Annotated in this window: 38 protein-coding genes, 1 CRISPR repeat array and 1 riboswitch (1 of these 40 only partly in view); of the genes, 32 read left to right on the forward strand and 6 right to left on the reverse strand. The window is 49.5% G+C overall.

The annotated features are described in order from the left end of the window. The 9 genes from cas3 to KJS57_RS10385 all read left to right on the forward strand — a co-directional run. A protein-coding gene (gene cas3 / locus KJS57_RS10345; protein ID WP_213654713.1) for a CRISPR-associated helicase Cas3' crosses the window boundary here: on the forward strand, window positions 1–662 show its final stretch. The gene continues 1,774 nt to the left of window position 1, outside the view; only the last 662 of its 2,436 coding nucleotides appear in the window; its start codon lies off the left edge, out of view; the stop codon is at window positions 660–662. A gap of 19 nt (window positions 663–681) precedes the next feature. Then, a complete protein-coding gene (gene cas5c, locus KJS57_RS10350) occupies window positions 682–1,401 on the forward strand; it encodes a type I-C CRISPR-associated protein Cas5c (protein ID WP_213654714.1) in 720 nt (239 codons plus the stop codon). Then, window positions 1,398–3,293 (forward strand): type I-C CRISPR-associated protein Cas8c/Csd1, encoded by a 1,896-nt coding sequence (gene cas8c / locus KJS57_RS10355; RefSeq protein WP_213654715.1) that lies wholly within the window; start codon window positions 1,398–1,400, stop codon window positions 3,291–3,293. The genes cas5c and cas8c overlap by 4 nt, the downstream gene beginning before the upstream one ends. 5 nt (window positions 3,294–3,298) lie before the next feature. Beyond that, on the forward strand, window positions 3,299–4,162 hold the full coding sequence (gene cas7c, locus KJS57_RS10360) for a type I-C CRISPR-associated protein Cas7/Csd2 (protein WP_213654716.1): 864 nt from the start codon (window positions 3,299–3,301) through the stop codon (window positions 4,160–4,162). Then, window positions 4,152–4,811 carry a CRISPR-associated protein Cas4 gene (gene cas4, locus KJS57_RS10365; RefSeq protein ID WP_213654717.1) on the forward strand — a complete coding sequence of 220 codons (660 nt, stop codon included), beginning with the start codon at window positions 4,152–4,154 and terminating at the stop codon, window positions 4,809–4,811. The genes cas7c and cas4 overlap by 11 nt, the downstream gene beginning before the upstream one ends. After that, entirely contained in the window at window positions 4,808–5,839 is a 1,032-nt protein-coding gene (gene cas1c / locus KJS57_RS10370; protein WP_213654718.1) for a type I-C CRISPR-associated endonuclease Cas1c, read from the forward strand. Before cas4 ends, cas1c begins: the two co-directional genes overlap by 4 nt. 13 nt (window positions 5,840–5,852) lie before the next feature. Beyond that, the gene (cas2, locus tag KJS57_RS10375) at window positions 5,853–6,143 is read left to right on the forward strand and encodes a CRISPR-associated endonuclease Cas2 (RefSeq protein WP_213654719.1); all 291 of its coding nucleotides are present in this window, start codon (window positions 5,853–5,855) and stop codon (window positions 6,141–6,143) included. 157 nt (window positions 6,144–6,300) lie between these two features. Beyond that, a CRISPR array of direct repeats spans window positions 6,301–8,568; the repeat unit is 32 nt; unit sequence GTCGCACCCCTTGCGGGTGCGTGGATTGAAAT. A gap of 503 nt (window positions 8,569–9,071) precedes the next feature. Then, window positions 9,072–11,027: an elongation factor G gene (locus KJS57_RS10380; RefSeq protein ID WP_213654720.1), complete on the forward strand. Its 1,956-nt coding sequence runs from the start codon at window positions 9,072–9,074 to the stop codon at window positions 11,025–11,027. 39 nt (window positions 11,028–11,066) lie between these two features. Then, entirely contained in the window at window positions 11,067–12,227 is a 1,161-nt protein-coding gene (locus tag KJS57_RS10385) for a YecA family protein (RefSeq protein ID WP_213654721.1), read from the forward strand. Window positions 12,228–12,274: 47 nt separating this feature from the next. Here the strand turns inward: KJS57_RS10385 and KJS57_RS10390 are convergent, their stop codons facing one another. The 3 genes from KJS57_RS10390 to KJS57_RS10400 form a co-directional block, all read right to left on the reverse strand. Next, a complete protein-coding gene (locus KJS57_RS10390) occupies window positions 12,275–13,021 on the reverse strand; it encodes a GTP pyrophosphokinase (protein ID WP_213654722.1) in 747 nt (248 codons plus the stop codon). A gap of 98 nt (window positions 13,022–13,119) precedes the next feature. After that, window positions 13,120–14,376: a chitinase gene (locus KJS57_RS10395; protein WP_213654723.1), complete on the reverse strand. Its 1,257-nt coding sequence runs from the start codon at window positions 14,374–14,376 to the stop codon at window positions 13,120–13,122. A gap of 285 nt (window positions 14,377–14,661) precedes the next feature. Beyond that, window positions 14,662–15,420, reverse strand: coding sequence for a GNAT family N-acetyltransferase (locus tag KJS57_RS10400; protein ID WP_244861478.1), 759 nt, complete (start codon window positions 15,418–15,420; stop codon window positions 14,662–14,664). 196 nt (window positions 15,421–15,616) lie between these two features. On the opposite strand from KJS57_RS10400, the gene KJS57_RS10405 reads away from it, so the two are divergent. From KJS57_RS10405 to KJS57_RS10415, 3 genes are all read left to right on the forward strand, one after another. Further along, on the forward strand, window positions 15,617–15,934 hold the full coding sequence (locus KJS57_RS10405) for a DUF1806 family protein (RefSeq protein WP_211022840.1): 318 nt from the start codon (window positions 15,617–15,619) through the stop codon (window positions 15,932–15,934). Next, entirely contained in the window at window positions 15,931–16,680 is a 750-nt protein-coding gene (locus KJS57_RS10410) for a PIG-L family deacetylase (protein WP_213654725.1), read from the forward strand. The genes KJS57_RS10405 and KJS57_RS10410 overlap by 4 nt, the downstream gene beginning before the upstream one ends. A gap of 427 nt (window positions 16,681–17,107) precedes the next feature. Next, window positions 17,108–21,967 carry a S8 family serine peptidase gene (locus KJS57_RS10415; protein ID WP_213654726.1) on the forward strand — a complete coding sequence of 1,620 codons (4,860 nt, stop codon included), beginning with the start codon at window positions 17,108–17,110 and terminating at the stop codon, window positions 21,965–21,967. A gap of 58 nt (window positions 21,968–22,025) precedes the next feature. Here the strand turns inward: KJS57_RS10415 and KJS57_RS10420 are convergent, their stop codons facing one another. Beyond that, window positions 22,026–23,267 carry a peptidase gene (locus tag KJS57_RS10420; RefSeq protein WP_213654727.1) on the reverse strand — a complete coding sequence of 414 codons (1,242 nt, stop codon included), beginning with the start codon at window positions 23,265–23,267 and terminating at the stop codon, window positions 22,026–22,028. A gap of 141 nt (window positions 23,268–23,408) precedes the next feature. Here KJS57_RS10420 and KJS57_RS10425 point away from each other — a divergent pair, with 141 nt between their 5' ends. From KJS57_RS10425 to KJS57_RS10515, 19 genes are all read left to right on the forward strand, one after another. Further along, entirely contained in the window at window positions 23,409–24,320 is a 912-nt protein-coding gene (locus KJS57_RS10425) for a LysR family transcriptional regulator (protein ID WP_211022836.1), read from the forward strand. A 126-nt stretch (window positions 24,321–24,446) separates the two neighbouring features. Next, a complete protein-coding gene (locus KJS57_RS10430; protein ID WP_213654728.1) occupies window positions 24,447–25,586 on the forward strand; it encodes a 5-methyltetrahydropteroyltriglutamate--homocysteine S-methyltransferase in 1,140 nt (379 codons plus the stop codon). Window positions 25,587–25,713: 127 nt separating this feature from the next. Further along, window positions 25,714–27,621 (forward strand): glycoside hydrolase family 2 protein, encoded by a 1,908-nt coding sequence (locus KJS57_RS10435; RefSeq protein WP_213654729.1) that lies wholly within the window; start codon window positions 25,714–25,716, stop codon window positions 27,619–27,621. A 49-nt stretch (window positions 27,622–27,670) separates the two neighbouring features. Then, on the forward strand, window positions 27,671–28,918 hold the full coding sequence (locus tag KJS57_RS10440; protein WP_213654730.1) for an MFS transporter: 1,248 nt from the start codon (window positions 27,671–27,673) through the stop codon (window positions 28,916–28,918). 32 nt (window positions 28,919–28,950) lie between these two features. Further along, window positions 28,951–29,982 carry a DUF2804 domain-containing protein gene (locus KJS57_RS10445; protein WP_213654731.1) on the forward strand — a complete coding sequence of 344 codons (1,032 nt, stop codon included), beginning with the start codon at window positions 28,951–28,953 and terminating at the stop codon, window positions 29,980–29,982. Between the two features lie 98 nt (window positions 29,983–30,080). Next, the gene (locus KJS57_RS10450) at window positions 30,081–31,346 is read left to right on the forward strand and encodes an ATP-binding protein (RefSeq protein WP_213654732.1); all 1,266 of its coding nucleotides are present in this window, start codon (window positions 30,081–30,083) and stop codon (window positions 31,344–31,346) included. A 76-nt stretch (window positions 31,347–31,422) separates the two neighbouring features. Beyond that, the gene (locus KJS57_RS10455; RefSeq protein WP_213654733.1) at window positions 31,423–31,770 is read left to right on the forward strand and encodes a hypothetical protein; all 348 of its coding nucleotides are present in this window, start codon (window positions 31,423–31,425) and stop codon (window positions 31,768–31,770) included. Window positions 31,771–31,843: 73 nt separating this feature from the next. Beyond that, window positions 31,844–31,950, forward strand: a riboswitch (TPP riboswitch). A gap of 113 nt (window positions 31,951–32,063) precedes the next feature. Beyond that, window positions 32,064–32,750 carry a thiaminase II gene (tenA, locus tag KJS57_RS10460; protein ID WP_213654734.1) on the forward strand — a complete coding sequence of 229 codons (687 nt, stop codon included), beginning with the start codon at window positions 32,064–32,066 and terminating at the stop codon, window positions 32,748–32,750. Window positions 32,751–32,815: 65 nt separating this feature from the next. Continuing rightward, entirely contained in the window at window positions 32,816–33,658 is an 843-nt protein-coding gene (thiM, locus tag KJS57_RS10465) for a hydroxyethylthiazole kinase (RefSeq protein WP_280520376.1), read from the forward strand. After that, a complete protein-coding gene (gene thiD, locus KJS57_RS10470; protein WP_213654735.1) occupies window positions 33,655–34,602 on the forward strand; it encodes a bifunctional hydroxymethylpyrimidine kinase/phosphomethylpyrimidine kinase in 948 nt (315 codons plus the stop codon). The genes thiM and thiD overlap by 4 nt, the downstream gene beginning before the upstream one ends. Beyond that, complete coding sequence (gene thiE, locus KJS57_RS10475) at window positions 34,602–35,273, forward strand: thiamine phosphate synthase (RefSeq protein WP_213654736.1); 672 nt, start codon at window positions 34,602–34,604, stop codon at window positions 35,271–35,273. Before thiD ends, thiE begins: the two co-directional genes overlap by 1 nt. A gap of 474 nt (window positions 35,274–35,747) precedes the next feature. After that, the gene (locus KJS57_RS10480) at window positions 35,748–36,068 is read left to right on the forward strand and encodes a WXG100 family type VII secretion target (protein ID WP_211022826.1); all 321 of its coding nucleotides are present in this window, start codon (window positions 35,748–35,750) and stop codon (window positions 36,066–36,068) included. A 30-nt stretch (window positions 36,069–36,098) separates the two neighbouring features. Next, window positions 36,099–37,283, forward strand: a complete 1,185-nt coding sequence (locus KJS57_RS10485; RefSeq protein WP_213654737.1) for a hypothetical protein — start codon at window positions 36,099–36,101, stop codon at window positions 37,281–37,283. Window positions 37,284–37,374: 91 nt separating this feature from the next. After that, window positions 37,375–38,028: a hypothetical protein gene (locus KJS57_RS10490; protein WP_211022824.1), complete on the forward strand. Its 654-nt coding sequence runs from the start codon at window positions 37,375–37,377 to the stop codon at window positions 38,026–38,028. Then, on the forward strand, window positions 38,028–40,451 hold the full coding sequence (locus KJS57_RS10495) for an Mbeg1-like protein (RefSeq protein ID WP_213654738.1): 2,424 nt from the start codon (window positions 38,028–38,030) through the stop codon (window positions 40,449–40,451). Before KJS57_RS10490 ends, KJS57_RS10495 begins: the two co-directional genes overlap by 1 nt. A gap of 120 nt (window positions 40,452–40,571) precedes the next feature. Beyond that, on the forward strand, window positions 40,572–42,452 hold the full coding sequence (gene htpG / locus KJS57_RS10500) for a molecular chaperone HtpG (RefSeq protein ID WP_211022822.1): 1,881 nt from the start codon (window positions 40,572–40,574) through the stop codon (window positions 42,450–42,452). A gap of 107 nt (window positions 42,453–42,559) precedes the next feature. Further along, complete coding sequence (locus KJS57_RS10505) at window positions 42,560–43,408, forward strand: hypothetical protein (RefSeq protein WP_213654739.1); 849 nt, start codon at window positions 42,560–42,562, stop codon at window positions 43,406–43,408. Between the two features lie 212 nt (window positions 43,409–43,620). Next, on the forward strand, window positions 43,621–46,728 hold the full coding sequence (locus KJS57_RS10510) for a hybrid sensor histidine kinase/response regulator (RefSeq protein ID WP_213654740.1): 3,108 nt from the start codon (window positions 43,621–43,623) through the stop codon (window positions 46,726–46,728). A 100-nt stretch (window positions 46,729–46,828) separates the two neighbouring features. Then, entirely contained in the window at window positions 46,829–47,332 is a 504-nt protein-coding gene (locus KJS57_RS10515; protein ID WP_211022819.1) for a CYTH domain-containing protein, read from the forward strand. A gap of 101 nt (window positions 47,333–47,433) precedes the next feature. On the opposite strand, the gene KJS57_RS10520 is transcribed toward KJS57_RS10515, so the two are convergent. Next, complete coding sequence (locus KJS57_RS10520) at window positions 47,434–48,183, reverse strand: SGNH/GDSL hydrolase family protein (protein ID WP_306434214.1); 750 nt, start codon at window positions 48,181–48,183, stop codon at window positions 47,434–47,436. 223 nt (window positions 48,184–48,406) lie between these two features. Between KJS57_RS10520 and KJS57_RS10525 the strand changes: the two genes are divergently transcribed. Further along, the gene (locus tag KJS57_RS10525) at window positions 48,407–49,396 is read left to right on the forward strand and encodes a Gfo/Idh/MocA family protein (RefSeq protein WP_211022818.1); all 990 of its coding nucleotides are present in this window, start codon (window positions 48,407–48,409) and stop codon (window positions 49,394–49,396) included. A 93-nt stretch (window positions 49,397–49,489) separates the two neighbouring features. Here KJS57_RS10525 and KJS57_RS10530 read toward each other — a convergent pair whose 3' ends face one another. Continuing rightward, on the reverse strand, window positions 49,490–50,644 hold the full coding sequence (locus KJS57_RS10530) for a phosphodiester glycosidase family protein (protein ID WP_213654741.1): 1,155 nt from the start codon (window positions 50,642–50,644) through the stop codon (window positions 49,490–49,492). Between the last annotated feature and the right edge of the window lie 458 nt (window positions 50,645–51,102).

A 51,102-nucleotide genomic window follows, 5' to 3' on the forward strand; every position in this document is an offset into this window, starting at 1 on the left:
GGCATGGGGAAAGGGATTTGCAGCGGGTTTATGTGATTGATCATACAGAGGAGAATCTGAAGCATTTACCGGAAATAAAAGAAGGTAAGGAAATCTCCAGGAAGATTTTAATTGATCTGAAGCAAGATCAGACTTACCACGGGGGGCATATTCTTTCTATTCAAGCTATTGAAAAGTACTTTAGAGAGTTTTACTCCAAATTCGAATCGAAATTGAATTATCCGATCGCGGAACTGGGGACGAAGATGACCCAATTACTATCCGCCAATTTAATGGATAACTCCTATTTCCAAGCTTACTATAGCAAGCATAAGGAACGGCTTCCTTTATTTTTGGCAAATAGCTACAGAACTGCTGCAGAGCATTTCAACGTGATTGATAATATGACGACCTCAGTGATCGTTCCCTATGAAGAAGGAGGCAAGAACATTATTGCGGAATTGAATGGGAATAGCGGGATAGCAGACCTCACCAAATTATTAAGAAGGGCACAGCAGTACACTATCAATTTATTCAAGTATGAACTTGATCAGTTGGATAAGAATAGTGGCTTGGAGAGCTGCTTTGAAGGCAAGGTACTGGTGCTAAAAGAGGGAGCTTATAATGACGAGTTTGGACTTGATCTTGAGAATGACAGTGGATTTGATTTGAGTATTTATTAACTGGAAAGGAGGTGAATCTATGAGGAATTCGGTAGAGTTCGAAATAACGGGGAATTACGCTCTTTTTACTGACCCGCTGACTAAACTCGGCGGAGAAAAATTGTCTTATCAAGTACCAACATATCAGGCGCTAAAAGGAATAGTCGAATCCATATACTGGAAGCCTACATTGATTATGGTCGTCGATAAGGTGCGTATTATGAACGCTATTCGTATGGAATCTAAAGGCATGCGCCCAATTGAATATGGCGGGGGAAATACACTAGCTAATTATACTTATTTGAAGGATGTCCGCTATCAAGTGACAGCACATTTTGAATTCAACATGTATCGTCCGGATTTGGCGCACGACCGTAACGAGAACAAGCATCACAATATATTCAAACGCTGTGTCCAAGCCGGGGGACGCAGAGATATTTTCCTCGGGGCGAGAGAATGTCAAGCATATGTGGAGCCGTGCGTGTTTGGCGAAGGTAAGGGCTTCTACGATAATTATGGTGATATCCATTTAGGCACCATGGTGCACGGAATTAATTACCCGGATGAAACAGGGCGGGACCAAATGGAAGTTCGTTTGTGGAGCCCGGTGATGAAGGATGGTTACATTCAATTTATTCGTCCTGAAGAATGCCCTCAGGTTCGTAAAGTTACTGAAATGAAGGCCAAGCAATTTGATGAGAACAATGTGGAGTCGATAGACGATCTATTTGCACAAATGGAAGGGGGTGAGAGTCTTTGAGCTGGTTATTGAACCTATACGAGACATATGATTCCAACCTGGATCGGGTGGGTGTCATTGAACAGAAATACAACGGTCAAGAGTATACCTTACTGCCGATTTCTCATACAACGCAAAATGCCCATATCGAAGTAGCGGTGACGGAAGAAGGGGAATTTCACTCGGCTTTTGTAATCGACAAAAGTAATACCAGTACATTAATTCCGTGTACAGAGAAGTCGGCCAGCCGGGCCGGATCGGTTATTGCGCCTTATCCACTGCATGATAAGCTGGTTTATGTGGCGGGTGATTATGCTGCATTTGCCGGCAAGGAAGGAGATCAGGAATCCTTTTTGCACTATATTAAGCAGTTGCAAGAATGGGCTGACTCACCTTATGCGACTTCGAAAGTGCGGAGTATTTTTAAATATTTAAGAAAAGGTCATCTTATTCGTGACTTGGTTGACAATAACATTTTGTTTGTAGATGCGGACGAACAGCTTATCGAGAAATGGGACAAAAAATACGAGTCATCACGCCAACCTGATAAACCACCTATATTCACCTCAGTTGCCGGTGGTCAGGAAAGCGTCTTTATCCGCTTCAATATTTATTCTCCTGGCGACACCCTTGCAACGGAAGTGTGGAAAGATCCCGAGATGTATGATTCCTTTATTCGCTTCTATCAAGAATTGCTTGGCAATGAGGATATTTGTTATGTAACGGGCTCGAAGCTGCCAAGTACGGAGCGGCATGCTAACAAGATTCGGAATGCGGCAGATAAAGCGAAATTAATCTCAGCAAATGATTCTAGCGGCTTTACATACCGAGGGAGATTTACTTCGAGCAATGAAGCTGCAAGCATCAGTTATGAAGTATCCCAAAAGGCACACAATGCACTGAAATGGCTCATTAACCGTCAAGGGAAGACCATAGATCAGCGGGTATTTCTTGTTTGGGGAAATGATGCATTGTATATACCCGATCCTACGGAGGATTCCTTTTCAATTGATCCTACACCGTATGTCGCTATCAAAAAGTCGTTTACCAATCAAGAGTTTGCGAAGGAAGTATCCAAGGCACTGGACGGTTATAAGAGCAATTTAAGTACCAAAGCGAATGTGAATATTATGATCCTTGATTCAGCGACAACCGGACGTATGGGGGTTCTATATTATCGGAATATGGATAAGAACCTGTACCTGGATAAGTTGCAGAAGTGGCATTCCACTTGTGTATGGCTGCATCGCTATCGGAAAGATGACCAGGGAGAGTTTGTGCAATTTTTTGGAGCGCCATCCACGAAGGATATTGCCTTTGCTGCATATGGACCACGGGCGAACGAGAAGATAGTTAAAGGACTTATGGAACGGATGCTGCCCTGTATCGTTGATGACGTCAAAATCCCCCAAGACATTGTAAACAGCGCTATTCATCGAGCATCTAATCCTGTATCGATGGAACGTTGGGAGTGGGAGAAGACGTTAAGTATTACATGTGCTCTGATCAATAGACAGGAGGGATTGAAGTTGGCGTTAGATACAGAAAGTAATGATCGCGACTATTTGTTTGGACGATTATTGGCTGTGGCGGATGTGTTGGAAAGACGCGCATTAGGAGAAGAGACGCGATCCAGCAATGCGATTCGGTATATGAATTCTTTTTCAATGCACCCCGAAAGAACCTGGATGACGATCCAAAGAAGCTTGCAACCTTACCAAGCCCGGTTAGGTACTAAAGCAACCTACCTATCCAGAATGATTGATGAGATTGCCTCCAAATTCAAAATTAATGAGTTCAATAATAAACCATTGTCAGGAAAGTACCTGCTTGGCTTTTATAGTCAAAGACATGAACTTTACCAAAAGAAAGAAAATAATGACGATGCAGTCACTGCATCTGCTGAGGAGTGATCAATATGTCAACCCTGGATCATAAGATTGATTTTGCTGTCGTATTGTCCGTAAAAAACGCTAATCCCAATGGAGACCCCTTGAACGGAAACCGTCCGCGTCAAAACTATGATGGGCACGGTGAAATTTCGGATGTTGCAATTAAACGGAAGATTAGAAATAGGCTGCAGGACATGGGCGAGTCTATTTTTGTCCAATCTAATGACCGTAAAGTAGATTCGTTTAGTAGTTTGAGAGAGCGTGCGGATGCGAATGCCGACCTAAACAAAATATTGAAGTCGAAATCCGCTTCAAGCGAAGAATTTGCCGATGTTGCTTGCCAAGAGTGGATCGATGTTCGCAGCTTTGGACAGGTATTTGCTTTCAAAAGTGGGGACAAAGGGGCGGGCGTTTCCGTTGGTGTAAGAGGGCCGGTATCGATTCATACGGCAACCAGTGTTGATCCGATTGATATTACGAGTATGCAAATCACCAAGAGCGTTAATTCTGAACCGGGCAAGGATCGAGGATCGGATACGATGGGGATGAAGCATCGTGTGGACTTTGGACTTTATGTTTTTTACGGGAGTATTAATACCCAACTTGCTGAGAAAACGGGGTTCACTAACGAAGACGCTGACAAGATTAAGCAAGCTTTGGTAACCCTGTTTGAAAATGACTCTTCCGCAGCGAGACCGGATGGAAGCATGGAAATTCATAAAGTGTATTGGTGGGAGCATTCCTCTAAGCTTGGTCAATATTCTTCGGCTAAGGTCCATCGTTCACTCGAGGTGAAATCGCGTGTCGAAGAACCTAAATCTATTGATGATTATTCCATTGAACTTACTGAGCTGGAAGGATTAAAGGTTGAGATCGTAGATGGCCTTTAAGGACGAAGAAGACTATTTAATGTTGTCAGGGATACAGCACTTTCAATTTTGCAAGCGACAGTGGGCACTAATTCATATAGAACAGCAATGGGAAGAGAATGTTAGAACCGTTGAAGGCCAGCATTTACATCGTAAGGTGGATCAGCCGTTTGTAAGGGAGAAGCGCGGGGATAAGCTGATTGTTCGAGCCATGCCTGTGAAATCCGATGACCTAGGGATATCAGGAATCTGTGATGTGGTTGAGTTTATTCGAGATGACCGCGGCATTGAAATTAGTGGTGCCGAGGGGAAATATCTGGCTTATCCCGTTGAATATAAGCGGGGAAAACCTAAAATGGATGACGCGGATCTGTTGCAGTTAACGGCGCAAGCCTTATGCCTGGAGGAGATGCTGCTGTGTGAAATCAACACAGGTTATATGTTCTATAATGAGATTAAGCATCGGATTGAAGTATCCCTGACGACAGAGATTAAAAGTAAAGTAAGGCTAGTTGTTTCAGAAATGCAAGATTATTATCGACGTAAATACACCCCCAAGGTGAAGACGGGTTCTTTTTGCAAGAGTTGTTCCCTTCATTCGATCTGTGTGCCGGAACTAATGAATAAACGGAGTGTCAAAAGTTATATTGAGGGGAAAGTCAGGGAATGAAAAAGTTACTGAACACGTTATTCATTACACAGCCGGATGTGTACTTATCGTTAGAAGGGGACAATGTCGTTCTTCTTAAGGAACAGGAAAAGTTGGGCAGGTTACCCCTTCATAATCTGGAATCGATCATCGCATTCGGTTATACAGGGGCAAGTCCGGCATTAATGGGATATTGTGCGGAAAGAAATATATCGATTACTTTTTTGACGATGAATGGAAGATTTCTGGCTAGAGTCATAGGTTCAAGTAAAGGAAATGTGATTTTAAGAAAAAAGCAAAGTCTTATCTCAGAAGATGAGCGACAATCTGCCAGAATTGCCCGAAATTTTATTGTCGGCAAGATTTATAACCATAAATGGATGATTGAAAGAATGACCAGAGATTATCCATTACGCATTGATGTGGCAGGTTTTAAGGAAGCATCTAAGCATTTGTCATCTATTATGGTGGACATCAGAGAATGCGAGGACTTGGAGCGGTTGAGAGGGTTAGAGGGGCAGGCTGCATTAAGTTATAATAAACTATTTGATCAAATGATATTGCAGCAAAAGGAAGATTTCTCTTTTCAATTCCGTTCCAGGAGACCTCCTATGGATCCTGTAAATGCCATGCTATCCTTTGCATACACCCTATTGGCTAATGATATGACCTCTGCATTGGAAGGGGTTGGCCTTGATGCATATATCGGATTTTTGCATCGAGACCGCCCGGGACGTGCCTCGCTTGCCTTGGATGTGATGGAAGAATTGCTTGGAATCTATGCCGACCGCTTTGTTCTGTCGTTAATCAACAAAAGGGTAGTCAGCCCCGAAGACTTTGTCTATAAAGAGAACGGTGCTGTAATTATGACAGATGATGCTCGAAAGAAATTCCTGGCTGCATGGCAGACCAAGAAGCAAGAGAAGATTACGCATCCCTTTTTAGGAGAAAAAATCTCTTGGGGGCTAGTGCCTCACGTTCAAGCTTTGTTATTGGCACGTTATTTGCGAAATGATCTGGATGAATACCCTCCATTTCTGTGGAAGTAGGTGTTGCAAGTCCATGCTGATCTTAGTTACTTATGATGTAAGCACAATGGATAGGGAAGGGCAAAGAAGACTGCGAAACGTATCAAAAATATGCCAGAATTACGGGCAACGCGTGCAAAATTCTGTGTTTGAATGTGTTGTGGATGCCACGCAATTCGCTGTGTTAAAGATGAAGCTGATTGATGTGATTGACCAGGGCGAGGATAGTCTCAGATTCTATCAACTTGGAAACAATTATAAAAATAAGGTGGAACACGTCGGCGTAAAAGAATCTTTAGATCTTGAAGGTCCCTTGATTTTGTAGTGCGAACCCCAAGCGAACATGAAATCCTTTGGGGATTCGCACCAAAAAATCGCTTCTTTTTAACTAGAATTTCAAGTAAATGTAAATTACTCCGGCTTAAAAAGTGTTTTTAGATGGGAAAGGTCGATTTTTGGTTCTGTTTTGCCCGAAAATCGGAGTCGCACCCCTTGCGGGTGCGTGGATTGAAATCGCGATCTCGGCGCGTTTTTCCGCAATGAGTGCGTCGCACCCCTTGCGGGTGCGTGGATTGAAATGTGACTTATAAGGCAGTTACGATTGCCACCACAGCGTCGCACCCCTTGCGGGTGCGTGGATTGAAATCCCAAAATGCCAATCATTAATAATGTTGCAGCAGTGTCGCACCCCTTGCGGGTGCGTGGATTGAAATACGCAGCTGGAGCGATCACATATGTGACAAAGGCGTCGCACCCCTTGCGGGTGCGTGGATTGAAATATCTCCGTACCAGTCCGTCATAACCTGGGATTCTGTCGCACCCCTTGCGGGTGCGTGGATTGAAATATGATAAAACTCCTCCTGCTGTGTTGTAATGTTTGTCGCACCCCTTGCGGGTGCGTGGATTGAAATTCGTACATGCCCGATAGAAAATACCACTGGTTAGTCGCACCCCTTGCGGGTGCGTGGATTGAAATGAAATCAATCGTGAAGAAACACGGAAACGGACCGGTCGCACCCCTTGCGGGTGCGTGGATTGAAATGCTATCTCCCCGGCTGGCCTTGTCTCGAAACACGTCGCACCCCTTGCGGGTGCGTGGATTGAAATAAATAAGTTAAAAGTTTGTGGTATAGTAGATTCGTCGCACCCCTTGCGGGTGCGTGGATTGAAATCGGCCTCCATACCGGGGGCCTAAGGTTAGGGAGTCGCACCCCTTGCGGGTGCGTGGATTGAAATAGCCTGTTAGCGCAAGGTTGCGAGCTGCTGAAGGTCGCACCCCTTGCGGGTGCGTGGATTGAAATCTGTTCAAAGGTCGCAGAATCGTTGCTGTATCGTCGCACCCCTTGCGGGTGCGTGGATTGAAATGGTGCCGCCCTCATTTGTCACGCTCGTTATATCTGGTCGCACCCCTTGCGGGTGCGTGGATTGAAATTTGCGTCAAGTAAACAATATGCCATTCAGACGTTGTCGCACCCCTTGCGGGTGCGTGGATTGAAATGAAAACATGTCGTCCGGCTTGAAGAACAGTCACCGTCGCACCCCTTGCGGGTGCGTGGATTGAAATCAGGTCACCGACCCCACTGGTAAGCTACCAACGGGTCGCACCCCTTGCGGGTGCGTGGATTGAAATTCTTCCACTTTTGTCAACCGGCCCGCTGTATAAGTCGCACCCCTTGCGGGTGCGTGGATTGAAATTTAACTCCAGATCAATTTGCCGCGGTTAAGGTCGTCGCACCCCTTGCGGGTGCGTGGATTGAAATCCCCAGGGATGTTTCCACCCCCGGACGTGGAGCGTCGCACCCCTTGCGGGTGCGTGGATTGAAATTTTCCCTGCCGTGGCCGCGCACGTGACTGGCTACGGTCGCACCCCTTGCGGGTGCGTGGATTGAAATGAAACGTGCCTTTATGTCGCGGATGAGGACGAGCGTCGCACCCCTTGCGGGTGCGTGGATTGAAATAGATAGTGATGGGTTTATGGACCGGTCGATTAAGGGTCGCACCCCTTGCGGGTGCGTGGATTGAAATCGTTAGGCTGCGAACTCAACCGGTCCGGCCGCCGTCGCACCCCTTGCGGGTGCGTGGATTGAAATTATTTCACGCTGAAAGGGTGTGGACGGGTAAACTGGTCGCACCCCTTGCGGGTGCGTGGATTGAAATCTCAATTACGTAAATTTTTCCGCGTTGCTCGACGTCGCACCCCTTGCGGGTGCGTGGATTGAAATGCGAAGAAAATGAACGTGACCGACGACGTTGCGCGTCGCACCCCTTGCGGGTGCGTGGATTGAAATGCGAAGAAAATGAACGTGACCGACGACGTTGCGCGTCGCACCCCTTGCGGGTGCGTGGATTGAAATATACCAACAGAGGACAACTTACCTTGATCCTCAGTCGCACCCCTTGCGGGTGCGTGGATTGAAATCTACTGAATCCGGTGTTGTTGTCGATCCAGACGGTGTCGCACCCCTTGCGGGTGCGTGGATTGAAATCTATTTCAATGCTGCCGCCGATAAACTGTCCGGGTCGCACCCCTTGCGGGTGCGTGGATTGAAATAGGGCAGTCAAGGTCTCCAAATGATAGGGGTATGTCGCACCCCTTGCGGGTGCGTGGATTGAAATTTTGTAGCCGTGGCTTGTTTCAAGTTGTTGACGAGTCGCACCCCTTGCGGGTGCGTGGATTGAAATACTAAGATCTGCAAAAGACAAAAAAGAGACGGTGAGTCGCACCCCTTGCGGGTGCGTGGATTGAAATGACTCGGGAATGAAGTACTGTGAAACGGTGTATTGTCGCACCCCTGCGGGTGCGTGGATTGAAATAGTCAAGATTTACGGAGATGTAGATAAGCTTTATGTCGCCCCCCTTGCGGGTGCGTGGATTGAAATTTCGGGGAGATTACAAGCGCCCGGCGAACCGCAAGTCGCACCCTTTACGGGTGTGTGGATTGAAATACCGCGATAAATAGCGTTTTAATCAGCGCGGCGTGGTCGTACCCTAGCGGGTGTGTGGATTGAAAAAATTTATCATGAACCCTGGAGATGCCATTCAATCCACGCACCTCATACAGGTGCGTGGATTGAAATTTTCATCTCTTTTACTTCTCCTCTAAACTTGATAGTCGCGTCCCTCGCGGGCCACCTACTGAAACACCTCACTTAGATATACTATATTTTCCAATCCTCTATCCGTGCCCACCGCCTTAACCCAACCCCTCCGTATGTTATAATAGATTACTAGGCTCGCAACCGGAGGAAGCTCATGAACAAGACGATTGGAATTTTAGCGCATGTGGATGCGGGGAAGACCACTTTCTCGGAGCAGCTGCTCTACTATACAAAGAGTATTAAACAGCGGGGGCGCGTCGACCACCAGGATGCCTTTCTGGACAGCCATCAAATCGAGCGGCAACGGGGGATTACGGTGTTTGCCGATCAGGGACGATTTTCGTATGGGAATGACGAGTATTATCTGATCGATACGCCGGGACATATCGACTTCTCTCCAGAGACGGAACGGGCGATTCAAGCGATGGATATGGCGATCATTATTGTTAGCGCCGTGGAGGGCATCGAAGGCCAGACGGAAACGGTCTGGGAGCTGCTCAGAAAACATCGGATTCCCTGTTTCTTCTTCATTAATAAGACGGACCGAGTCGGGGCGGACGTCCCTCGGGTGGTTCAGGACATTCGAGCCAATTTCTCCTCGGATCTTTGCAATTTGACGGATGGGTTTGCCGAGGATGGCGGAATGAGCGAAGAGTGGATTGATTTCGTTGCCGAACGTGACGAGGCTCTGCTGGAGTATTATCTGGAGAAAGGCTACGACAGAGAGATGTGGCTGAATGCGATGCGGCGCCTGATTCAGAAGAATCAGGCATATTCCTATGCTTACGGCTCCGCGCTGCAAGGAATCGGGATCGAAAGCTTCCTGCACAAGCTTCATCTGCTAACGGAAACCGATTATTCAAACGAAGGCCCGTTTGCGGGTCGTGTCTACCGTATACGCTATGATGATCATGGTACCCGAATCACTTTCATCAAAGCTTTATGCGGAACCTTGAGCGTAAGGGATAACTTGAAGTATGGGGATGCGGATCGACCCGTCACCGAAAAAATTACGCAAATCCGGAAATACAACGGGCGTGAGTTTATGCCGGTTGACCGGGTGCAGGCAGGCGAGCTGTTTGCTGTCACCGGTTTATCCATGGCCGCCGTCGGGGATGGCATAGGGGAATTACAGGAAAAAGCGGTATACGAAATGGTGCCCACTTTAAAGTCCAAGGTTATTTTCGAGCCCGGGATCCATGTTAAAGAGGCGCTTGCCTATTTTAAAATACTCGATGCGGAAGATCCTTCGCTGAATGTGATCTGGGACGATAGACTGCAGGAAATCCAGCTTCATGTGATGGGGAAGATCCAGCTTGAAGTGTTGGAACAGCTAATCTATGAGCGCTTTAAACTCAAGGTGAAATTTGACCGTCCGGAAATACTGTATAAGGAAACGATCGACACCCAGGTGAACGGTTACGGCCATTTTGAACCGCTGGGGCACTATGCCGAGGTGCATCTGCAGTTACGGCCAGGCGAGCGGAATTCGGGGATTACGTTAAAAAATGTCTGTCATGCCGATGATTTGTCCGTCGGGAATCAGAACCTGATCCGTCACCACCTGTTTGAACGGGAGCATCACGGTCTGCTGACCGGCTCGCCGCTAACCGATGTCGAGATCACCTTGTTGACCGGAAGAGCCCATAATAAGCATACGACGGGCGGAGACTTCAGAGAGGCTTCGTACAGAGCGTTGCGTCAGGGATTGGAGCAATCGTCCAACGTCCTGCTAGAGCCATATTACCAGTTTAAAATCAAAGTGGACCTCGAACAGATCGGCCGCGTCATCTCGGATATCGGGCAGGCCAACGGCAGACTGGATGCTCCCCGAAATGAGGGGGAGAAGGCTATTTTGACGGGAACCGTGCCGGTAGCTACATTTATGGATTACAATAGCCAGCTAGCTTCCTTTACTCATGGAAAAGGCGTGCTTAGTCTGACTTTTGCCGGATATGACCGATGCCATAATGAGCAGGAGATCATTGAAAGAATCGGTTATAACAAAGATGCCGATCCTGAATATACTTCCTCTTCGATCTTTTGCGCCAAGGGTCAAGGATATACGGTGGGGTGGAAAGAAGCCGAAGGGAATATGCACGCTTTATAATTTCGGTTACGACTTAATATTTAAAAAAAGGAGTTTATAATGACAAACGATTTTGAAGAAATGTTGGAGCAAACGAATATACAGTACGCAATCGTCGGCGAGGTGAACCCGTCTTTAAAAGAAACCCTGAAGGGTTTAACCAAGACGCGGACGGCATCGCTTGCCAGAGCATATCAAGTACCCGGCCGATCGAAAATGAAACAAGCCGAGCTGGCCAAGGCGGTTCAGGAGTATATCACGAACCCCGCTCAACTGGAGTCGATTCTCCTCATTCTGGATGCTGCGGAATGGGCAGTGTTTGAGGCGGCTTATGGTGATTCTTTCGTGCAGGACAACTACCTCCCGTACGGGTATTACCGGCTCATGCTGGAGCTAGGGATCGTGTTTACTTACTTTAATGAAGGTAAGCTGTACCTGGTGATGCCTGATGAAGTGAAGGAAGTATTTACGAAATTAAATACGCCGGAGTTTGCGAAAAAACGCAGTAAAATGGCGCTGGTATTCGACTATCTGCTTGCTTTGTCCAACTTGTATGGAATTTATACGCCGGACAAGCTTCTTGAAATATACAATGGGCAAAATGCCTCCGACCCTCTTGAACAAGAGGAATTGGATGAAATCATCAAGCAGTTTTTGCAAAGGGAACAGAATTTTGTTCTGGAAGAAGGATATCTGATTAATGTGGGGCTGGTCTACAACAGCGAGGAAGGGGAATTGCAGTCATTGCTGCAGGAAATTCAAGGAAAACCGCATTATGTTCCGGATAAGACGGAATTGCTGAAATACGCGGATGACGGTTACTTTGAAATGACTCCCCAGCTTGTCTCGTTAAAAGCCTATGTCCTGGATCGGATGAGCGATGACGAGGAAATGGTTGATGCGCTGGTGGATGACATTCAGCTTGCCTGTTCCATGAATGCGCCGCTGGATCAGCTGATTTATGAATTCGAAAGACGGGATCTGGTGTTTGAAAACCCGAAGGAAGCGGAGCGGGTAATCGGCTTGATCGTCGAAATAAGCAACCATACAAGAACTTGGGCCAACTGCGGACATACCCTAGATGAACTGGGTGCTTCCAAGCTGGTGTCGGGCCAGAAAGCGGGAGGGGCCAACGCTCCGGTTCAATCGGCAAAAGTCGGCCGGAATGAACCGTGCCCATGCGGCAGCGGATTGAAGTATAAGAAGTGCTGCGGCAAATAAGGGGGCTATGGACAAAAAGCGTAAATGTCCACCTGGATGGTGGACGTTTACGCTTGACCCAGTCCCTCGGATACTAGTTTGAGCAGGTTATCCGGAATTTTGAACTTCTCGTTGTTGATCAGCAATTGAAGATCATTGCCGGGTTCGGATTGTTGGGCCAGCTTGATTTCTTCCATCTCCTGTTGGAGCTGCTCCATTTTCAAATCCAGTTCATAGGCGGTGTCGGCCGCGACTTTTAAATCTTTGAGCAAACGCTCAGGTACAGCCTCGTTGTATTTATAGAAAATCTTATGCTCCAGGCTTGCCCAGAAATCCATGGCGATCGTCCGGATTTGGACTTCAACGCACATCAGTTCCTCGCCATCGGACATGAATACCGGAACTTCAACCAGAAGGTGAAGGCTTTTATAGCCGTTTGCCTTCGGTTTTTTTATATAATCTTTAACGGACAGAATATTCAAGTCCTTTTGGCTTTGCAGCATCTGGCTGATCCGATATATGTCCGATATAAACGAACAAGTTATTCGAATGCCGGCGATATCTTTAATATTGTTCTTGATGTCTGTAAGCGAGGTCGCGCCGCCTTTGCGATACAGCTTTTTCATGATGCTTTCCGGAGACTTCAATCTGGATTTCGTATGCTCGATCGGATTGTAATCGTGAAGCAGCTGAAATTCTTCCTGTAAAATTTCGATTTTCGTTTCGACTTCCTGCAGGGCAAATTTATACATCATCATGAAGCGGGTCAGATTTTTTTGAATTACTTTCATCTGTTCGATGGGATTGTGTGTCATGTTTACCGTCCTTCTGGTGCAAAAGAGTATGGAAAGCGTATGTCCTTCTATTATAGCCTATTTCCGATTCCGCTTTCCAACTGTCTTAAAAGAGTTAGTTAGAACGGCTTCATGTTCAGCGTGTCGACCTTCTCGCTGGAAATATCGACGCCCATTCTCTGCGTAATCTCCCGGTAATGGCCTGCGCGGCGTTTAACCGGGCTGCCTTCGACCTCGCCCAAATTGGCTTCGAGGCCGTTCAGGACCATAATAGTGGTGCCAAAGCCGGGACTGCCGAGGCCCTTCAGCCTCTCGTCCGCGTTCGGCTTCCATCTGCCGACCATCACGTCATGGGCCGAAGGCTTCGGAGCTTGCGGGGTCATCCAGAACAGGATGGCCGTCATATAGCCGATTTTTCCATCGGCCGCTACTATTTCCGGATTGTTGAGCAGGACGCTTTTATCCCCATAAATAATGGAACTGAATAATCCATAGTTAAAGTTCCAGCTCAGCATGATCGGCCCGCGGCCGTAATATCGTTTGTCGGTGGTCCCCGGGAACAGTTCGGCGGTGCCCGGATCGACGAACGCATCCATGTTGGCGCCGGTCCGGCCCGCTATGTTCTCGTTCCAGAACAGGCCCCAGCGCAGTGGACCGCCCGGTGCTGCATCCCAGCCGCCGCCGGTTTCATGCGACAGGTTGGCAAGAAACGCGGCCAGCTCCCGTTTGCGGTTCTTTTTGAAGCCTTCTTTCAGGAAGGTTCCGCAGTCGACAATCACGGACTCGATCGGTTTCAGCTTATTCTCGGCCGAATTGAAATCGGCGGAGCGAAGGACCAGCGTCTCGACCTTGGCCTCTTTGTCCAGCCTATGTATTTCCTGGGCGGAGGTCCAGGTCCCGGTTCGGGTGCTGATCTTTATTTTCAGGTTAGAAACTTCAGCTACGGCATTCATGAGATTGTCATATGAAAAATAATCGGTTTGATCCTCTTTGAAGTACTCTTTTCCTTTTGCCACTTTGAACCATTCCTCGGAGCCTAACCGATAGGGGAACAATTCCTCAAAATCTTTCTCCGACAAAAGGGCCTTTACGGCTTCGATCGCTTTATCGGGCGAATAGTCGGGATCGATGCCGTCCCATTCCCGGAAAATATCTTTACGCTGCAAGAGACGGTGTTCACCGACGAGTAGTGAACTGCCCTGATACTGGACAGGACTAAGGACAGGGGGCTTTTCATTTGGGTGCGGCGGGGCGGGCTTCGAAGCTCCTTCCAGGGCGAATGCGGACAGGGGAGCCGCAAGCAAGGCGGTGCCTAAAGCGATAGGTAGACTGCGGCGCAGTACCTTGGTCATAACAGGGGACTTTCGATCGGACATACACATTCTCCTTTTCCGTGGGTTGATAACGCTTCCATATTACTTAGGCGTTTTTTCGATGTATATAGGTAGTGCTGCCCACGGGAAAAAGACCAACGGCTTTCCGGCGAAAAAAAAATCCCATGCCGCTGATCAAGGAGGACCAACAGCAGGGGATAAGATGTTGAAATAAGAGAGGTGCGGTCGGATCTTTGCGGCCCTCCTCCCCGAGGTCTGGATCTGTAATACCATCGGAAGAATGCGGAATATAGGAATAAAGCCGCTGGGATAAATTTATCTTATTGATCATTGCGACGGCGGCAATCCTTCTTTTTGAAGCCTGTACCAATGGGTGTAGACTTCGGTATAGCCAATTTTGGCGTACAGCGACCTTGCGGGCCCATTATTGGCGACTACGGCCAGGTAGCTGTCCGTTGCCCCGTTGGCTTGACCCCACTGAAGCAGATGCAATATCATCTGTTCCCCGAAGCCTTGATTTCTGTAAGCGGCATCCGTAACGATGTTATACAGTCCGATAAACCCTCGCTCAATTACCCCCAGGCCGCAGGCGACCGCTTGTCCGTTATGATACAGCAAAATAAAGCCTTTCCGGGTTCGGATGTGAGATAGCATCCGTACCATCGTGTCCATTTTTCCCGCCGAAGCCTGATCCATTTTGCTGTATTGCTCCAGCCATTCCTCATCCGCATGCTCCAGGATTTTGACGGTATTGAGCAGGGGTTCCGCAAGGCGGTCCAGCTTCAGGGTTTGAATGCTGGTGATGTCGATCATCTCGTAGCCTCTTTGTTCCAGAGCAGTGTCCAGATCGGCGGGATGAATGAACGGCGTGATTTTAAAGATGGCGGGCAGCTGATTGGCAGCGTAAACTTTTTCGCATTCCTCGATCTTCTGATTCATATCCAGCGTAGATCCGAACAGAGGGCTGACCGAGTTGGACCGCTTGGTGACTCCTTCCGCAAAACGCAGTATCCATCCGTCATAGAGCAGGGTGGTTAAGGCGGGCCAATTGTTTAGCGCCAGCTCTTCAATCAATTTATGATCCATACTGTTCGACATCTCCTATGAATGGAATAGTTTATTTCGGATAATTATACATATTAGTGAATATATATTCAACATATATTCAACATATATTCACTATGTTTATTTTATTGTATGAACTTTCAATCAGCCTTGGTTTTGAAATCCTGATATAATAAACGGGTTGGTATTTTTAAAAAGAAGAAGGTACTGGATCACGATGAAAAAAATAGACCGAATGCAGGTGGAGGCCGAGCTCCGGAAATTTGCCGGAGGACCAGCCTTTATTCACAGTGAAGCTACATCGTATGTATTCGTCCGCAATTTCAAGGTTGAAGTAACGGATGCTTTTATTGCAGGAGAAGGGAATGGCCCTTACCGGGCAGCACTCCGCTTTGACGGACACGGCTGGCTTCGTATGGAGTCGCTCACCCATTACGAAATCGACGACCAGGGGCGTTTGCTGCTGGCCGGATTTGACGACAGGGGACGCATGGACGTAGCTCTCCATTTGGGAAAGGAGCCTTTTCCCGAATGAACAATATGAATCGTAACACAGCTCGGAAGCTGCTTGCCGTATTTGCACACCCCGATGATGAGACGTTTATTTGCGGCGGGACCTTGGCCAAATATGCGGCGGAAGGTGCCGATATTACGCTGGTAAGCGCGACGCGGGGAGAAATGGGACGGCGGATGGGCAATCCGCCATATCTTAACCGGGAGACCATCGCAGCCGCCAGGGAACACGAATTGCGCGAAGCTTGCGACTGCCTCGGGATTCGTGAACTAATTTTCCTGGATATTCGCGACAAGACCGTGGAATTCACGGATGAAGAAAGCTTGACCGCGCGGATCGAAGACTTAATTCGTGACATCAATCCCGATGCGGTATTGACCTTCCATGAACGATTGGGCGGCCATCCCGATCATTGCGCGATCGGCAAAGCGACAAAGGCGGCGTTTAGCCGGGCCGGGCGCAAGGACGGACTTTATTATATTTCGTTCGGAGACATGATGGCGGTTCCGGAACGATTTGGCTATACCCGCAGCGATATCGTTAAAATCAACGTGTCGGAGCATTTGGAGGCCAAGCTGGCCGCATTTCGGGCCCACCGCTGTCAATCCGAGATCGATGAATGGGTATGGCTCCCGGATGCTGAGGCCCTTGCACGGTTCGGCATGCATGAGTACTTTATAAAAACGGAGCTAGCGGCTCCCCTCGTGAATGACGACGATTTGTTTCAGTCAGAAGATAGCGGCGCGGTATTTGCCTTCGAAAGTTAATTAGGATAGAAGCCGAGCTTAGCTAAGCTAAGCTAAGCTAAGCTTAAGCCCTTATGCAACCTGTTGGTTGTGTGAGGTCTTTTTGCGTGGAGCAGGTCGGGGAGATGAGGCTAGGTTATGCTAACGTCCTTCCCGGGCGGACTTTTTGACGTATTAGCTTGACGAGGCATATACCCTGTTTGTCCACTTTTAGGCGGACATTTTGGTGATTTGTCCGTTTAGGAAGGACGGATAATTATTAGACAATCTTCTAGGGATAAGTTGAAAGATAGGATCATGTCGTAATTTGTTATATTATGTAACTATAATCTTTTAATATAAATTTTGTAAAATATTTGAGGTTTTTATATTGAATTATAGAATAGAAATAGGACAGCAACTTTAGTAGATGACACACCTAAAATACCAAGAATAGGGAGATGAGAGTTTGAGTAGGAGTATAAACAGAAAATTATTTGCCGGAATATTAAGTTTCATTTTGGCCTTCACCTTGCTTCTTCCTGCAGCGGGAGCGCAAGAGGGCGGTCCGCCTGGAGAAGAAAGCAATGGGTTAAGTCAAGTCATATCAAGACTGAACCCGGATGCCGTAACGCTTGATTCGGTAAAGCTCGATCCAAGCACTTTGCTGCAAGGAAAGCAAAAACAGTCTTTTAGCAAGTCCTCAAAGAAGGGTCTCTCCAACCAAGGTTTGACACTCGAACAGCAAGACCCCTCATTAACATCTACGTTTGAACCTCAAAATTTTGTACCACTTTCAGATAGCAACGAACAAATCTCCGTCATCGTGGAACTTCAAGAAGAACCCGTGAAAGTATTTGAAGCCGGACAGCTTCAAAGTAAGTCGCGTTCTTTTTCGGTATCATCCCATCAATTAAAAGTAAATTCGGAGCAACAAAATTTTAAAAAGAACGTGACGAGCAAATTGAATGCCGATATTGGCCGTCAATATTCTGAAATCTTTAATGGATTTTCGTTGACGATTGCGGCCAACCAAGTGGAGGAGCTGCTCGCGCTCCCTGGGGTCAAAGCTGTTTATCCCAACAACACGGTGTATGCGACTGCGGAATCGGATGCTACCGTCGTAATGCCGGAAGGCAGTGTTCCATTCATCGGGAGCGAATCGTTCTGGAATGAGGGAGTGAAGGGCAGCGGAATTAAAGTCGGTGTTATCGACACCGGGGTTGCCAATGACCATCCCGATTTGGAAGCCTCAATTCCAACAGGTAACTGGGGATACGACTTCGTAAACGACGATAATGAGCCTTATGAAACGACAAGGGAAGATTATCTGAAGGCAAAAGCATTGAATCCGAAAATCAACGAATACCATCCTGTAACCGGGAAGCCGTACTGGACTTCGCACGGTTCCCACGTCTCCGGGATTATTGCCGGTCGTGGGGAAGGTACCGGCACTCAAGATGGAATTATGGGATTAGCACCGGAAGCGGAGATCTATGCCTATAAAGTACTTGGACCTTACGGCAGCGGCTCTACGGAAGACGTAATGGCAGGCATCGAAAAAGCTGTAGAAGATGGTGTTGATGTAATCAATCTATCGCTCGGCTCGGACACGAATAATGAGCGGTCGGCGGATTCCATTGCTGTCAACAATGCCGTAAAGGCAGGCGTTATTGCGGTTGTATCCAGCGGGAACAGCGGACCCGGCGAAGCTACCGTTTCTGACCCGGGTACAGCGGAACTGGCAATTACAGTAGGGGCATCCAAGCCTCCATTAAACACACCGATATTGAAGGTTTCCGGTAAAAACGACGAATTTCTAATGGATACCTTCGACAAGTCCAAAGGAATCGAAGACTTAACGGAAGCATATGGACTCGTGGAGGTCGGACTGGGGACAGAAGCCGATTATGCCGGTAAAGATCTAACGGGGAAAATTGCATTTATCAAACGCGGGGAAATTTCATTTGTTGAAAAGGCCGAGAATGCGATTAAGTCAGGCGCTGCGGCTGCAATTATATATAATAATGCTCCTGAAGCTTTGGAGAGCGGTACACTCGGAAGTGTAGAGATTACGATTCCGATCTATGCACTTTCCGGCGATGATGGCGAGCGGGTCAAGTCGCAACTCCAATCCAATCCATCACTGAAGGTTTCATTTGGAGCCAAGATCGAACAGGATATTATGGCCGGTTTCAGTTCGCGCGGTCCATCTCTCCCTTCATTGGATATCAAACCGGACATTTCCGCTCCTGGTATTGGCATTCGTTCTAGTGTACCGGAGTATGAAGGTTGGTATGAAGCGCAGAACGGTACAAGTATGGCAGCTCCGCATATTGCTGGTGTTGCTGCTCTGTTGAAGCAGAGATACTCCAATTTAAGCCAATATGAAATCAAGGCTTTGATGATGAATAATACCGTGAAGCTCAATGACCGTACGGGTAAACAATATACACATATGGATCAGGGAGCAGGCCGTGTTGCACTCGATAAGGTGTTGGAAGCGAAAGCGGTAGCCATGACCGAGGAAAATACCGTTTTTGTGGAAGGGAATCCGGAGACTTATTATACAGGTAGCCTGTCGTTCGGTTACGTCAATTACGGTTCAACAGTGGAGCGTACTATTATTGTAAAAGATATAGTTGGGGAAGCATCAACGTACTCGATCGAGGCCAAGTGGTATGGAGATTCTTCAATTGGGCTATCTCCTTCAGTTGATCAAATAGCAATCCAGGCTAATGGACAGGCTTCTTTGACAGTTACGTTGGAAGTACCAAGCACGGGAAAAGAAGCTTATTACGAAGGTGAATTAATTTTAACGGAGACTGGAAGCGGTCATGTAATTCAAATGCCGATAGCAATTTCCGTCGGCGAGTTTGATGTAGTCACGGATTTAATGATCATTCCGGATATTTTCTCACCTAACGGGGATGGAGAGCTGGATGCCACCGATATTTCGTTTACGGTGAATGAATACACTCCATACTTCTCGTTGGAAGTATACAGCGCAGATGGGGTTTGGGTAGATACTGTAGTAGAAGAATTGAATGGAATTGATATCGGAAGCTATAACTTGAAAGGATATAAGAATTCGGATCTAGGGGATGGCATGTATTTAGTAATACCATGGGTAGGCATTTCTTTAGATAGAGCTGTTCCTCTTGAGAAGCAAGCAGTTCCGTTTATAATGGACACCCAAGCCCCGATCTCTAAACTTAGTGACCCAGATCTTACTTTGAACGAATTAGATATGACGGGGATGATTTCCGGTCAGGTTACCGAGGATCTGCTAATTGATTTGCTGGTTCCTTTGGGATATGAAATCGGTCAGGTTATTGGTGTTACGGCAAAAAACAACAAGAATTCAATGCAGTTCGATGGTACTTTTGATGCTGAAGGCAAGTTCAGTATTGAGGTTCCTATTTATCCGGGAGAGAATTCTTATGAAGTGTTTGTCTACGATTTGGCAGGCAACGGGCTAGCCAACCCAATTTCTATCGCCGACTATACATTGGAAGATTTTGTAGCCCCAATAGTGGAATCAGACCAGGTATTTCCAAACGAAGAGTTTCCGCTGAGTGTGAGTTTTGCGGTTACCGAAGCCGTGTATTCCGCTAAATTCGATTTGCTGTATAACAACCAAGTAGAGCTTATTTCAATGACGCCGAGTGCAGAATTTAGGAATCATCAAGCATTAAATAATTCATCTGTACCGCTCACGGTGTCGGACGCTGTGTACGGGTACGATGAAAACACGAATAGATATGAGTACTTTATCAGTTTGAATGATACGGATGGATATTCTGGAAGCGGCTCTCTGGCGACTTTGACCTTTATCGGCAACACCCTTGGGCAATATGAATTCCAGCTTGCCAATTTGAAACTGTTGGATCGCGAGGGTAATGAAGTCGCAATTCAATCGACTCGTAGCGCTCTAGTTACGATCCAAGAGCAATCGGTTCTTAACGTCACCCCTCAAACCGTCTCCATTCAGAAGGGTACCGACAAGCAACTGACGGTCACTTACAAAGGACCGGACGGCAAGGTCTCGGATGTAACGGGAACGGCGCAATATAAGGTAGCCGATACGAGTGTAGCTTCGGCAGTAAAGGGACTGGTAAGCGGCAAGAAGGTTGGCCGTACTGCTGTGGAAGTGAGTTACAAGGGATTGACTCAAACCGTGGAAGTCACTGTTACGGAGGTTACGAATCCTGGTGGCGGTGACGGAGGTAACGGTGGAAGCAACGGTGGAGGCAGCGGTGGTGGCGGAGGCGGCGTAACGGCTCCTACAATTCCTACTCCGAAACCGGAGACTCCATCGGTAAACGGAGCCGTTAAAACGGCGATCAAGCCGAATGAGTCTGCAACGGTTAAGTTACCGAACGGGTTGACGCTGACACTGCCGGCGGGGGCTGTTGGTTCGGCGGAAGCGGCTTTTGTGCAAGTGACTCCTGCAACCGAAGACGCTACTAAGGAGTTATTGGCCGGTCTGAAACTCGGGTCGTCCATCAAACCGCTGGGTCAGTACTATGACTTTTCCATTCTGGATAAGGACGGCAAACCGCTGGAAGGACTTAGTTTCAGCAAGCCTGTGGAGCTGAGTATCCCGGTAAGCGCACTTGCCGCAGGGCAATTAAACGGTGAAAAAATCAGCCTGTTTAAGATCGGTGACAAAGGACAGCTTACCCAGCGTCCGGGACGCTTGATCGACGGCAAAATTGTTGTCACTCTGAACAGCTTCAGCCGGTATATGTATATGGCTAAGGACATCTCGTTTAAGGATGTGACAAGCTCGAACTATGCCTGGGCTGTGAACGAAATTGAAGTGCTTGCTTCCAAGGACATCGTTACCGGCCAAGGCGCGGAGACATTTGCACCAGGGTCCCAAGTAACCAGAGCCGAATTCGTTGCGCTTCTTATCCGGGTCCTGGAGCTGGAGAAGGAGAAGGCCGGCGAAGCCCGGTTCAATGACGTGAAGGAAGGAAGCTGGTATTACGAGGACGTGCAAACCGCGGTTGCAAAAGGATTCGTAAGCGGATATGATAACCTGAACTTCGCACCGGATCAACAAATTACACGCGCGGAAATGGCGGTTATTTTGTCCAGAGTGCTGGAGTACTTAGGCAAAACAGGGTCAGCCGATGGGCAGCAGTCCGGATTTGCCGACGGCGGCAGCATTCAGGAATGGGCTAAGAAAGCTGTATCCCAGGTGGCAGAGCTTGGACTGATGCAAGGCAAAGGCGAAAACCGGTTCGAAGCGGAGTCCTTTACGACTCGTGCGGAAGCAGCCGTGGTGGTGTATCGGATCTTTAAGACGTATACCAAGTAAAAAGAAGAACCTTCAATCCGCATAGGCGGGTTGAAGGTTCTTTTGTATCATGCAGGTCTTAACGCGGCATTACGGCGTCTTTGTCTTCCGTTACGATGACGATTTCGGCATTCGTCATTCCAGGAAGCGAACGGGTCATGATCGGCGAGTGGTAAGCGACGATTTTCATGCCGGCTTTGAGCTTAGGTTCTCCGGCCAGCAGCGGAATGATTACCGTGTCTTCCGAAATATTCAGAATAACATCGTTATTCTTCGAGTCGTCGGAACCGACATTCACGTAAACTTGGCCTTCCGAAGCTAAATCGGAAGCTTGAATGGTTCCTTCCACTTTAGGAGCAACCGCGGATTGAACTACGATTTTATCGGCATGAGATTGAGCCGGATAAATCATGAGCATGACTTCAGGATAATAGGCGATGATTCGTTGATCGGCTTTAAGGGCATCTTTGGTCAATGCCACTCCGTTTTCGTCCACGATCTGTGTCTCTTCATCCACCTTCAGGAAAATATAGTTGATACCGCCTTGTTCCAGAGGATTACCGATCACTGTGATGGTATTATCCGCAATATTGGTGATTACTCCGTTCGTACCCGGCGCCTCCTCACTTGGCATTTCTGTTTCTTCCGTGTTTACTACAACATAGTTTGTCGTGGATTGGGCAGGAAGGCTCAGCATGACGGCCGGGCCGTAGAACGCTCTTACCGTCATTCCTTCTTTAATTTCGGAAGCCGTAATAGCCTTGCCGGTTTGGTCCACAAGTTGGGTCTTGTCCGCAAAATGCAGCACAATGCTGTCCTCAAAACCGGAGTAAATATCGGTTCCTTTGACGAAAATACCGTTTTCCCGGACTTCAGATACGACGCCGTCTATCGCAGTAAACGACTGATCCTGAACGACCAGCGTCAACGCGGTTCCGCGGGCGGGCAAGCTTTTCGTGATATTAGGACCGTAGAAGGCTTTAATCGCTTTCTTTTCATCTATAATGGTCTTCAGAGCCACTTTATTGCCTTTTGCGTCCACGATTTTCGTATCTTTGGTGATCGCTAGAATGATTTCGCTTTGATCGGTAGGCGCGAGTCCGCGTCCTTTGACTGTAATGAGTTTACCGGTCTCATCATTGATGAAGTCAGTAATTTGTCCCAATGTGCCCGGTACGATCTTAACCTGATTTTGATTTTGAACCATGCTTAAATCAGGGGTTTTGGTTGGCGGCGGTACATCCTGCGCAAAAGCGGCTAACGGAATTGCGGTCATTGCCAGTAGGGATGCTGTAGCGATAGCTTTGTTCATTTTTTTCATAGTTAGAGTCCTCCGTCGGATGGTGATGTTATGTTCTCTGCTCATTAACCTTGACGGGATAATTCCTGAAATGTTGCACTTGGCGGAAAATCGTCATTAAATAGGAATAATGGAGTACACAGTGTGAGAGGGGCGGCAACCATGACTTTGCAGCAATTGAAGTACGTCATCGAGGTCGCAAACCGCGGTTCGATGAATGAAGCGGCCAAGCGGCTGTTTATTTCCCAGCCCAGTCTATCCAATGCGATCCGGGATTTGGAGGAAGAGATTTCGGTCACCATTTTTGAGCGGACGAATAAGGGGATTTCCGTGACCAATGAGGGTTCGGAATTTCTGAGTTATGCAAGGCAGGTGGTCGAGCAGGCGGAACTGCTGGAGAACCGTTATCTGGACGGAAAGCTGGCTCCCCAGCATTTCTCGGTCTCTACCCAGCATTATGCTTTTGCGGTGAACGCCTTTGTGAACCTGGTGCGAGATTACGGGCATGCGGAATATGAGATGGCGCTGCGCGAGACTAAAACGCATGAAATTATCGAGGACGTGAAGTCCCGGCGCAGTGAAATCGGCATCCTTTATTTGAACGACTTTAATGCCAAGGTTATTAACAAGCTGTTAAAAGAAGCGGGACTGCAATTCAACAGCCTGTTTGTGGCGAAGCCGCATATTTTCATCAGCATTCAAAACCCGCTGGCCAAGCAAGAGATGGTGACGATCGACCAATTGCGGGAATACCCGTACTTGTCCTTTGACCAAGGGGAATACAACTCGTTTCATTTCTCCGAGGAGATTCTCAGTACGTTGTCGCATCCGAAGAGCATCCGGGTCCATGACCGGGCGACGCTATTCAATCTGCTGATCGGGTTGAACGGGTACACGATTTCTACAGGCGTGCTCAGTTCGGACCTCAATGGAAACGAAATTATTCCAGTCCCGCTCGATTGCAGTGAGAGCATCAATGTCGGCTGGATCTGTCATAAGCATGCGACACTTTCCAAGTTGGCGTTGGCATACGTCGAGGCTCTGAAGGAGTCCGTGAAGATTACCCAGGGCTAGCAAAAAGATAGATATAGCTTTTGGCTATAACCAGTTATAGCTTATTAGAGTTACTCTATAGCCGGAAAGGTATGGTATTTTTCTCTTAACGAATTCAAATTCAATCGTGAAGAGGAGATATCAGCCATGTGCAACGTGACGACGGTTCAAGGAACATCCAGAAAGGCGGCGCCATACCGGTTTGATGTAGTGGGCAGTTTTTTGCGGCCGGAGGCTTTGAAGAAGGCCAGAGCGCAATTCGGCAAAGGAGAGATTACGGAGGCCGAGCTGAAGCAAATTGAGGATCGCGAGATTATCCAATTGGTCGAGCAGCAAAAAGCGGCCGGACTTCAGGCCGTGACGGACGGAGAGTTCAGACGTTCCTGGTGGCATTTGGATTTCATGTGGGGACTGGACGGCGTAGAGAAGGCAGGATCGGAAAAAGGCTACCAGTTCAACGGCATTGAGACAAGAGCGGAAACCGCGTGTTTGAACGGGAAAATCGGATTTTCCGACCATCCGTTCGTCGAGCACTTCCGGTTCTTGAAGCAAGCGGCAGGAGACGACGTCGTTGCCCGCCAGACGATTCCGGCGCCAGCGCAGTTCCTGGCGGAGCTGCTCCGTCCAGAGAACAATGCAAGTACGGACAAGTATTATAGCAGCACCGACGAGTTGGCGAGAGATATCGCCCAGGCTTATCATAAGGCGATTCTTGCTTTTTATGAGGAAGGATGCCGCAACATTCAACTGGATGATTGCACATGGGGCATGCTCTGTGACAGGGAATTTGCGAAAACGATGCAGGGTGCGGGGGTGGATACGGCCGAAATCGCGAAGCTGTATGCCCGCGTGAATCAGGAGGCGGTTGAGGGATTGCCGTCCGACCTGGTCGTAACGACCCATGTATGCCGCGGCAATTACTACTCCACCTGGGCTTCGTCAGGCGGATATGAGCCGGTTGCGGAAACGTTGTTCGGAATACAGCATATCGACGGCTATTATCTTGAATTCGATACGGAGCGGGCCGGGGATTTTACACCGCTGAAGGAGCTAAAGGATCAACAGGTCGTCTTGGGATTGTTTTCTTCCAAAACAGGAGTGCTGGAGGACAAGGATGTCATTGTCGCCCGCATTAAAGAAGCAGCGGAAATTGTGGGTTTGGACCAAATTTGCCTCAGCCCGCAGTGCGGATTTGCCTCTACGGAGGAAGGTAATCTGTTGACGGAGGAAGAGCAGTGGAGGAAGCTGGCCTTCATCAAGGAAATTGCCGAGGAAATATGGAGCTAGAGAATATAGTGAGAGCGGGATCCGGTGCATATCGGGTTCCGCTCTTTTTGCGAGGAATTCATGGATTATCAAAACAATAAATATAGATTAGAATTGCTATTATGCAAGGCAGAAAAGGAGGGATGACATGCAACGGACGGAACAGTCCGGCTGGAAAGCCGGAGCAGGGCTGAAGACCCGATGGGGGCGCCAGGTCGACCCGCAGCGAGTGCTTACGGAATACCCGCGGCCTCAAATGGTCAGGGACGAGTGGATGAATTTGAACGGGCTTTGGGAATATGCGATCACTCCCAGGGCGAAAGGGAGCGGTACACCGGACTTGTGGGACGGTCTAATTCTGGTTCCATTTCCGGTAGAGTCGGCTCTGTCAGGGGTGCAGCAACCGCTGGGTCCCGGGGAATGGTTGTGGTACAGGAGAACATTTTCCGTGCCGGACAATTGGAAAGGGCGAAGGCTGCTGCTGCATTTTGGGGCGGTGGACTGGGAAACGGAAATCTGGGTCAACGGGCGTAAAGCCGGAGAACATACCGGAGGTTACACCCCATTTTCCCTGGATATTACCGGGCATTTAAATGCAGGGAATGCGGAGCGGAGTCAAGAGCAAGAGATTATTGTTCGGGTCTGGGATCCGACGGACACGTTCGGGCAAGAACGCGGCAAGCAGGCTTTGAATCCCAAGGGGCTGTTCTATACGGCCGTCTCGGGGATTTGGCAGACTGTATGGCTTGAGCCGGTTCCCGAAGCGCATATCGCCTCCTTTCGGCTGGTGCCCGACCTGGCGGACGGGGAGTTGTCCGTATTTATACATATTGATTCTGCGAATGGTGGATCCGATTCCGTACATAACCGCATTGAGGCGATAGCTTATGCGGATGGCGAAATCGTCGCAACCGGGGGTAGTCCGGTTGGCGGGGAACTGAAGCTTTATTTTTCGAAAATGAAGTTATGGAGCCCGGACAACCCGTTTCTGTACGATCTAACCGTCCGATTGCATGCGGAAGACGGAAGCACGCTCGATACGATACAAAGTTACTTTGCGATGCGGGATTTCCGTGTCGGGAAGGATAAGGCCGGCGCAGTCAGACTGCTCCTGAACGGGGAGCCGCTGTTCCAGCATGGTGTCCTGGACCAAGGGTATTGGCCTGACGGTTTATATACCGCTCCGAGTGACGAGGCGTTGGCTTATGATGTCGAAACCGTGAAGAGGCTCGGCTTCAACATGGTGCGGAAGCATATCAAAATCGAACCGGCCAGATGGTATTATCATTGCGACCGGCTCGGACTGATTGTCTGGCAGGACATGATCAACGGCGGCGGGGGCTGGAACCATTTGCATCATTTCATCCTCCCTAACTTTGTAAGCGCAATCAAAGTGAAAGACGACAAGTACAAAGCCTTGGGCAGGGCGGAAATCTCCAACCGCGACAACTATCGCAAGGAATTAAAAGAGATGGTCGACGCATTGTACAATGTCCCATGCATCGGGGTGTGGGTCCCATTCAATGAAGCCTGGGGACAATTCGATGCCGCGGACATTGCGGAATGGCTCAAGGCTTATGACCCGTCCCGTCCGGTGGACCATGCCAGCGGCTGGCATGATCAAGAGGCGGGCGATTTCAAGAGCGTGCATATTTATTTTCGCAAGCTGAAAATGCCGAAGAAGTCCGGCAGCCGCGCGGTCGTGATTTCCGAATACGGCGGCTACAGTCTGATGGAGGAGGGGCATGTATGGCGGGAAGGCAAAGGCTTCGGATATAGGAAGTTCAAGAGCCGGGAAGCGCTGAACGCCGCTTATGCCTCACTGATCAAGAAACAATTGAAGCCGCTGGTCAATCAGGGGGTAGCCGCTGCCGTCTATACCCAACTGACCGATGTCGAGACCGAATTGAACGGGATCCTGACCTATGACCGGGAAATCGTCAAGCTGGACGAAGGGTTGCTGAATGAGCTTCATGACGATTTGCTGAACGAGCTGCGTAACGAGCTGCGTAACGAGCTGTGTAACGACATGATGGAAGGGGCTGAGGTTTATTAAAAACGGGGGTATTTCGTCAAAAAATTGGACATTGATCTGGATTCTCGGCATGGCGGGCCAGATTTGCTGGAACATCGAAAATTCCTGGTTCAACACCTTTGTTTATGCCAAAATCGCCAAAGATCCGTCCATTATTTCATGGATGGTCGGCATCAGCGCGATCGTATCTACGCTGACCACCTTCTTGATCGGGACCTGGGGGGACCGGGCCGGAAAGAGGAAGCCGTTTATCGCCGTCGGTTATATTTGCTGGGGTGTATTTACGATGGCTTTTGGAGCGACGGAGTTTGTCCCCAAAAATCCCTTGAACATCGCCATCGTCGTCATCGTAGCCGCCGATGCCGTCATGAGCTTCTTCGGCTCGACCTGTTATGATGCCGGATATAATCCATGGACTACGGATATTTCGAATGTGCATAACCGGGGCAAGCTCGGCGCGGCTTTTGCCGCCATGCCGGTGCTGGCTACGATATTCGGGGCCGTCGTATCCGGAATGCTGGTGGATGCCCTTGGTTTCTTTCCCTTTTTTACGATGATGGGCGGTATGGTGACGGTGACGGGAATACTCGCGCTGTTCATGTTGAAGGATGACCCGGGCTTGAAGGCAAGGAAGCTGGAAGCTGGCTACTGGCGCCAGTTTGCCGGAGTGTTCCGGGTACGAACGGTACTGGAGAATAAGGAATTATTTTGGGTGTTCGTGATTAACGCTGTGTTCTTTACCGCTTTTAATGTCTATTTCCCCTACATTACTATCTATCTCAACAACTACCTCAACATGAGCTACTCTCTTTCCGGCATTTTACAGGGCATCGGGCTCGTGGCCGCCATATTCCTGACGTTGCCGGCTGCCGGATTCATCAAACGAGGCAAGCTCGCCTCCGTCATCCTGTTTGCCGTGCTGGCCAATGTTACAGGATTGCTTATCATTTCACGGTTTTCCAGTCATTTCGTGCTGCTGATCGGGATTTTCGGAGCCGGAATCGGCTATGTCCTGATGATGCAAACGGTGACCGCCTGGGTCAAAAATTTGTACCCCGAGCAGCAACGGGGGCAATTTGAAGGGATCAGAATGGTGTTTGCCGTCTGTCTGCCCATGGTGATCGGGCCTTTGCTTTCGGGATTCGTGATCACGCAATACGGAGTACACAGGGTTATTGATGGAGTTTCAGGTATGGTGCCGACCGAAACGCTCTTTCTTGTATCGGCGCTCGTGACGATTCTTACGGTATTGCCGTTAATCCCGGCGGGGAGATTCGCCAAGATGCGACTGCAGTCGGATGCTTCGGAACCAAAATAGAATCATACTCATATGGAGGTGCAGCTAAAGCTATGCAACAAAACTATCAACATCAGATCGTTACGCCGGGGGACCTGCTTGACGGCAACGGCTCTCTTTTGCAGAAGGGATATTCGACACAGGCCGTGCTGAATTATAACCGTTCCGGAATCAAGGTACCGCCCTGGAAAATCAAAGAATGGGATTTCTACCAGGTGTCCAATGACGATTACTGTCTGCAGCTTACGATCGGACATGTATCTTATGCGGGCAGTATTGCGGTGAAACTGTTTGAATTTGCTACCGGGAAGCATTATGAGGTTTCCCGGATGCTTGCCTTGCCGTTTAACCGTTTGCGTATGCCGCTATCCGCCGAAGAAGGGGATCTGACCTACAGCCGGAAAGATATATTCATGCAATTCCAGGTGTACGAAGGCGGAAGAAGACTGATTTGCCGGGCCGGCGGCGGCGGGAACCTGCCGAGGATGGAGGTCGACGTCGCCCTGTCCCAGCCCGACAAAACGTCGTTGGTCATCGCCACTCCTTTTGACGAGCATCGCTCCTGTTTTTATTACAACCATAAGATTAATTGCATGCCTGCTACAGGCTCTGTAAAGGTTGACGGTAAGGAGTATCGTTTTGAGCCGGATTCTTCCTTTGGGCTGCTGGATTGGGGCAGAGGGGTATGGCCGTTCCGACACGAATGGTTTTGGGGAAACGGCAGCTGCTATGTGGACGGGAAACGCTTTGGCTTCAATATCGGTCACGGCTTCGGCAACACCTCGGCAGCTAGTGAAAATATGCTGTTTTATGACGGCAAGGCCCATAAGCTGGGCCGGGTCATCTATGATTTGCCGGCCGGGGGTTATATGTCCAAGAAAAGGATTACGAGCGATGACGGAAGATTCGAAATGGAGTTCACGCCGATTTATGACCAGCAGACGGCAACGAAGCTGCTGTTCGTGGACAACAAATGCCATCAGTTGTTTGGCACCTTTACGGGAAAAGCCGTGCTGGACGATGGGCGGGTCCTGGAAATTAAGGAGATGGTAGCGTTTATCGAACATGCGGTAAATAATTGGTGATTGGCTTGGTTAAGCCTGGAATTAAAGGGTTTAAAGATAGTAGGATAGAATTATTATACAACTAAATTTAATGTCCTGGAAATGAAGGGTGACTGCGGATGACCATTGTAAAGGAAATAATACTCCAGTTATTTTTTGCCCTTATGCCCTTTCTGATGTTCAATGTTTATTACCGGGATTCGCCCCGGAATTACTCGCGGAAATTCATTATAATTACTACTGCGATCTGCTTGTTCTTCTCCATGACCTTCGGGGCAAGCGCGGTGACCGGGTACTATTATGACATAAGGTATGTGTTTCTCTTCTTCGGACTCATTTTCGGCGGCTTGCCTGCAGGTCTCATTCTGTTGCTGGAATTTGTACTGTACCGTTTGTACTTGGGCGGCGACGGGATGGGAATTGCGATGGTGATCATGTTGATCATCTTTCCCCTATCCTTAGCTTTACGTCGGATGTACCTGGCTGCCAGGCAAAAAGTGCCCGTCGTATTATTGGCGGGCTTCATTTTCTTCTTCGTACCGCTCCTGTTCGTCTATTTGTACAATCCGGATCCTATCGAAAATAATCTGTTGTTTCATATATTTGTTGTTCCGGTTCAGAACTTTATCGGCAACTGGCTGCTGATTTCGTTGTTTCAAAAGGCAGTGAAGGATAAGGAGCTGTTTATCGAATACGCGCAAAATGAAAAAGTCGTGGTGATCAGTCAGGTAGCCGCATCGCTGGTTCATGAGGTGCGCAATCCGCTCACTGCGGTAAAGGGGTTCCTCAAGCTGATTCGCGAGTCCTCGCTGGAACGGGATAAAGTCAATCGTTACATAGATATTTGCGTAAGCGAAATGGAACGTACCGAATATATACTCTCGGAGTATCTTTCCATCTCAAAGCCCTTGACGGATCATCAAGAATCGACCGATCTGTCGAACCTGCTGAAAATAACGGTAGAAGTGATGCGCCCTTATGCGAATATGAACAATGTCGCGCTGGAAGGGCAGATCCCGGAAGGCCGGATATGGATTCTGGCCAATCCCGAGAAAATCAAACAGATACTTATGAATATGATCAAGAACGCGATTGAAGCCTGCTACGACTCCACGGAGGGAAGGGTGACCCTGGAACTGGCGGCAGTTGGCGGAGAAGCCGTGTTGACGATAGAAGACAATGGAATCGGGATGACGAAGGACCAAATCGAGAAGTTGGGCTCCGTTTTTTTCTCCACCAAGGCCAGAGGGACGGGGCTTGGCCTTACGTTCTCCTATCAGGCGATCCAGGCAATTGGGGGAACAGTATCCTTGAAGAGCGTCCACCGGGGAGGGACCCGATTTACGATCACTTTGCCCTTGCATGAACGGGCAGAAGCCAAGTGAATAAGGTTTAGCGGCCGGCTGGCCTAAAATCGCACGCTTCGGCATATCCATGGGATATAAAGGAGCGTGAGAATTTTTGGACAAGATCGTGGAACGTTATTATGAGGTAAAACAGCAGCAGAAAGAGCTGGACCGGGAATTGGGGGAGCTTCGCCAAGCCATTCTGGATTACTGCCGGGATCAGGATACGACCGGTCTGGATCTCGAAAGCCATAAGGTAACGCTCGTCCTGCAAAACCGGAGGGAATACGATGAGAACCGGTTGTACGATGCCCTGCCGGACCTCGAGCTTTGGCGAATGCTGTCCAAGCCGGATTCCGGTAAAATCGCGAGTTTGGTCAAATTAAAGGTCATTTCGGAAGAGAAAATCAAAGATACTTATACGATCAAGAACGTTACCCTGCTGCAGGTGGATAAGAAGTAATTAATGAGTCCTACCTCGCGATTTGTTTGACAAATCTTGTAAGCCTGGGGTACAGTATGTATCAATAGAATAGGAAATCCACTAGGGGAGCCGTTAAACGGCTGAGACAAGAGACGAATTCTTGGACCCTTTGAACCTGATCTAGTTCGTACTAGCGTAGGGAAGTGGAGCCGGCCCTTCAAAGGCGATACGTATGTCCGTATTATATTGCAGATGAAGCCGCTCCGTTTCCGGGGCGGTTTTTTTGGTATGCGGATTCCTATTCTAAAACTATTTACCGGAGGTGGGCGTTGGTGAACTTTACCGAGGAGGTACGCCGGGAGGCGGATGGTCTGTTCGACGCGATCTATGAGCATCCTTTTGTCCGCGGAATTGCGGAAGGAAAGCTGGAAAGGGAGCAGCTGATCCATTATGTCAAACAGGATTATGAATATTTGAATGCGTATATGCGAATTTACGGGATCGCGATTTCGAAATGCACGCGGCGGGAAGATATTGAAATGTTTAATGAGCAGATTGGCTTTATTTTGCACAGCGAGGTTCATCCGCATCAAAATTTCTGCACCGCTGCGGGGGTGACATATGAGCAAATGCAGGGCTATCCGCTTGCTCCTTCCGCGCACCATTACATCAAGCATATGCTGACGGTTGCCCATGAAGGAAGTCTTGGCGAAATGCTGGCGGCGCTGCTGCCATGCCCTTGGACATACCTGGAAATCGGCCAAAGGCTGATCGAGGAAGTCCGGCCAGAGCCGTCTCATCCCTTCTATGACTGGATTCAATTTTATGGGGGGCTCGCGGGTGATACCACGGTGAAGCTGCGCAAACAGGTGGATTTATGGGCGGAAGAGGCCGGCGCGGCGGAGCGGGAGCGCATGAAGGAGCATTTTATGCATAGCTGCCAACTGGAATACCTGTTCTGGGACATGGCATACAAGCAGGAAGAATGGCCCGTTCCGATGCGGGCGGCGGTGCTGTGAGCCGGGCAGACTTTATTTTCTTTTTCAAATCTATCTATTTCATAAAGAAAGGTTGATTGAACAATATGAGTATGCTGGAAAGAGAACTGTCCTCACTTCTTGTCAAATTGCAAAAGACGAAACCGCTCGTTCATAACATGACCAATGTAGTCGTGACCAATTTTACGGCCAACGGGCTTTACGCGCTGGGAGCCTCTCCCGTTATGGCTTACGCACCGGAAGAGGTCGCCGACATGGCGAAAGTCGCGGGCGCGGTAGTGCTGAATATCGGAACGCTGAACAGCGACCTTGTGGAGGCGATGGTCATCGCCGGGCGTTCGGCCAACGAGAACGGCGTTCCCGTGCTGCTTGATCCGGTCGGGGCCGGGGCAACGAGATTCCGGACGGAATCCTCGCTGCGGATCATGCGTGAGGTGCGGGTTTCGCTGGTGCGGGGAAATGCGGCCGAGATTGCGCATCTCATCGGCGAGACCCGCGAGATCAAAGGCGTGGACGCCGGTGACAGCGGAAGCTATGACAACGCCATTCTGGCGGTCCGGGCCGCCCAGGAGTTGGGAACGGTCGTAGCCATCACCGGGCGGGAGGATGTGATCACCGACGGGAAGCTGTGCCGGGTGATCAGCGGCGGCGACGCGCTGATGACGCAGGTAACCGGCACGGGATGCCTGTTGACGTCGGTGTTGGGCGCTTTTTCGGCGGTCGAGGAGGACTTGCTGCTCGCCGGGACGGCCGGGCTGGCCTTCTATGGTACGGCGGCTGCCCGCGCTGCCGAGCGAACGGCCGCCTTCGGGCCTGGCAGCTTCCAGACCGCCTTCCTGGATGAGCTCGCGAAGCTGCATCCGCATTCGCTGAAGGGCTACGCCTCCGTCCGGGAAATCCAGGCGGCGACGGCCGGGGGCCTGGTGTGAACCGCCACGGCCTAGCCAAGGCGCTGACGGTCGCCGGATCGGACAGCGGCGGCGGAGCCGGGATTCAGGCCGACCTCAAAACGTTTCAGGAACTGAACGTTTACGGCATGTCGGCCATCACAGCGGTCACCGTGCAGAACACGCTCGGTGTCAGCGGGGTCTACCCGCTGCCGGCCTCAGCGGCAGCGGAGCAGATCCGGGCTGTCGGCAGCGATCTCGGCGTCGATGCCGTGAAGACCGGCATGTTGTTTAACGCCGACATCATTCATGCCGTTGCCGAAGAGGTCCGGCGCTTTCGCTGGGAGCGCCTTGTCGTCGATCCGGTGATGATCGCGAAGGGCGGGGCTGAGCTGCTTCAGCAAGAAGCGGTGCACGCGCTGGAGAAGGACCTGCTTCCGCTGGCCTTGGCGGTCACGCCGAACATCCCGGAGGCGGAGGCACTCTCCGGCGTGACGATCCGCACGATGCAGGACCGGAAGAAGGCCGCTGAGATCATCAGCGCCATGGGGCCCAAGCTGGTCGTGATCAAGGGCGGTCATGATGAAGCCGGGGGTGGAAGCGACAGCGGAGCGGACGGAGCGGACGGAGCGGATGGAGAAACGGCCGAGGAAACCAGCGGTGACTATGCCGGAAAGATCGGACCGGGGGAATCGCCTGAGGTAGAAAGGCGCGGCGGCGGGATCGTAACGGACCTGCTGTACGACGGCAAGTCCTTTACGGAACTGACCGACAAAAGGATTTCCACCCTACATACGCATGGTACCGGCTGTACCTTCTCCGCTGCGCTGACCGCGTGTCTCGCCAAAGGCATGGCACCGCTGGAAGCGGTGAAGCTGGCGAGAGACTTTATTCAGGCAGCGATCGAAGACAGCCTGGAGCTCGGCCATGGCCACGGTCCGACCAATCATTGGGCCTACCGCCGGCGGCAGGGAGGGGCTGGCTGATGGCAGAGGGAAGGATTTCCGCTGATCAAATGCGCGAATATTTGCGGATGTATCTGGTCATCGGCAGCGTCAACTGTCAGGAGTATCCGCTTCGCGTGCTGGAAGAAGCGTTGGCCGGCGGTGTCACGCTCGTGCAGTTCCGAGAGAAGGGCCCCGGCTCGCTTGCCGGAGAAGCGCGGCTGGCGCTGGCGCTTCAAATGCAGGCGGCCTGCGGCCGCGCCGGGGTTCCGTTCATCATCAACGACGATGTGGACCTGGCCCTTAGGATCGGGGCCGACGGAGTCCACATCGGACAGGATGATGAGGACCCGGCAAGGGTCCGCGCTCGCATCGGGAACCGATTGCTCGGCGTATCGGCGCACACGGCCGAAGAGGCCCGGCTCGCGGCCAGCCATGGCGCGGATTATCTCGGCATCGGCCCGATCTATCCGACCGTGTCCAAAGACGACGCCCATGCGGTGCAGGGGCCGGGAATTCTCCGCGAGCTTCGCGGCGCGGGAATCGACCTGCCCCTGGTCGGCATCGGCGGAATTACCCCCGCCCGCGCCGGCGAAGTCATTGGCGCGGGCGCCGATGGCGTCGCCGTAATATCCGCGGTGACGGGAAGGCCGCTCGGCGAGATCAAAGCGGCGGTGAAGGAGATCATCGGCCAAATGGAATGCCTGAAGTAGGGTTGATCTGAAAGTCTAACGAACTCAAGAGCGCTTATTTGGCCTAAATCCAGTAATTTGAAATTATAACGAACCCCAGTAACGTTATTGTGGTACAAATGGAGCCGTTTTGCCTCTAATGTACTCCATAGCGCCGTTGGGGTTCGTTAGATTTATTTTGTGTCTCTTTTTCCTGAAATAAGCCTCCTGAGGTTCGTAAAGAAGAGGGAGATTGGCATGGTGCATGATTGTTTAGAATGAGTCCTTAGACCTAAGGGTGGTATTGTGAGTCTGGAGACTTTGGCGGAGTTGATGGCCGAAGTTTTTTTCTTTTATGCCAAACGGCTTAGAAGCAAGGTACCAAAATGAAGATTTTTCAAGTTTGATCCTATGGATGGTAGAGATTGGGTCGGAAATCGGGTAGTATATTTGGTAAATAGTTCAATTTACTGTGCGGAATTATATATACTTTTTTTGAAAAATGGAGGAATCGTCGTGTATTCAACTAGCGAAATACGTTCCACCGCCAGACGAACGTCCCAGGGCGGAGCGGATCTCAAAAGAATGGAGAACCAGTTCGCGTCATCAGTGCATGATGCGGCGTCCTGGTGGAAAGGAAAAGCGAGCGAATCATTCAAAGAGGATTACGTGGCTAAGGCAAAAAAGGAGATCGATCGCCTGCAAACGGAGATTCGTGATCTGGAGACGGGGCTTGACCGGCTGGCACGGGAAGTCCAAGTTGCCGAGGACCGGAGACGGGCCGAGGCGGAGAGACAGGCTCTTCTGTTAAAACAGCAGCAGAAAAACAAAAAATAGATGAATTCTATTTAAAAGGGAGATTGGAGAATGATGTTGTCCGAAAAAGATTGTTTACTGTTATGTGAATTGGCTCGAACAGGTCTGTTGAAGACGCAGCGTTCCGGGCCTGTAATGGAAATCGTCCGAAATTTGCAAAATAGCCTGACCGGGTGCGGACAGGGAGATCTGGCGCAAGAGATTTTGGGATCCGTGAATTTTGCGGAATTAGAACTCATGGAACCTAGGGAGCAGGCGAGTAGCAATCATTATTACGTCTTTATGGATAAAGAACATAGCGGCCGCACGATTCTGGTGCAGGAATCCGAAGAAACGGCCGAGACCCATACATATAATTACGATTTAAATAGAATTGCGAATGAACTTGAAGAAACGGTTGGCTCCGGCGGGAGCAGTACCTTTATCGGTATCGGCTTGGGCGGCTGGCGCGCAGCCGAGCTTGCGGTAAAATTCAATGCGGAAGCCGTCGCATTCGGTGCGCCAAGTGTGGATGAGCTGCCGGGCAAGGCGATTAACTACGTGGGAGAAGACGATCCGGTCGGGGATTTTACGGACAAAGTACGTTTCGTCAAGCAGGGTGAGGAACTGGACGAGACGGACGAATCTCTTTTTTACAGAAGACTGGAATTTCACCAAGACGGGAAACCGGTAATTACGGAGCAAAGTGATTTCTCCCGCTTTGTCAGTTGGTTCTACAATACCGCTGGTGCAGTGGAACCGGAAATTTGGCGTATCTTTTTCCCGGGGGCGGCGGAGGAAGAGGATTTACTGCTGTCGGATTTGGGCGTGTACTCCGTATATCTGAAGCTTGGTGAATTAAATAAGGAAGGGATCTTGCGGTCCCTTGACGAGGCCGTGAGAGTTGCGGGCCGCCAGTTGGAGAACAATCGCAGCGAAATGGCCGCCGAGCTGGAGAAAGTAACCGAGGAGCAATTTAATGCCCGTTTTGAGGAAATCGCCGAAACGTGTGCTGCACGCGCTTCCAAAATCATAGATTCTATTTTCGATAGTGTCCAAACCGTGCTGATGGGAGTCGCCTTATTTACGTTGGAGCAGGAGAACTTCGAGGTAGAGCCTTGGATGGAGAGCTTTTACGTGCGAATTGACGAATTGGTGGATCAGGAGTTAGGCCGTGTGAAGGAGTGTCTTGACCAGGCTATGGGCCGCCACTTGGAGCGCACGCTGCAGTTCCCTGATTTCTCGATGGAATGGTGAGTGGGGGGACATGATATTGAAGCATCTTGCGAAAAGAATATTTCCGATTATAATAGCAAGCTTAATTATTTCATTAGGAGTGAGCGGTTGCATGAAGAAGAGTGATCCGGAAGCGATAAAAGATCAGATGATCTCCTATTTACAGGAGAAATACGGCGAAGAATTCATTCCTATCTCTTTTGAATCGAGCGGATTTGCTTATAGCTATGACACTCTGTGGGTCTATCCGAAGGATGGAACGAAAGCGGATCGTTTCGAAGTGCGGGGATCCAAGGCAAAAGATAATACTTACGTGATAAGCGACGGGTACTACGGTATTTATATCAAACCCCAATATGAGGCGGTTTTATCCGGTTTTGTCAGCGAAATCTATCAGGATTTCAAGCTGTTTACCGACTTTGGCGAAGGGGTTTGGTCGGAGCAGTTGAACAAGAATACGAAAATTGAGGAAATCTATGAGATCGACAGATTAGTTTCTTCAAGTAACGTAATTTTTGTCAAAGAGGATTCCGCAAAGAATATTGACGACGAAGAGGCAATCAGAAAAATTGCCGAGAACATGAAGGCGAAGAAAATGGTCGGAAACATCCAACTGTACGTCGTGTATAACGACAAATTCGATTCCATCGGTTTAGAGGCTTTAAGCTTAACGAATGCCCAAATGAAAGATGTTTTTGTTCGCGATTATGTGATGATTAAAGTGAACAGAAGCTTAGAAGTGAAAAAATACGGGGAGGGAACCTAATGTCTGAACTTAGCGAAAGTCAGTTAATCCTCCTCGATAATTTAATCTATTTAAAAGATGTGGCGAATCGGGAAAATGTAAAAGTCAGCGTCATTGTAGAAGATTTACTGGATGGAGGCTTGGAGAAAAGCAAGGACCAGGTAACAGGCACTTACCCCGGCCAATTAAATGAAGCAGAATGGATTACGATCCTGAAAAACATTGAACAAGATAAACAACTGATGAATCTTACCGTAAAGCATGGCAACGTAGGTAATGTATATGACGAAAAAACCGGAAAAATCGTACGTGACGATAAAGGCCAGCCGATCGAACCCGGCGCCCGTATGGCTACCTTCGTAGACAATCAAGATAATGCGACCGTCGTCTTCCGTGGTACTTCAGGCGATTATGAATGGCATGATAACGGTACGGGCGCGTATTTATCCGACACGGAGATGCAGATTGCCGCTTTAAAATATATTGAAAGTTTGCCCTATAATAATATTACCGTAACGGGCCACTCCAAGGGAGGCAACAAGGCCCAGTACGTTGCGATCTTGTCCGATAAGGTAGACCGGGCGTTATCGTTGGACGGACAAGGATTTTCGAAGGAGTTCGTCGAAAAGTATGCGGATTTGATTGCCGCGAACGGCGGTAAAATCACATCCATCTCCGCCAAAGATGATCCGGTGAACCGGCTCCTGATTCCGGTGGCCGGCAAGATTATTTATATTGAGACGGCGAATCCCGAGAAATTCTATGATATTTTCTTCTACCATAAACCTAATCTGGTTCTGAACGAGAACGGTCAATTGAATAAAGAGGGAGAACCGGGGGTTCTCTCCAATTTTATTAATGATTTTACGATTTATATCAATGAAAACATGAAGGAGCCTTACCTAAGTTACGCCGCCGACGGCTTGCTTGCGCTCCAGGAAAGTGGAAAAGAGGGGCGCGAAAAGGAAGAATGGTACCAGACGGCATTTGGTGCAATAGCGGCGCTAAGCCATCTGGATGATTTTACAATGGCCCAAATCTCGAAAAAGTATGGGGATTTCGCGGAACTGGGTGCAGCGCTGTTGGCAACGGTTATATTTCCGCCTATTTTCTTTGATGACCTGGTCCATGCGATTGGCAAAAACCTCAAGAATCTTTATGACTTTGCGGTTGAAAAGCTGCAGCAATTCGGGAATTGGCTGGGTCATGTACTGGATGTCGCGGTAGAGAAAGTCAAAGAAATCGGACTGCAGATCGGAGCGGCGCTCGCCAGCTTTGCCGAGAAGGTCAAGCAGGGGTGGAATAAGCTGGTGGAGGGAGTAAAGAACTTTGCGGAGGACATCAAGAATGCCGGCATTGCCGCCGCGGAAGCCATCGGCCGATTCAAAGATAAGGTGGTCCAGACTGTAAAGGGCTTTTGCGACAGCATCGTGGAAGGTACGAAGCGGATAATTGAGTCCGTCAAGAATACATGGAACAATGCCATGGATAAAATGACGAGTTGGTTCAACCGGACGAAAGAGTCGATCGTTACTAAGGTGGAGGAGTTTAAGGAAGGCGTCCACCATGTTATAACCGTGACCAGGGACGGCATCAACAGGTTCATCGACGCCTCGGTCGCCAAGTTCCGGGAGATCGGAGACTGGATGGTCAACAAGGTGAACGATGCGGTTGCCAAAGCCAAAGAGATTACCGCCCGAATCGGAGAGGCCGGAGCTGCGTTCGTGCAAAAAATCAAAGAGACCTGGGAGCGTTTGAAGGCCGGGATCGCGGAGATGGCGGTTGCGGTAAAAGATGCCGCTGTCAAAGCCGGTGAAGCGATCGCGAGATTTAAAGACAAAGTTGCCCGGGTGGTGAAGAGCTTCTGCGACAGCATCGTTCAGGCGACCAAGCAGGCTATAGAAAACTTGAAGGAAGCGTGGAAAGGCGCGGTCGACAAGATGACCACGGTATTCCACTCAGCCAAAGCTGCAATAAAAGCGAAGGTTCATGATTTTAAGGTAGGCATCAAGACCATGGCGAAGCTGACCACTTCCAAAATTAAAGGTGTAGGCAAGCAGGCCGCAGTCTCCGTGAAGAAATTCGTGAGCAAGGTGGCCAGAGGTCTGTCGGCGGCTTCTAAAGGTCTTATGCTCGTCAATATTTCCCGGCTGGGGGATTTGCAGACCAAGATGAAGAAGCTGGACTCCGATATCGAGTCGAGAACTACGCAAATCGTAAACGAAGCGCAGAGAGTGGCCTCGGGCGTAGGAAGATCTTACAGCGAATCCAATGTCCAGTACCAGGTCAGACAAGTGCAGGCCGCATGCGATGATATTAAAAACCGCAGCAAACAGCTGTCCGCGGAGCTGGACCGAAAAATTCGTACGTTGTCCATCACCAGGGAGCAATATTTGAAGATCGAAGCGATGATCAAAAGCGGGATCCGCAGCCGAAATTTATAGTTTCGGACGGGATCGTATTGACATCAAAAATCAGGATTATTAATATAGAGTTATGAATTAGCACTCTGCATCTTAGAGTGCTAATATATTGTTCAAATCAGAAGGGGGCTTCAATCCATCATGGCAAAGATGCAATTTAAAGCGGAATCGAAACGATTGCTGGAAATGATGATCAACTCCATCTATACGCAACGGGAAATTTTCCTGAGAGAGCTCATCTCCAACAGCAGCGACGCCATCGATAAAATATATTACAAGGCGCTGACGGATGAGAATCTTGTATTTAACAAAGATGATTACTTCATTAAGCTGACCGTGGATAAGGACAACCGCACGCTGCGCATTTCCGATACCGGCATCGGGATGACGAAGGAAGATCTGGAGAACAACCTCGGTATTATTGCCAACAGCGGATCGTTCGCCTTCAAGAACGAGAATGAAGCCAAGGATGGCCACAATATTATCGGCCAATTCGGGGTCGGCTTCTATTCCGCGTTCATGGTAGCCGATACGGTGACCGTAATCAGCCGTGCGCTGGGCAGCGAGGAAGCTTACAAATGGGAATCCACCGGCGCTGACGGTTACACGATTGACGTGACGGAGAAAGAGACCGTGGGTACCGATATTATTTTGAAGATCAAGGAAAATACCGAGGACGACCAATATGACGAGTACCTGGAAGAGTACCGCCTGAAGTCGATCATTAAGAAATATTCCGATTTCATCCGATATCCGATCAAGATGGATGTGACTTCCCATCGTCCGAAGGAAGGCAGCGAGGGGGAATTCGAGGAATTCCGTGAAGAGCAAACCGTCAACAGCATGGTGCCGATCTGGCGGAAGAACAAGAGCGAGTTGACCGACGAGGATTACGACAATTTTTATATGGAGAAGCGCTACGGCTTCGATAAACCGGTGTCCCATATTCATATCAAAGCGGACGGCGCGGTCGTATATAATGCCATCCTGTTCATTCCGGAAAGAACGCCGTTCGATTATTACACGAAGGAGTACGAAAAAGGACTGGAGCTTTACTCCAACGGCGTCCTGATCATGGACAAATGCGGAGACCTGCTTCCGGATTATTTCAGCTTCGTGAAAGGGATGGTCGATTCCGAGGACTTGTCGCTGAACATTTCGCGCGAAATGCTGCAGCATGACCGTCAACTGAAGCTGATTGCGAAGAACATTCAGAGCAAGATCAAGAGCCAACTCCTGACATTGCTTAAGGACGAACGCGAGAAATACGAGCAGTTCTACGAGGCGTTCGGCCGCCAATTGAAGTTTGGGGTTTACAATGACTACGGCATGAACAAGGAAGTATTACAGGACCTTCTCATGTTCACCTCTTCGAAAGAGAAGAAGCTCGTTACCCTAGATGAATATGTCTCCAGAATGCCGGAAGACCAGAAGTACATTTATTACGCGACCGGTGAATCCGTGGATCGTCTGGAAAAGCTGCCGCAAACCGAAATGGTACTGGACAAAGGCTATGAGATTCTGTACTTTACGGATGATATCGACGAATTCGCGATTAAGATGATCCTGAACTACAAGGAGAAAGAATTCAAATCGGTCTCCAGCGGCGATCTCGGCATCGAGTCGGAAGAAGACAAGCAAAACGATAAAGAGGCGGAGAGCGCGAACAAGGATTTGTTCGAGGAAATGAACACGCTCCTCTCCGGCAAGGTGAAGGCGGTTAAGGCTTCCAAACGTCTGAAGACCCATCCGGTCTGCTTGTCCGCCGAGGGCGATGTTTCGATCGAGATGGAGAAGGTGTTGAACGCGATGCCGAGCGGTCAGGAAGTTAAGGCCGACAAGGTGCTGGAAATCAACGTCAACCATGACGTATTCAAGTCCTTGAAAGAGGCTTACGAGAATGATAAAAATAAACTGGGCTTGTACACCAGCCTGCTCTACAATCAGGCATTGCTGATCGAAGGGCTGCCGATCGAGGATCCGGTAGAATTTACGAACAATATTTGCAAAGTGATGGCCTAGATCAGCCAAAACAATTATATTAGTAATAACCCGTCACGGGCTTATCCCGGGGGCGGGTTATTTTTATACATACATAAATTACTAGAGAGAGTTGGAGCGACTGAACGATGTGGGCCATCATAGCAATTTTAGGATTCGTGCTGTTCTTGATCTGTATCCCGGCATTTGTGTATGCCCTGAAAAAGAAGAAAAAGGGCGGAATCGCCCTATATGCCGTAATGGCGGGAATCAGCTATTGCATTTTGTTGTTCGGAGGTATGCAGGCCGTGAGCGACTATAAAACGGCGCAGGTTGCTCAGGAAGATAATCCTGTCGCAACAGCCGAGGATCCCGGTATCGAGGCGTCCGGAGATCAGGCTGCAGCGGCCGTGGATGAGCCGGAGTTGACTGCCGTTGCCTCCGAACAGTCGGCCGAACAAGTGAAGGAGCAGGAGTTAGAGCCAAAGCTGGAGCCATTGGCGGACCTGCCGGCTGATACCCCGGATGTCCCGGACGAAATTATCAGCGACGAAATCCCGGATGAGGTGGAGCCTGAAGCTGAGCTCTCTGACTTGCCGGATCAATTGACCGCTTCGGGCGGTATCGGGGATACGCTCTCCGTATTGAAGGATGAGTATGGGTACAATTCGGGCGACGAGAAGCAGGCGTCATTTAAAAGAGGCTCCGTGACCGCAGCGATACACCCTCCTTCAAACCGGGCTTACAAGATCGAATACGGGTATGTCGGCGGTGTCGCAGGGGCTCTTACCGCAATCACCGATATGATTCCCGCCGATTCGGTGCAGCTCGATATGGGCGTCGGTACCGACAAAGTGATGATCAGCTATCGCAGCGAAATGCTGTCCCAAGCAATTCAGCAGGGCGATTTCGTGGCGTCGTTCAATGTCACCAAGGTCGGCGATAACAAGTTGGCGAGTTACATCAACATAAGCCTAGGGACGTTTACGAGTCCCTAGGGAGCGGAATAAAGCGAAAATCAAATGCCGGGACGATATCATCTTAAATGGTACCGTCCCGGCATTTCCACGTTTCTTGCAAATTTCTTAAAAATGGATTTACTTTTCCTGTTTAAGGCTATATCTTTTTTAGAGGACAAGCTAAGCGACACCAAATAACATAACAGTAACAGTAATTGAAATAGACATCAGGACCATCGGAGCGAACAGGGATGAACAAAAAAGGACTTATATTTATCGTGGGAGCCATTTTGCTGATTTTTTTGATTCCCGCCTACATTTTAATCCAGCAGCAGAGGGCGATTGCCTTTCAACCAAATGCCAATGGCGGTGTGTTGGATCTCGGAGACTGGAACTTCAGCGAGGACGGAGTAGTCAGACTGAACGGGGAATGGGAATTCTACCGCGGCCAGCTGCTGACACCGGGTGATTTTGCTCCCGAAAGCAGCCCTGAATCCGATCAACCCAAGCTGACCGGGATGGCGGATTTACCGGGAAAATGGAATGCGTACATAGGCGCCGACGGGGGAGAATCCGCTGAGGGATATGCGACGTTTCGCCTGAAGATAAGGCATGCCGGGACAGAAGGGGAAATTTACGGAATTCGTACGGGAAATATCCGGACCGCGAATCGTATTTTTATAGATGGCCAAGAAGTGGGGGAGAGCGGAAAGATCGGCCGCTCCAGGCAAGAGGAGGTCTCGAATAACATTCCTTATACCGGCTTTGCCGTAGCAAAGGGGGAGGAACTCGAGATTATCGTGCAGGTTTCCAATCATATCTACTCCTCGGGCGGGGTTTTTACGTCCATCTTGTTTGGCGATCAGGAGTCCGTTATGAAGAGCAGGGATCAGGCTCAACTATCCGATTGGATGACCATGTCCGGCTTCCTTATCCCGGCCTTGTTTTTTGCGGGCTTGTACCTGCTTCGGAAGGAGGCTTCGCTTCTTCATCTGTCGCTGTTCAGCCTTACAGCCATACTGTATGTGCTGACGCACGGGGAAAAGCTGCTGTCGGTATTCTGGCCCGGTATGCCTTATTCCTGGTTCTTGAAGCTGCAGATGATCCTGTCGGCCCTGATCTATTATTATTTGCTTCATTATGTGGCGACTGTCATTCCTGATGCGGTTCATAAAATAGCGATCCGGTTATGCAACTGGATCACCATCCTGACCGTGAGTATCGCGCTCTGCCTGCCGCCGATCATGTTCTCCGTATTGGAACCGGGGCTGCTTCTTTTCTCCATAACTTGCGTTACATATATTTCTTACGTCATGTTCCGGAGTATCGTCAGACGGAATGAAGACGTCGGGTTCTCTTTGGTTAGCGTGATGAGTCTTTTAATGACGATCCTAATTTATTTAGCCAGCCTGTTGGGGTATGAAAGCCACGGGCTCGTCCCTGGCTTGATGCTTCTGTTCGTCATTATGCAGGCGACGCTGATGGCCCGGAGATTTGACAGATCCTTCAGCCAGGTGGAGAGCTTGTCCCGTAAATTGCTGACTTTGGACGGACTTAAGGACGAATTCATGGCGAACACCTCGCATGAGCTGCGAACGCCTTTGCACGGGATCATCAATATTGCCCAATCCATGCTTGAAGGAGCTGCCGGTAAAGTAAAACCGGAGCAGGTAAAGGATTTGTCGATGATTGTTTCGACCGGAAAACGGCTGTCGGTGTTGATCGACGACATCCTCGATTTTGTGAAGCTGAAGCACGAGGATATCGAGCTCAGGCGGGAGCCCGTAGATTTGCGGGCGGTCACCCGCTCGGTCATGGAAGTCATTTTTCATATATCCGGTTCTAAAAATATCGTGTTCGAACAGAACCTGCCCGAGAACCTGCCATGGCTGGATACGGATGAGGACAGGCTTCAGCAGATCCTGTACAATTTGCTCGGAAATGCGGTTAAATTTACGGATCAAGGGATTATCCGGATTCATGCGGAGGCCGAAAATGGACAAGTTACCGTCGCCGTGGAGGATACGGGAATCGGCATTACCAAAGAACAGCTCTCTGATATTTTCAACAAAACGTTTGAAGAGACGGGGGCAGGAAGTGAGAGCGGCGGGTACGGGCTTGGTCTCGGTATCTCCAAGAAGCTTGTGGAGCTTGGAGGCGGAGAGATTTGGGCCGAGTCCGAACCGGGACAGGGTTCGGTGTTTTATTTTACCGTTCCAGCATTGGCCGCCAACAGTCCTGGTCCGCCTGTCAAAATAGAGCCCCGGCAGTTCACCGGGAATGTATCCGATGAGAAGGCTGCAAAATCTGCGGATGAGCCTCAAACGGAGCGCTTTGTTATTCTGCTGGTGGATGACGACCCTATGAACCAGCGGGTCCTGCACAATCTGTTGTCTGTGGAGCATTACTCACTCATTTCGGCTTATAACGGAAGCGAAGCACTGGAGCGGCTGAATGAGGATCGGCAGATCGATCTCGTCATAGCCGACTGGATGATGCCTGGAATGACCGGAATCGAACTGTGCAAGACCATCCGTACAAGGCATTCGCTGTTTGAACTGCCCGTGCTGCTCCTGACCGCGCGGAGTTTGCCGGATGACGCCCAAATCGGCTTTCAGGCCGGGGTGAACGATCTGCTGCGAAAACCGGTTGATGCCAATGAATTAAGGGCCCGGGTGCGAACTCTGCTGGAGCTGCGCAAATCGGTGCAAGCGGCAATTTCGTCGGAGATGGCATTTTTGCAGGCACAGATCAAGCCCCATTTTCTGTTCAATGCGTTAAATACGGTCTTATCATTCCTGCCCTCCGAGCCGGATGCGGCGTCCAAGCTTCTGTTCGAATTAAGCCGGTATTTGCGGGGAAGCTTTGACTTCCAAAACCGTGATCAGTTAGTTACCTTGGAGAAAGAGCTTACGCTGGTTCATTCCTATTTGATGCTGGAGCAGGCACGGTTCCAGGATCGTCTCCAAGTGGAGATGGAGGTTACCGCCGATGTGAATTTGTTGATTCCTCCGCTCACGATCCAGCCTATCGTCGAAAATGCCGTCAGACACGGTATTATGCGGAGATCAGCCGGGGGGCTGTTACACATCGCCGTCCGGGAAGAAGGGGACCGGGTGTGGATCATCGTACGGGATAACGGAACAGGGATGCCGCCGGATCGGGCCGCTTCGCTGTTGACGGACTCGAACGGCCATTCCGGGGTGGGACTGAGGAATATTCATACCCGGCTGATGACGCTGTACGGCGAAGGATTGTCGATTGAAAGCCGGGAAGGAATCGGAACCGAGGTTCGTTTCGCTGTAAAGACGAAATCAGCACCAGGCGGTTTGCCGGGGATGGGAAGCGGCGGGGGGTAATAATCACGTATCGCTTGTTCGTCTTTACGAGGTCTTTGCCGCATTTGTTAATGTCATGATACACTGGATACAGAAACCTATCAGCAAGGAGAATGAAGACATGCCGCTTGAAATTGAACGGAAATTTCTGCTTCCGGAATATCCGAAAGCGCTGTTTGAGGAAGGTACCCTCCTCCTGACCAAGGAGCAGGTCATTGATCAGACCTATTTGGCACTGGACGGTGATCAGGAACTGCGGGTCCGCAAAATCAAGGACCTCGGCACCGGAGCGGTGACTTATACCCATACCTTCAAACGGGGCTTCGGCCTGGCTCGGGAGGAAGTGGAATATGACATCTCGGCAGGGCTATATGAGCAGATGATTCATAGCCGGGGCGCAATTCCTTTGGTGAAGAAACGGACTACCGCCCAATGGAATGAGTATACGATCGAAATCGACGATTACCGTCAGATCGACATGATGGTCCTTGAGGTTGAATTCGAATCCGAGGCGGAAGCGACAAGCTTCAATCCGCCGGACTGGTTCGGCGCCGATATCAGCACGGATAAGCAGTACAGCAACAAGAAAGTTTGGCGAGAGCTGCAAAAAAGAAAACAGCTATAACACCAGGGATTAAACGAAAACCTCCGGATAAAATTGCATTACTCGCCTTTCCAAGGGCAAGTTCAGCAGATTATCCGGAGGTTTTATAGCTTGTGCATCATTCAGTTATTTAAAGCCAAGTCGCTTTGGTCCCGCAGCAAGTGATTATAATTACTCCGCACAAATTCGAGCACCTTATCGCAAATGAGTTTATGACCGGCCTGGTTCGGATGAATCCCGTCCGAGCAGAGGAATTTTGTGAAATCGGGATGTTCCAGAAAGGCTCCCCGCACGTCGATATATTTGGTCTTCGTCATTTCCGATACTTTCAGGATCGTAGAGTTATACCGCTCCTGCCACCAATAAATTTTAGTGACGCTGCCGAGCCATTTCAGAATATTTTTCTCCGCTTCCGGATTGTTTTTGCTGACCCATTTAAAATAATTGTCCGCATTCAATGGCGGCAGGCTCATCAATACCGGGGTAATTTGCTGACTTTTCAAAAATTGGATCGCTTCGGTCAGCATCTTCTCAAACATATTAAAATCCGTCTTGGGGCTGTGGTCCCCATCGGGATTATCGGCAATTTCGTTCCAGTGAAAATCGCAGTCATTCCCGCCGTATTCGATCAGCACGATGTTCGGTTTATCCTTGAGCACGTCTTTTTTTAAATTGGACATGCCTTTGATCAAGGTATTGCCGAATCGGGCCGTATTCCGGACCGCGCCTTTCAATTTATCCTGTAAAAGAGACACGTAATTGTCCTCAAGGAGCACGTATTTATTTCTCGTCTCGTCATAAATGACTCCTTTGGAAATCGAGTCTCCCGTGATCATGTATTTAGCCGTCGTATCTTGGTTATCTCCATTCACTCGGATCACCTCATTCCATTTAGCTCTTGCCTAATTTTATTGTAGTTTAGTTGATGGACGAAAGGCAAGCGTAATCGGCGGTATTACCTGCTTCATTGTGGAAATAATAACTAGTCTATAGATCGTGGGAAGTTTGACGTATTTTATGACAAGTATGTGGACACGGAGTGTCACCTAATGAGAGAATACATAGAGAATATTAAGAAAAAGGGGGATGCATTCAGTGCTTCGATTTGGAGTTATCGGAACGAACTGGATTACGGAACGCTTTATTCAAGCGGCGGAGGAGACGGAGCATTTCAATCTGGCAGCCGTATATTCGCGCTCGGAAGAGAAGGGTAAGGCGTTTGCCGCTAAATATAACAGCAATCCGTCGGTGTATACCGATCTGGAACAAATGGTGTCCGGCGATGTGGTCGATGCCGTGTATATTGCAAGTCCCAATTCTTTGCATGCGGAGCAGGCGATATTGTGCATGAACCATGGCAAGCATGTGCTGTGCGAAAAGCCGCTCGCTTCAAACGTGGCGGAAACGCAGCGGATGATTCAGGCGGCGCGGGACAATGACGTGCTTCTGATGGAAGCGATGAAATCCACGCTGATGCCGAACTTCCGGGTGATTACGAACAATTTGTACAAAATAGGGCGGGTACGCCGCTATTTTGCGAGCTATTGCCAATATTCTTCGCGTTACGATGCGTTTAAACAGGGGAATGTGCTAAACGCCTTCAATCCTGAATTTTCGAATGGGGCCTTGATGGACCTGGGGATTTACTGCATTTATCCGCTGGTGACGTTGTTCGGCAAGCCGGAGGCAGTTCAGGCGACAAGCATTATGCTGTCCTCGGGCGTGGACGGTGAGGGAAGCATCCTGATGCGTTATGAAGATATGGATGCCGTCGTTATGTATTCCAAAATCGCGGATTCCTACGCACCGGCGGAAATTCAAGGGGAGAACGGAACCTTGATCATCGATAAGGTAAATCAGCCTTATGACGTGAAAATCCTGTACAGAGACGGGACAGTAGAGGATTTACGCCAACCGCAGATGCAGGAATCGATGTTTTATGAAGCAAGGGAGTTCATCGAGCTCGTGGAATCGGGGAAGCGGGACAGCAGCGTAAATTCGCTGGCCAACTCGCTGATCGTTGCGGAAATCATGGAAGAGGCCCGGCGCCAAATCGGGCTGAAGTTCCCGGCCGATTCATTTTAGCCTAAGGAATATGGAATGAGAAAGAGGGATATCCAGGCGGTGCCTTAATCAATGGCATACATCGCGGATATCCCTCTTTTGTTATTTTCGTTCTTATTGATACTTAACTACAAGCGCGTTGCTGATTTGCCGTCCTGGTGTCGTCAAATACTTCCCGTTGTAGTAAAGTCCGCTGGAAGCACCGCCGTCCAGGTTCATGGCCTGATATGCCCCGGCCTGCTTCATCATTTCGGCCAATTGGGGGATGGTAGCTCCGCTGGTGGTCAGCAGGATCAGCTTGTGATCGCGAGTCAATCCCAATGCGCTGCGGGCGCCGCCGCCCGTCAGGATTTTAGGATCCTTGAACCCTTCGGCTTTGACGTCGAGCGAAACCTTGCCATCCACCAGCAAGCGCGGTCCCGCTTGCAATGCGCCTTGAATGGAGCCTTGGTTGAAATATTCATTAAAGTCCGCGCCCGGGATCAGGTCCGCGAGCAGGTTGTTATCATATGTGAAGATGGTGCGTTTGTCGCCGGAAGCTTTCATTCGAAGTTCGCCTTTGCTGACGATATATCCGTAAGGTGCTTTATAGCTGTCCTTGGTGTATGCGTCAAAAAACGTGCCGTTGATCGCGACGGTGGCCTTGCTGCGTTTGGCGATGCTGCTCAAATTTTCTACTTTTCCGGCCGTGTCTCCGGCTAAAACGACATCCAGTTTAATTTTCGGATGCATGAGCGAGATTGTGACCATCTGGGCGGAGATCGATTTGCTGCCGACTTTAAATGTTTTGCTGGCACTTACGATCGGCGCGGCTCCATTCGTTACGCTTCCACGGGTGATGGCCGGGAGCGATGCGTTGGTGTTGTCGCGGCTGATGCTTACCGCAGATGGATTTTTGCTCCATTCAAGCGAGTATCCAAGCGCTTCGCTTATAAATTGCAAAGGTATGTAGGTGGTTCCGTTCTCGCTGAACGGTGCGTCCGAGATCGTGACCGGAGCTCCGTTCTTCTGCGCGGCCGTTTTGCCGACGAACAGGGTCAGCTGCTTTTCGCCGTCCGTAATATCGATTTGTTTGTTGGCTTCGGTCCATTGTACCGAAGCACCGGCAAATCCTTTCAGAAAGGATAACGGCACAAAGGACTTGCCGCTTTTGGCATCAATCAGGACCACATTCTTGGGCGCTGCGGCGGGTGCGGCGGCGAAGCCCGATGGAACGAGGCAGAGTAATGCCAGGAAAGCCAGAAATACAGGGATGACTGTTCTTTTCATGCTGATGATTTTCTCCTTTTATGTAGTTGTTGTTGTTTACTAAAGGTATATCGGAACAAACGCCGTTTTCTTTAACCGTCTGAATCGGAGCAGGGAGTAAGCAGTGTTGGGAAGCTGGACTTTTCGCTATTCTTGGGGGGGAAGGGTTGCATGTTGCTCAACTTGGAGGAGTGTTCTGTTGGACTGAACTTGCCGTTCGAATGCTGCGAGCCCTGTAACATAATACTTAGCTGGTCCAGTCGGTATCCATTTGCTCCACGTTTCTGTTAAACGCTCAACTGTGCCCACCCAACCACCTTTCCGTCCATCGTCTTAATCCCTATTGGATATGCGGCTAGGCCCCTTAAATCCGGAGTCTTACCCACCAAAAATGGCTCGTTCGCATAATAGCTCACTATTTCAAACAATTACATCGCTTTATGAAATTCAGACGTATCCTCCTGCGTTTTAACCCAAAC

The organism is Paenibacillus vini (assembly GCF_018403325.1).
Taxonomy (GTDB): Bacteria; Bacillota; Bacilli; order Paenibacillales; family Paenibacillaceae; genus Fontibacillus; species Fontibacillus vini.

Coding starts and splice junctions, on each gene's coding strand:
- cas5c (WP_213654714.1), top strand. CDS start 682: ATGAGGAATTCGGTAGAGTTCGAAATAACGGGGAATTACGCTCTTTTT.
- cas7c (WP_213654716.1), top strand. CDS start 3,299: ATGTCAACCCTGGATCATAAGATTGATTTTGCTGTCGTATTGTCCGTA.
- cas4 (WP_213654717.1), top strand. CDS start 4,152: ATGGCCTTTAAGGACGAAGAAGACTATTTAATGTTGTCAGGGATACAG.
- cas1c (WP_213654718.1), top strand. CDS start 4,808: ATGAAAAAGTTACTGAACACGTTATTCATTACACAGCCGGATGTGTAC.
- cas2 (WP_213654719.1), top strand. CDS start 5,853: ATGCTGATCTTAGTTACTTATGATGTAAGCACAATGGATAGGGAAGGG.
- KJS57_RS10380 (WP_213654720.1), top strand. CDS start 9,072: ATGAACAAGACGATTGGAATTTTAGCGCATGTGGATGCGGGGAAGACC.
- KJS57_RS10385 (WP_213654721.1), top strand. CDS start 11,067: ATGACAAACGATTTTGAAGAAATGTTGGAGCAAACGAATATACAGTAC.
- KJS57_RS10390 (WP_213654722.1), bottom strand. CDS start 13,021: ATGACACACAATCCCATCGAACAGATGAAAGTAATTCAAAAAAATCTG.
- KJS57_RS10395 (WP_213654723.1), bottom strand. CDS start 14,376: ATGTCCGATCGAAAGTCCCCTGTTATGACCAAGGTACTGCGCCGCAGT.
- KJS57_RS10400 (WP_244861478.1), bottom strand. CDS start 15,420: ATGGATCATAAATTGATTGAAGAGCTGGCGCTAAACAATTGGCCCGCC.
- KJS57_RS10405 (WP_211022840.1), top strand. CDS start 15,617: ATGAAAAAAATAGACCGAATGCAGGTGGAGGCCGAGCTCCGGAAATTT.
- KJS57_RS10410 (WP_213654725.1), top strand. CDS start 15,931: ATGAACAATATGAATCGTAACACAGCTCGGAAGCTGCTTGCCGTATTT.
- KJS57_RS10420 (WP_213654727.1), bottom strand. CDS start 23,267: ATGAAAAAAATGAACAAAGCTATCGCTACAGCATCCCTACTGGCAATG.
- KJS57_RS10425 (WP_211022836.1), top strand. CDS start 23,409: ATGACTTTGCAGCAATTGAAGTACGTCATCGAGGTCGCAAACCGCGGT.
- KJS57_RS10430 (WP_213654728.1), top strand. CDS start 24,447: ATGTGCAACGTGACGACGGTTCAAGGAACATCCAGAAAGGCGGCGCCA.
- KJS57_RS10435 (WP_213654729.1), top strand. CDS start 25,714: ATGCAACGGACGGAACAGTCCGGCTGGAAAGCCGGAGCAGGGCTGAAG.
- KJS57_RS10440 (WP_213654730.1), top strand. CDS start 27,671: ATGGCGGGCCAGATTTGCTGGAACATCGAAAATTCCTGGTTCAACACC.
- KJS57_RS10445 (WP_213654731.1), top strand. CDS start 28,951: ATGCAACAAAACTATCAACATCAGATCGTTACGCCGGGGGACCTGCTT.
- KJS57_RS10450 (WP_213654732.1), top strand. CDS start 30,081: ATGACCATTGTAAAGGAAATAATACTCCAGTTATTTTTTGCCCTTATG.
- thiM (WP_280520376.1), top strand. CDS start 32,816: ATGAGTATGCTGGAAAGAGAACTGTCCTCACTTCTTGTCAAATTGCAA.
- thiE (WP_213654736.1), top strand. CDS start 34,602: ATGGCAGAGGGAAGGATTTCCGCTGATCAAATGCGCGAATATTTGCGG.
- KJS57_RS10485 (WP_213654737.1), top strand. CDS start 36,099: ATGATGTTGTCCGAAAAAGATTGTTTACTGTTATGTGAATTGGCTCGA.
- KJS57_RS10490 (WP_211022824.1), top strand. CDS start 37,375: ATGAAGAAGAGTGATCCGGAAGCGATAAAAGATCAGATGATCTCCTAT.
- KJS57_RS10495 (WP_213654738.1), top strand. CDS start 38,028: ATGTCTGAACTTAGCGAAAGTCAGTTAATCCTCCTCGATAATTTAATC.
- htpG (WP_211022822.1), top strand. CDS start 40,572: ATGGCAAAGATGCAATTTAAAGCGGAATCGAAACGATTGCTGGAAATG.
- KJS57_RS10505 (WP_213654739.1), top strand. CDS start 42,560: ATGTGGGCCATCATAGCAATTTTAGGATTCGTGCTGTTCTTGATCTGT.
- KJS57_RS10510 (WP_213654740.1), top strand. CDS start 43,621: ATGAACAAAAAAGGACTTATATTTATCGTGGGAGCCATTTTGCTGATT.
- KJS57_RS10515 (WP_211022819.1), top strand. CDS start 46,829: ATGCCGCTTGAAATTGAACGGAAATTTCTGCTTCCGGAATATCCGAAA.
- KJS57_RS10530 (WP_213654741.1), bottom strand. CDS start 50,644: ATGAAAAGAACAGTCATCCCTGTATTTCTGGCTTTCCTGGCATTACTC.